This window comes from Paenibacillus sp. Marseille-Q7038 (genome assembly GCF_965111595.1).
Genome location: NZ_CBCOOM010000002.1, coordinates 851,715 through 909,385 on the forward strand (window position 1 = coordinate 851,715; position 57,671 = coordinate 909,385).

The 57,671-nt window shown below is 41.6% G+C and carries 50 protein-coding genes (2 of these 50 cut by a window edge); 43 read left to right on the top strand and 7 right to left on the bottom strand.

Going from position 1 to position 57,671, the window contains the following annotated elements; translation table 11 throughout:
- The 9 genes from ACWPWY_RS21070 to ACWPWY_RS21110 form a co-directional block, all read left to right on the top strand.
- A protein-coding gene (locus ACWPWY_RS21070) for a flagellar protein FlaG (RefSeq protein WP_454193543.1) crosses the window boundary here: on the top strand, positions 1-345 show its 3' portion. 3 nt of this gene lie to the left of the window's left edge; 345 of the gene's 348 nt are visible here — the last part of the coding sequence; its start codon lies beyond the left edge, outside the window; its stop codon occupies positions 343-345.
- Between the two features lie 20 nt (positions 346-365).
- Positions 366-1,847 (top strand): flagellar filament capping protein FliD, encoded by a 1,482-nt coding sequence (fliD, locus tag ACWPWY_RS21075; protein WP_454193544.1) that lies wholly within the window; start codon positions 366-368, stop codon positions 1,845-1,847.
- A 24-nt stretch (positions 1,848-1,871) separates the two neighbouring features.
- Positions 1,872-2,252 carry a flagellar export chaperone FliS gene (fliS, locus tag ACWPWY_RS21080; RefSeq protein ID WP_454193545.1) on the top strand — a complete coding sequence of 127 codons (381 nt, stop codon included), beginning with the start codon at positions 1,872-1,874 and terminating at the stop codon, positions 2,250-2,252.
- A 22-nt stretch (positions 2,253-2,274) separates the two neighbouring features.
- Positions 2,275-2,589, top strand: a complete 315-nt coding sequence (locus ACWPWY_RS21085) for a hypothetical protein (protein WP_454193546.1) — start codon at positions 2,275-2,277, stop codon at positions 2,587-2,589.
- Between the two features lie 308 nt (positions 2,590-2,897).
- Positions 2,898-3,095 (top strand): cold shock domain-containing protein, encoded by a 198-nt coding sequence (locus ACWPWY_RS21090; protein WP_191800476.1) that lies wholly within the window; start codon positions 2,898-2,900, stop codon positions 3,093-3,095.
- Positions 3,096-3,365: 270 nt separating this feature from the next.
- Complete coding sequence (gene hpf, locus ACWPWY_RS21095; protein ID WP_454193547.1) at positions 3,366-3,932, top strand: ribosome hibernation-promoting factor, HPF/YfiA family; 567 nt, start codon at positions 3,366-3,368, stop codon at positions 3,930-3,932.
- Between the two features lie 492 nt (positions 3,933-4,424).
- Entirely contained in the window at positions 4,425-6,929 is a 2,505-nt protein-coding gene (secA, locus tag ACWPWY_RS21100) for a preprotein translocase subunit SecA (RefSeq protein ID WP_454193548.1), read from the top strand.
- A gap of 118 nt (positions 6,930-7,047) precedes the next feature.
- Positions 7,048-8,161, top strand: a protein-coding gene (gene prfB, locus ACWPWY_RS21105; RefSeq protein ID WP_454193549.1) for a peptide chain release factor 2 whose coding sequence is annotated in 2 segments (ribosomal slippage) — positions 7,048-7,119 and positions 7,121-8,161 — 1,113 coding nt in all. Because the reading frame shifts where the segments join, the coding sequence is not laid out codon by codon here.
- 142 nt (positions 8,162-8,303) lie between these two features.
- Positions 8,304-9,194: a YitT family protein gene (locus ACWPWY_RS21110; protein ID WP_454193550.1), complete on the top strand. Its 891-nt coding sequence runs from the start codon at positions 8,304-8,306 to the stop codon at positions 9,192-9,194.
- A 119-nt stretch (positions 9,195-9,313) separates the two neighbouring features.
- Here ACWPWY_RS21110 and cls read toward each other — a convergent pair whose 3' ends face one another.
- Complete coding sequence (cls, locus tag ACWPWY_RS21115; protein ID WP_454193551.1) at positions 9,314-10,762, bottom strand: cardiolipin synthase; 1,449 nt, start codon at positions 10,760-10,762, stop codon at positions 9,314-9,316.
- A gap of 295 nt (positions 10,763-11,057) precedes the next feature.
- Between cls and argC the strand changes: the two genes are divergently transcribed.
- The 7 genes from argC (at position 11,058) to argH (ending at position 19,812) form a co-directional block, all read left to right on the top strand.
- Positions 11,058-12,107 (top strand): N-acetyl-gamma-glutamyl-phosphate reductase, encoded by a 1,050-nt coding sequence (gene argC, locus ACWPWY_RS21120; protein WP_454193552.1) that lies wholly within the window; start codon positions 11,058-11,060, stop codon positions 12,105-12,107.
- Between the two features lie 62 nt (positions 12,108-12,169).
- The gene (gene argJ, locus ACWPWY_RS21125) at positions 12,170-13,405 is read left to right on the top strand and encodes a bifunctional glutamate N-acetyltransferase/amino-acid acetyltransferase ArgJ (RefSeq protein WP_454193553.1); all 1,236 of its coding nucleotides are present in this window, start codon (positions 12,170-12,172) and stop codon (positions 13,403-13,405) included.
- A 111-nt stretch (positions 13,406-13,516) separates the two neighbouring features.
- Positions 13,517-14,287, top strand: a complete 771-nt coding sequence (gene argB, locus ACWPWY_RS21130) for an acetylglutamate kinase (RefSeq protein WP_454193911.1) — start codon at positions 13,517-13,519, stop codon at positions 14,285-14,287.
- A 74-nt stretch (positions 14,288-14,361) separates the two neighbouring features.
- Complete coding sequence (locus tag ACWPWY_RS21135; protein WP_454193912.1) at positions 14,362-15,624, top strand: acetylornithine transaminase; 1,263 nt, start codon at positions 14,362-14,364, stop codon at positions 15,622-15,624.
- Between the two features lies 1 nt (position 15,625).
- Entirely contained in the window at positions 15,626-16,570 is a 945-nt protein-coding gene (argF, locus tag ACWPWY_RS21140) for an ornithine carbamoyltransferase (RefSeq protein WP_454193554.1), read from the top strand.
- A gap of 503 nt (positions 16,571-17,073) precedes the next feature.
- Positions 17,074-18,306 carry an argininosuccinate synthase gene (locus ACWPWY_RS21145; protein WP_454193555.1) on the top strand — a complete coding sequence of 411 codons (1,233 nt, stop codon included), beginning with the start codon at positions 17,074-17,076 and terminating at the stop codon, positions 18,304-18,306.
- Positions 18,307-18,402: 96 nt separating this feature from the next.
- Entirely contained in the window at positions 18,403-19,812 is a 1,410-nt protein-coding gene (argH, locus tag ACWPWY_RS21150; RefSeq protein ID WP_454193556.1) for an argininosuccinate lyase, read from the top strand.
- A 195-nt stretch (positions 19,813-20,007) separates the two neighbouring features.
- Here the strand turns inward: argH and ACWPWY_RS21155 are convergent, their stop codons facing one another.
- Positions 20,008-20,784, bottom strand: a complete 777-nt coding sequence (locus ACWPWY_RS21155) for an alpha/beta hydrolase (protein WP_454193557.1) — start codon at positions 20,782-20,784, stop codon at positions 20,008-20,010.
- Positions 20,785-21,282: 498 nt separating this feature from the next.
- Between ACWPWY_RS21155 and ACWPWY_RS21160 the strand changes: the two genes are divergently transcribed.
- From ACWPWY_RS21160 to ACWPWY_RS21170, 3 genes are read left to right on the top strand one after another with little or no spacing between them, the layout of a single operon-like run.
- A complete protein-coding gene (locus ACWPWY_RS21160; protein WP_454193558.1) occupies positions 21,283-21,927 on the top strand; it encodes a YhbD family protein in 645 nt (214 codons plus the stop codon).
- Positions 21,927-22,703 (top strand): polymer-forming cytoskeletal protein, encoded by a 777-nt coding sequence (locus ACWPWY_RS21165; protein WP_454193559.1) that lies wholly within the window; start codon positions 21,927-21,929, stop codon positions 22,701-22,703. The genes ACWPWY_RS21160 and ACWPWY_RS21165 overlap by 1 nt, the downstream gene beginning before the upstream one ends.
- 24 nt (positions 22,704-22,727) lie before the next feature.
- On the top strand, positions 22,728-23,474 hold the full coding sequence (locus ACWPWY_RS21170) for a hypothetical protein (RefSeq protein ID WP_454193560.1): 747 nt from the start codon (positions 22,728-22,730) through the stop codon (positions 23,472-23,474).
- Between the two features lie 128 nt (positions 23,475-23,602).
- Here ACWPWY_RS21170 and ACWPWY_RS21175 read toward each other — a convergent pair whose 3' ends face one another.
- Entirely contained in the window at positions 23,603-25,057 is a 1,455-nt protein-coding gene (locus ACWPWY_RS21175) for a VanW family protein (protein ID WP_454193561.1), read from the bottom strand.
- Positions 25,058-25,266: 209 nt separating this feature from the next.
- Between ACWPWY_RS21175 and ftsE the strand changes: the two genes are divergently transcribed.
- The 5 genes from ftsE to ACWPWY_RS21200 all read left to right on the top strand — a co-directional run bounded on the left by ftsE (position 25,267) and on the right by ACWPWY_RS21200 (position 31,381).
- Positions 25,267-25,953, top strand: a complete 687-nt coding sequence (gene ftsE / locus ACWPWY_RS21180) for a cell division ATP-binding protein FtsE (RefSeq protein ID WP_454193562.1) — start codon at positions 25,267-25,269, stop codon at positions 25,951-25,953.
- Entirely contained in the window at positions 25,943-26,860 is a 918-nt protein-coding gene (gene ftsX, locus ACWPWY_RS21185) for a permease-like cell division protein FtsX (protein WP_454193563.1), read from the top strand. Before ftsE ends, ftsX begins: the two co-directional genes overlap by 11 nt.
- A 110-nt stretch (positions 26,861-26,970) precedes the next feature.
- A complete protein-coding gene (locus tag ACWPWY_RS21190; RefSeq protein ID WP_454193564.1) occupies positions 26,971-28,317 on the top strand; it encodes a murein hydrolase activator EnvC family protein in 1,347 nt (448 codons plus the stop codon).
- A 105-nt stretch (positions 28,318-28,422) separates the two neighbouring features.
- Complete coding sequence (locus ACWPWY_RS21195; RefSeq protein WP_454193565.1) at positions 28,423-29,883, top strand: S41 family peptidase; 1,461 nt, start codon at positions 28,423-28,425, stop codon at positions 29,881-29,883.
- A gap of 193 nt (positions 29,884-30,076) precedes the next feature.
- Positions 30,077-31,381, top strand: a complete 1,305-nt coding sequence (locus tag ACWPWY_RS21200; protein WP_454193566.1) for a PDZ domain-containing protein — start codon at positions 30,077-30,079, stop codon at positions 31,379-31,381.
- 106 nt (positions 31,382-31,487) lie between these two features.
- Here ACWPWY_RS21200 and ACWPWY_RS21205 read toward each other — a convergent pair whose 3' ends face one another.
- Positions 31,488-32,324, bottom strand: coding sequence for a flagellar motor protein MotB (locus tag ACWPWY_RS21205; protein WP_454193567.1), 837 nt, complete (start codon positions 32,322-32,324; stop codon positions 31,488-31,490).
- Complete coding sequence (locus ACWPWY_RS21210; RefSeq protein WP_454193568.1) at positions 32,308-33,102, bottom strand: flagellar motor protein; 795 nt, start codon at positions 33,100-33,102, stop codon at positions 32,308-32,310. Before ACWPWY_RS21210 ends, ACWPWY_RS21205 begins: the two co-directional genes overlap by 17 nt.
- Before the next feature lie 169 nt (positions 33,103-33,271).
- Here ACWPWY_RS21210 and uvrB point away from each other — a divergent pair, with 169 nt between their 5' ends.
- Positions 33,272-35,266 carry an excinuclease ABC subunit UvrB gene (gene uvrB / locus ACWPWY_RS21215; RefSeq protein WP_454193569.1) on the top strand — a complete coding sequence of 665 codons (1,995 nt, stop codon included), beginning with the start codon at positions 33,272-33,274 and terminating at the stop codon, positions 35,264-35,266.
- Between the two features lie 633 nt (positions 35,267-35,899).
- The gene (gene uvrA / locus ACWPWY_RS21220; RefSeq protein WP_454193570.1) at positions 35,900-38,761 is read left to right on the top strand and encodes an excinuclease ABC subunit UvrA; all 2,862 of its coding nucleotides are present in this window, start codon (positions 35,900-35,902) and stop codon (positions 38,759-38,761) included.
- Between the two features lie 140 nt (positions 38,762-38,901).
- Here the strand turns inward: uvrA and ACWPWY_RS21225 are convergent, their stop codons facing one another.
- Complete coding sequence (locus ACWPWY_RS21225) at positions 38,902-40,260, bottom strand: IS1182 family transposase (protein WP_454190226.1); 1,359 nt, start codon at positions 40,258-40,260, stop codon at positions 38,902-38,904.
- Positions 40,261-40,544: 284 nt separating this feature from the next.
- Between ACWPWY_RS21225 and ACWPWY_RS21230 the strand changes: the two genes are divergently transcribed.
- From ACWPWY_RS21230 to ACWPWY_RS21245, 4 genes are all read left to right on the top strand, one after another.
- Positions 40,545-40,751 carry a hypothetical protein gene (locus ACWPWY_RS21230; protein ID WP_332084324.1) on the top strand — a complete coding sequence of 69 codons (207 nt, stop codon included), beginning with the start codon at positions 40,545-40,547 and terminating at the stop codon, positions 40,749-40,751.
- A 218-nt stretch (positions 40,752-40,969) separates the two neighbouring features.
- A complete protein-coding gene (locus ACWPWY_RS21235) occupies positions 40,970-42,100 on the top strand; it encodes a S1C family serine protease (RefSeq protein WP_454193913.1) in 1,131 nt (376 codons plus the stop codon).
- Positions 42,101-42,123: 23 nt separating this feature from the next.
- The gene (locus ACWPWY_RS21240; RefSeq protein WP_454193571.1) at positions 42,124-44,037 is read left to right on the top strand and encodes a stalk domain-containing protein; all 1,914 of its coding nucleotides are present in this window, start codon (positions 42,124-42,126) and stop codon (positions 44,035-44,037) included.
- A gap of 253 nt (positions 44,038-44,290) precedes the next feature.
- Positions 44,291-46,804 carry a DUF3656 domain-containing U32 family peptidase gene (locus tag ACWPWY_RS21245; RefSeq protein WP_454193572.1) on the top strand — a complete coding sequence of 838 codons (2,514 nt, stop codon included), beginning with the start codon at positions 44,291-44,293 and terminating at the stop codon, positions 46,802-46,804.
- 158 nt (positions 46,805-46,962) lie between these two features.
- Here the strand turns inward: ACWPWY_RS21245 and ACWPWY_RS21250 are convergent, their stop codons facing one another.
- Positions 46,963-49,431 carry an O-antigen ligase family protein gene (locus tag ACWPWY_RS21250; RefSeq protein ID WP_454193573.1) on the bottom strand — a complete coding sequence of 823 codons (2,469 nt, stop codon included), beginning with the start codon at positions 49,429-49,431 and terminating at the stop codon, positions 46,963-46,965.
- A 115-nt stretch (positions 49,432-49,546) separates the two neighbouring features.
- On the opposite strand from ACWPWY_RS21250, the gene ACWPWY_RS21255 reads away from it, so the two are divergent.
- The 13 genes from ACWPWY_RS21255 to rfbB form a co-directional block, all read left to right on the top strand.
- Positions 49,547-50,347 carry an ABC transporter permease gene (locus tag ACWPWY_RS21255; RefSeq protein WP_454193574.1) on the top strand — a complete coding sequence of 267 codons (801 nt, stop codon included), beginning with the start codon at positions 49,547-49,549 and terminating at the stop codon, positions 50,345-50,347.
- A 153-nt stretch (positions 50,348-50,500) separates the two neighbouring features.
- Positions 50,501-51,103 carry an ABC transporter ATP-binding protein gene (locus tag ACWPWY_RS21260; RefSeq protein WP_454193575.1) on the top strand — a complete coding sequence of 201 codons (603 nt, stop codon included), beginning with the start codon at positions 50,501-50,503 and terminating at the stop codon, positions 51,101-51,103.
- A 2-nt stretch (positions 51,104-51,105) separates the two neighbouring features.
- Positions 51,106-51,492 carry a Wzt carbohydrate-binding domain-containing protein gene (locus ACWPWY_RS21265; RefSeq protein ID WP_454193576.1) on the top strand — a complete coding sequence of 129 codons (387 nt, stop codon included), beginning with the start codon at positions 51,106-51,108 and terminating at the stop codon, positions 51,490-51,492.
- Positions 51,493-51,613: 121 nt separating this feature from the next.
- A complete protein-coding gene (locus ACWPWY_RS21270) occupies positions 51,614-51,856 on the top strand; it encodes a hypothetical protein (protein WP_454193577.1) in 243 nt (80 codons plus the stop codon).
- Between the two features lie 47 nt (positions 51,857-51,903).
- A complete protein-coding gene (locus ACWPWY_RS21275) occupies positions 51,904-52,479 on the top strand; it encodes a polysaccharide pyruvyl transferase family protein (protein ID WP_454193578.1) in 576 nt (191 codons plus the stop codon).
- Positions 52,436-52,765 (top strand): hypothetical protein, encoded by a 330-nt coding sequence (locus ACWPWY_RS21280; RefSeq protein ID WP_454193579.1) that lies wholly within the window; start codon positions 52,436-52,438, stop codon positions 52,763-52,765. Before ACWPWY_RS21275 ends, ACWPWY_RS21280 begins: the two co-directional genes overlap by 44 nt.
- 26 nt (positions 52,766-52,791) lie before the next feature.
- Positions 52,792-53,004: a hypothetical protein gene (locus ACWPWY_RS21285; protein ID WP_454193580.1), complete on the top strand. Its 213-nt coding sequence runs from the start codon at positions 52,792-52,794 to the stop codon at positions 53,002-53,004.
- A gap of 139 nt (positions 53,005-53,143) precedes the next feature.
- Entirely contained in the window at positions 53,144-53,860 is a 717-nt protein-coding gene (locus ACWPWY_RS21290) for a glycosyltransferase family 2 protein (RefSeq protein WP_454193581.1), read from the top strand.
- Positions 53,861-54,146: 286 nt separating this feature from the next.
- Complete coding sequence (locus ACWPWY_RS21295; protein WP_454193582.1) at positions 54,147-55,388, top strand: rhamnosyltransferase WsaF family glycosyltransferase; 1,242 nt, start codon at positions 54,147-54,149, stop codon at positions 55,386-55,388.
- Positions 55,376-56,290, top strand: coding sequence for an NAD-dependent epimerase/dehydratase family protein (locus ACWPWY_RS21300; protein WP_454193583.1), 915 nt, complete (start codon positions 55,376-55,378; stop codon positions 56,288-56,290). Before ACWPWY_RS21295 ends, ACWPWY_RS21300 begins: the two co-directional genes overlap by 13 nt.
- A 10-nt stretch (positions 56,291-56,300) precedes the next feature.
- Entirely contained in the window at positions 56,301-57,044 is a 744-nt protein-coding gene (locus tag ACWPWY_RS21305; RefSeq protein WP_454193584.1) for a sugar phosphate nucleotidyltransferase, read from the top strand.
- An 11-nt stretch (positions 57,045-57,055) separates the two neighbouring features.
- Positions 57,056-57,604, top strand: coding sequence for a dTDP-4-dehydrorhamnose 3,5-epimerase (gene rfbC, locus ACWPWY_RS21310; protein ID WP_454193585.1), 549 nt, complete (start codon positions 57,056-57,058; stop codon positions 57,602-57,604).
- 15 nt (positions 57,605-57,619) lie between these two features.
- Positions 57,620-57,671: the 5' end (the start) of a dTDP-glucose 4,6-dehydratase gene (rfbB, locus tag ACWPWY_RS21315; RefSeq protein ID WP_454193586.1), read on the top strand. Its footprint extends 929 nt past the window's final position; only the first 52 of its 981 coding nucleotides appear in the window; the start codon lies at positions 57,620-57,622; its stop codon lies beyond the right edge, outside the window.

The following is a 57,671-nucleotide window of genomic DNA, read 5'->3' on the forward strand; positions in this document are numbered from 1 at the left end:
AATATCCAGTTCTCTTTATCAGGTAATAATGTTCAGACAAGCGTTTCAAATCAAGGGAATCATCAATCTAATTTAAATAAAGAGAGTCAATCAGTACCAGAAGATGGAACGACACATCCTGCTAATCAGTTTCAACAAGAGAAATTAGAGAAAGTGTTCAAGGCAATAGCAGGCCCAGAAACAATTCTAGATATTAATGTCCATGAGAAGACTCACCAGATCATGGTCAAAGTACTAGATAAAGAAACCGGTAAAGTTATACGGGAAGTTCCTCCAGAAAAGTTAGTGGACCTTGTGGCAACGATGATAGAATCGACAGGAATCATAGTAGATAAAAAAATGTGAATCAAAGAGGAGGCATAAACTTGAGAATCAGTGGACTAGCTTCAGGAATCGATACAGATTCATTAGTAAAAGATTTAATGACAGCTGCGAGAACTCCGTTGAATACACTGAATCAGAAGAAGCAACTTGTAGAGTGGCAACGAGAGTCCTATCGTGAAGTGAATAGTAAACTCGTAGATTTTCGTAATAACAAACTAAGTAATTACCGATTAGCCCAAACGATGAATACCCAATCAGCAGTCGTCTCAGGTAATACCAATGCAGTGGCCGCAGTAGCTAAAAACAATGCCAATGGTATTTCGATGTCAGTAGTTGTAGAACAGCTTGCAACTAAAAGTGGTATGGAGGGTCAACTGAAAACATCTCAAGGGGTAGCTGATTCCAAAACTACACTTGGCTCATTACAATCTGGGAATTCATCAAGTACATTTATGATCGAGATTAACGATCAAGAATATGAATTTAAAAGTACAGATACAATTGCTTCAGTAGTAAGTAAAATTAACAACAATAAAGATGCTAAAGCAACCGCTATTTTTGATGAAGTGACAGGTATGTTATCCATTACAGCTAATGAGTATGGAGGCAATGTTAATATTGGAGAAACTTCTACTTTAACGAGCTTGTTTCAAAACAAAAATACAATCAACTCTAAGCCTGCAATTGTGCAGATCAATGGTGTGAGCAAAGAATACAACTCAAACACAGTTGAAGTAAACGGAGTACAGTTGACGTTTAATGAGCTTTCAAAGGACTCAACTGGTTCAATTAATCCAACTGTGATCAAAACAGAAGTAGACAGCACTAAAGTAGTAGACACAGTAAAGGCATTTGTACAGCAATATAATGACTTGCTTAGTTTACTAAATACAAAAACTTCAGAAGAAAAATATCGTACCTATAAACCTTTAACCTCTGAACAAAAGGATGCAATGAGTGAAGACGATATTGAAAAGTGGACGGAAAAGGCCAAAAGTGGAATGCTTAAAAATGATGAGATTCTAAAATCTACAGTCTCGTCGATGAGGAGTGTAATTACCGAATATTTAGGAAGTGCTTCTTCCATTAGTTTAGGAAGCTTGGGAATTATAACGGGAAGCTACAGTGAAGGAGGGAAACTCTATCTGGATGAATCAAAGCTGAAAGAGGCGGTACTTTCAAACCCAGAAGGAGTTTTAGAACTATTTCAAGGTTCAGCTGTTGATTCTACCAACAAAGGCTTATTCGATAAGTTGTATGATAAACTTGGGGATTCAATGGATAAACTTGCGACTAAAGCGGGTACATCTAAATATTCTGCAGATTTAACCGTAGCTTTTAGCACGAACAGCACGATGTATACTACTTTGAAAGATTATGATAAGCGGATTTCAGCTATGACGACAAAACTCAATAATCTGGAAGAACGTTACTATAATCAGTTTACTGCAATGGAAAAGGCGCTAAGTCAATTGAATAATCAGTCTAATAGTTTAGCAAGCCTATTTAATACAGGCAGTTAATGACTAAAAGGAGATAAATAACTAATGACTATTTCACCGTATAATAGTTATCGAAATTCTGCGGTTCAGACAGCTTCCCCAGTGAAATTGTTGATTATGCTTTATGATGGAGCTATTCGTTTTATTAATGCAGGAATTGAAGGTATCGATACTGTTGACTATCAGAAAGCGAATACTAATCTAGGCAAGGCGCAATCTATTATTAGTGAGCTTAGTGCTACACTGGATCGTTCGATGCCAATTTCAAACAATCTGGAAGCGATCTATGAGTATATTACACATCTGCTGACGCAATCGAATATCAATAAAGATGATACTCCTGCAAAGGAAGCACTTGGTTACTTACAAGATTTAAGAGCAACTTGGGAGCAGGCAAGCAGGATGAGTGCAGTTAGTGGAAATTAGTATGGGTGAACTTATAAATTCTTTGGAGCAATTAACCTATAATATGGTTCAGGAACTGGAAGTAAGCGATTATAGAGAACTATCGGCGTTTGTCGAACAGCGTCAATTCCTTGTGGATGCAATTACTGAGCGATCCCACACCAATGCCTTAAGTCATCAGGATATAGAACGTTTGAGAGAAGTAGTAAAAGCCGATCAATTAATCGAGAAGAGAATGACGTCACTTAAGCAAGAGGCAAGTGATTGGCTTAACCAACGGCAAAACTCAAAGGTGCAGCGTGGCGCATATGAGAATAGATTCTATGGGGATAGTATTTTGATGGATTATAAGAAATGAAAATAAAAGTTTTGGAGGGCGACTTCCGAAGCTTTTATTTATCATGTACATGAGGAAAGTTACAGGAATTAAGTACTTTAGAGGGTGGATTACATCTTATTATCATAGTTCTTTAGGTATAGGGTTAACTTTTATCGAAAATCAATCTAATTTAAGAACGATTTTCCCTGTCGAATTATTAACATTCATATGTTATATATTTGCAGGTAATCATTTTCTTTTCCAATTGACAATGGATAAGTTTGGATGTTATAGTCTGAATTGTGAGCTAGGCTCACTTCATTTGATGACGAAGGGAATGTTCGTGCATGCAAGGTAAAGTTAAATGGTTTAACGCAGAAAAAGGTTATGGTTTTATCGAAACTGAGGATGGCGGCGATGTATTCGTACACTTTTCCGCAATTCAATCCGAAGGATTCAAAACTTTGGAAGAAGGTCAATCCGTAGAATTCGAGATCGTTGAAGGCGCGCGTGGACCACAAGCAGCTAACGTAACCAAATTATAATCATCCGGCATTGTCCGACCTACATATACGGTTAGATGGTTAACAATTGTATAGTAGTTAGCGTCAAACCTTGAGACTTCGGTCTCGAGGTTTTTTTATGCTTTCTTATGAAGAATTAACTCTAGTATTAACCCAATGTAATCCTTTTCAAACGGACTTAATAAAATTGTCACATCTCTTTTTGTATAAACAAAGAAACCGCTTTATTTTTTTACTTTGCCATAACATTCATGCTATAATCGAGGTGTAAAGGAAAAGGAGGACTGCCCTATGAATTTGAGTATTCGAGGACAACAAATCGAGGTTACTGATGCTTTGAAAGATTACGTAGATAAGAAGCTGAATAAACTGGAAAAGTATTTCGACGAACCTCTTACCTCTGATGGCAATGTTACACTAAGCGTCAATCGAGGCCTGCACACGGTAGAGGTAACGATACCAATGAAAGGTCTTGTACTTCGCGCAGAAGATGAAAGCAATGATATGTATGGCTCCATCGATGCAGTAGTAGACAAGCTTGAACGTCAGATACGCAAGCACAAAACAAAGATCAATCGTAAATTCCGCCAAGAGGGCAACTTGAAGACTCTCTTTGCTGAAAATGTTCCTGCAAGTACATCTCCTACAACGGATGATGAACTGGATTTGGAAAATGATGATTTTGAAGTGGTACGTACGAAACGTTTCTTACTTAAACCGATGGATGTTGAAGAAGCAATCTTGCAGATGAACATGATCGGCCATAATTTCTTCGTATTCTCCAACATTGAGAATAATGAAGTGAACGTCGTTTATAAACGTAAAGACGGCAAATATGGTTTAATTGAGAAAGAATAGGACCCTTCCATTGTGACGAAGGATATCTGATATTTTCTTTATGAATCACTGAAGTGTTGAATGAGAATATTATTATATGATGATAGTGAAGGGCCTCCATTCTGCGGAAAGGAGGTCCTTTTTGATTACCAATAATTGCATACAGATCTAGCGAAACTTATTAGGTAGGACCTGCGTCTAATATATACACGGGGTGAGAGTCCGACTTTTGCCATAAAACCCATCAGTTCGATGGTAAATCAAGTAAAATAAAGGGTTCTCCGTGTTGCGACAGTCTTTACAAACTGTTACAATTTAGGCAAAACCATTTTTCAATTGAAGCCCGAGTTTGGGTTTAATTCATAATGGATATGTTTCTATATATATATGAAATTAAAAACGTCAGCTTGTGCATGTAAGAACTGGTAATGTATTTCACATTGGAGTTTTCTAACACTACCCTTAGTATGCCGAGCTTGATTATATTATCTGTTTGCACGAAAGGGGTTAACCATGCTAGGACTAGTGAAGAAGATCTTCGGCGACACCAATGAGCGTGATGTCAAACGTCTGATGAAGACGGTCGATGTAATTAACAAGATGGAGCCGGAATTTACCGCGCTTTCCGACGCTCAGCTGCAAGGTAAAACGGAGGAATTCCGTTCTCGTATTGAAAAGGGAGCTACGCTCGACGATCTATTGCCTGAAGCTTTTGCAACGGTGCGTGAAGCATCTAAACGTGTCCTGAACAAACGTCACTATGATGTACAGCTGATCGGTGGTATTGCCCTTCATGAAGGCCGTATTGCAGAGATGAAGACCGGTGAAGGTAAGACCCTTGTAGGTACCCTTCCTGTTTATCTGAATGCATTATTAGGTAAAGGGGTCCATGTAGTTACTGTCAACGATTATCTTGCTCAGCGGGATAGCCAGGAGATGGGACAGATCTATGAATTCCTCGGCATGAGCGTTGGGATTAACATGAACGGTATGGATCATGCGGCAAAACAGGCAGCTTATGCTTGCGATATTACGTACGGTACGAACAATGAATTCGGATTTGATTATCTCCGCGATAACATGGTCCTCTATAAAGAGCAAATGGTACAGCGCCCGCTTTACTACTGTATTATTGATGAAGTGGACTCGATCTTGGTCGATGAGGCTCGTACACCGTTAATCATTTCAGGACAAGCTCAAAAATCTACAGAACTTTATTTTGCAGCAGATCGTTTTGTGAAACGACTGGTCGCAGAAGAAGATTACACGGTAGATATTAAAGTGAAATCCGTTGCTCTTACCGAAGCAGGGGTTGCTAAAGCGGAACGTGCTTTTGGTATTGAGAACTTGTATGACCAAGCAAATGTGACACTGAATCACCATGTCGTACAGGCCCTCAAAGCGAATGTGATCATGCGCCGTGACGTGGATTATGTAGTAACAGATGATGAAGTTGTCATCGTTGATGAATTTACCGGACGCCTTATGGCCGGACGTCGTTATAGTGATGGTCTTCACCAAGCGATTGAAGCAAAAGAGGCAATTGAGGTTCAGAACGAGAGCATGACACTTGCTACGATTACATTCCAGAACTATTTCCGGATGTATAAGAAGTTAGCAGGTATGACAGGTACGGCGAAGACAGAGGAAGAAGAGTTCAAGAAAATTTATGGGCTTGAAGTACTCCAAGTACCAACCAACCGTCCAAATCAGCGTGATGATATGGCGGATATTGTGTATAAGAGTGTGGAAGGTAAGTTCAAAGCAGTTGTGAATGAGATCGTAGAACGTCATGCGAAGAACCAACCTGTACTCGTAGGTACGATTTCAATTGAGAACTCTGAACTCCTCTCCGAAATGCTCAAACGCAAAGGCGTGAAGCATCAGGTACTGAATGCGAAGTATCATGCAGAAGAAGCACAGATCATCTCCGGTGCTGGCCAAGCAGGTGCAGTTACGATTGCAACCAATATGGCTGGACGGGGTACAGATATTATTTTGGGTGATGGCGTAGCTGATTTAGGCGGCCTTCATATTATTGGTACCGAACGTCACGAATCCCGCCGGATCGATAACCAGCTGCGCGGTCGTGCAGGACGTCAAGGTGACCCAGGCTCCACACAGTTCTATCTCTCTCTTGGAGATGAGCTGATGAAGCGTTTTGGTGCAGATAATGTACTGAACATGATGGAGCGCCTTGGTTTTGAAGAAGATCAACCGATTGAAAGTAAAATGATTACGCGTGCTGTAGAATCTGCTCAAAAACGAGTAGAGGGCAATAACTTTGATATGCGTAAAGTCGTACTCCAATACGATGATGTCATGAATCAGCAGCGTGAAGTTATTTATAAACAGCGCCGTGAAGTCCTGGAGTCCGATAACATCAAAACCATTGTTATGGAAATGATTCGCGGAACTATTCAGCGTAATGTGGAAGCACACTGTGTAGATGACATTCCTGAGAACTGGGAACTGCAAGAAGTGGCAGACTATATCAACAGTAAAATGCTTGAAGAAGGCGCCATTACACGTGATGATCTGTGGGGCAAAGAAGTCGGAGAGATTGTCGAATTCATTTTCGCTAAAGTTCAGAAGAAATATGACGAGCGAGAAGAACGAATCGGGGAAGATATGGTTCGTGAATTCGAGAAAGTTATCGTGCTTCGTTCTGTGGACAGCAAATGGATGGATCACATCGACGCGATGGATCAACTTCGTCAAGGGATTCACCTTAGAGCATATGGCGGTACCGATCCGCTTCGCGAATATCAGTTTGAAGGTTTTGCGATGTTCCATGAGATGATCTCCGCCATTCAGGAAGAAGTTGCGACCTATGTGATGAGAGCTCAAATCGAGAGCAACCAAGAACGTCAAGCTGTTGTGGACGAGAACCAAATATCCACAAGCGGTGAACCTGCAGAGAAACGTCCTGTAAAAGTGGATGACCAGATCGGACGTAACGATCCTTGTCCTTGCGGCAGCGGTAAGAAGTACAAACAATGCCATGGACAAAATTAATCATCCAGCCATACAATAATATAAACATCTAACAACTATACAGCTCCTTGGAGCTTGCCAAGAAAAGATGGCAGGCTCTGATGGGGCTTTATCTACAGTAAAGAGAGGAATTTGCAGTATGATTGATCCGTCCATAAAACAAGATTTACGTGAGATTAGCAAGAAACTAACGAACCTTAGGGGGTCTCTTTGACTTAGACCTGAAGAATGAAATGATCGCCAACTTTGAAGAGAAAATGTCAGCTCCTGATTTTTGGGATGATAGTGATAAAGCACAGGCTCTTATTGCCGAGATGAACGCGGTAAAAGGTTCTGTTGACGATTATTTGAAGTTACAACGAGAATATGATGATGCTACGATGATGATCGAACTTGCCGATGAAGAGGGCGATGAAGATATCGCTGCTGAAGTGGGAGAGACCATCAAATTGCTTGTGAAGAAGCTCGATGAATTCGAATTGCAGTTACTTCTGGATCAGCCTTATGACAAAATGAATGCGATTCTTGAACTTCACCCAGGGGCAGGCGGAACGGAATCCCAGGATTGGGGCGAGATGCTGCTTCGTATGTATACACGCTGGGCCGAGAAACATGGCTTTAAAGTCGAAGTGCTCGACTATCTAGCAGGAGATGAGGCGGGCATTAAAAGTGTAACCCTCTCCATCAAAGGATATAATGCCTACGGTTATCTAAAAGCAGAAAAAGGAGTTCACCGACTTGTTCGGATCTCACCTTTTGATTCTTCGGGTCGTAGACACACTTCTTTTGTATCTTGCGATGTGGTACCGGAAATTACGGATGATGTAGAAGTCGATATTCGAACGGAAGATTTGAAGATTGATACGTACCGGGCAAGTGGTGCCGGTGGTCAGCATATCAATACGACGGACTCTGCTGTTCGTATTACCCATCTACCGTCAGGTGTAGTAGTAACATGTCAGAATGAACGTTCCCAGATCAAGAACCGTGAACGTGCGATGACAATGCTTCGTTCCAAACTGTATGAACGTAAATTAGAAGAACAAAGAAAGCATCTGGATGAAATCCGAGGGGAACAGTCGGAAATTGCATGGGGTAGCCAGATTCGCTCCTACGTGTTCCATCCCTATAGTATGGTAAAGGATCACCGTACAAGTGTGGAGTCAGGAAACGTAGGTGGTGTAATGGATGGCGACCTAGATCCGTTTATTGATGGGTATCTCCGCAAGCAAATTAAGGTGGAGTCTGAATAATTTATAGGGAATTCCTACATGGTAAAGGGGAAGTATAACCATGTAGGAATTTTTTTGCTGGTTGAATTCATTTATAATATCTTTTGTTACTTCAACGAAGAGTATATATAGCGATATTATTTTAAGGGGAGATTAGAACGTAATGCAGCAAGCACAACAACCCAAAAACAAAAGATGGAACTCCATTATTCCAATCGATGGACCAAAAAGGATTGCACTCGATACATTTCTGATTATATTTGGTTCGTTCGTCATGGCGATTGCCTTTAATTTATTTCTTGTTCCTAATCAGATCGCCTCAGGCGGTGTATCAGGAATATCCATTCTCGTGCAGGAAGCGTGGGGCGTTGAACCTGCGTATACCCAGTGGGCGCTCAATATCCCTCTGTTTATTGCCGGCTATCTCATTCTAGGTAGACAATATGGAATTCGTTCGCTGCTCGGAAGTTTTATGCTTCCCTTCTTTGTTTATCTGACCGATACATGGGCAGTTCCGACAAGCAATCCGCTTTTGGCGTCCATTTTCGGCGGGATTGGAGTAGGTCTAGGGATTGGGATTGTATATCGGGGCCGCGGTTCAACGGGTGGTCTTACGATTCTCGCACAGATCATTCAGAAATTCAGCGGTTTACGTCTTTCTTTATGTGTCATGCTGCTTGATGGTACCGTCATTATTCTTGCGGGATGGGTACTATCACTGGAGAACTCTTTGTTCGCTTTAATCAGTTTATATGTAACCGGAAAAGTAATTGATTCGGTTGAAATGGGCTTTGGTACTTCCAAAGTTGCTTATATTATCTCTGAGCATACGGAATCGATCTCAAAGGTTATTCTGGATGATCTCGATCGCGGTCTAACGAAACTCTCTGCGCAAGGCGGTTACACAGATGATGATCGGACGGTGCTGATGGTCGTGGTTGCACAAAATGAAATTACCCGTTTAAAAGCACTCGTGCGGTCGGTTGACCCGAATGCCTTTGTGACAATTACGAATGCACACGAAGTATTAGGTGAAGGATTTACTAGAGCCTAAACTGCGGAGTAAATTGTAGAACAGCAGTAGAAAACAACTAGTTATTCAGAATAAATAAAAAATGGACAGACCTTCATCGGTCTGTCCATTTTTGTATTTGTACCTCTTTAAGTATCAGCTTACAAGATAGGTGAAAGCAATCGAGAGATGGATTCCTTGAAGCGAATCCAGAGGGAACGCTGCTTGTAATGTTCCTCTGTCAGCTCGGCTGAGAGCTGTAAGTCTTTTTCGAAAGCATCGGTCAGCTGCTGTGCAATATCGGAATCATAGATGAAGGCATTGATTTCAAAGTTCAGACGGGAGCTGCGCACATCAAAATTAGCAGACCCGATTGTTGCAATTTTATTATCAACGACAATCATTTTGGTATGGAGGAATCCATTGTCATAAACAAAGATTTTTGCGCCCACTTTAATCAGTTCGCCAACATAAGAAGTGGTTGCCCAGTATACAAACATATGGTCCGGTTTATTTGGAATCATAATTCGCACATCAATTCCCGACAAACAAGCGATACGGACTGCATCAAGCATACTAGCATCTGGGATAAAATAGGGGGTCTGAATCAAGATCGACTTTTTGGCCGCCGATATCATTTTTATGTACCCGTTCTTGATATGTTCGATTTCAGCATCAGGCCCGCTGGTAACGATCTGCATCCCTACATGGCCTGTTTTCTTTGGTTCAGGGAAATGTGCAGGTACAAATGTGATGTCATGATACCGAGAAGCTTCGTTCCAGTCCATAACAAAACGAGCTTGAAGGGTTGCCACCGCAGTTCCTTGAATTCGCAGATGCGTGTCACGCCAGTAACCAAATTTTTTGTCGAGACCGAGATACTCATCCCCTACATTAAATCCACCCGTATATCCAATCTGTCCATCAATAATGACGAGTTTTCGGTGATTGCGGTAGTTCAGCCTAAGATTAATGGGACTTAGTTTGGATGGGAAAAACACTTCTACTTTTCCTCCAGCCGCAGTCAGTTCCTTAAAGAAACGTTTTCTGAGCGTTCTAGAACCGAGTGCATCATAAAGAACGCGTACATAAATGCCTTCCTTAGCCTTCTTGATCAGTGCATCCCGAATTTGTTTCCCTAGACCATCAGAACGATAAATGTAGTACTGAATGTGAATATGGTCTTTCGCGTTATCAATATCTTTCAGTAGTTTATCAAACTTCTGATGACCATCTACAAAGATATCAACCTTGTTATCTTCGGTGAATAGAGCTCCATTTTGTATAAGATGCATATAGATGAAGTCTTTGTACTCTAAAGTGTCGGGTTTGCGAAACGGGAAATCTTTTTCCTGCAAATGATGAATTTGATCAATGACCATCTGGTCGATATTAAGTTTAGCGCGTTCCTTCCATTGAAAGAGGCGATAGCGAGTGAGGTTCTGACCAAGTAGCAGGTATAAAACAAATCCGAGGATCGGAATGAAGGTGAGCACAAGCAGCCAAGCCCACGTCGAGGTAGCGTCCTTTCGTTCCAGGAAAACAACAGCTGCCGCAAGCAGCATATTGATCACCAGGATGATAATAGAGCTGATGTGATTAATATCCAAAGCGATAGCTCCTTTAAATATGATATAGAGATTTAATTACCCTATTATGCATCATAACACTACGTTGGAAACATCGGAAATAGATATTTCATTTTTTGCAGAATCCCCTGGTAGTAAATAAAAATGAAAGGATTTCATTTGCGAGGAATAATGTATAAAGTGTTGTATTTATATAAACATCAATGTATAATAATGCACATCGATGAATAAAAAAAGTATATTTTAGCGTTATCATCCTATAAAATGGATTACATACATAGTAAAGTAGACTACTCATGAGATGGAGGCAACCCAAATGACTCAGAAATGCAAAGTCGCAATCGTCGGTTCCACGGGATATGGCGGTGTAGAACTCATTCGATTTTTATATCTTCATCCCCATGTTGAGATTACTTCGGTAATTTCGTCTTCGACAAGCGGTGTGTCTATCGCTGAAGGGTTTCCTCATCTGACAGGGATTGTAGATCAGAAACTGGATGGAATTGATATCGTGAAGATGGCAGAGGAAGTAGATCTCGTATTTACTGCAACTCCGTCAGGGGTAAGTACGAAGCTGGTTCCTCAACTGATTGATGCAGGTTTAAAAGTGATTGATCTTTCGGGTGATTTTAGACTGACAGATAGCGCGGAATACGAAGCGTGGTATAAACATAGTCCGGCAGAAGATATCTATTTGGATCAGGCGGTATATGGTCTAAGCGAAATCTACGGGGAGAATGCAGCGGGTGCTTCCTTTATATCCAATCCAGGATGCTATCCAACAGCGACGCTTCTTGGACTGATTCCGGCAATCAAGGCAGGGCTGATCGATCACAGCAGTATTATCATTGATGCGAAGTCGGGAGTATCCGGTGCCGGAAGGGGAACGAGTCTATCTTCCCATTACGCAGAGATGAATGAGAATTTTAAAGCCTACAAAGTGAATAAGCATCAGCATATTCCTGAGATTGAACAGGTCCTGAGCGAACAAGCAGGAGAGCCGGTTACCGTTACGTTTACAACGCATCTGGTTCCGATGACAAGAGGAATTATGAGTACAATGTACGCTTCACTAAAAGGCGAATATAATGATCAAGATTTTATAGATGTGTATAAGCAGTATTATGAAAACCGATCTTTTGTGCGAATTCGTGAAAAAGGGATTTGGCCAGCCACAAAGGAAGTATTCGCATCAAATTATTGTGATATAGGGTTTGCGGTAGATAAGCGAACGGGCCGGGTTACGATTATATCCGTGATTGACAACATCGTAAAAGGGGCCGCAGGGCAAGCGATACAAAATTTAAATTTGATGATGGGCTGGGATGAACAGACGGGACTGAATTTTTTACCAGTATATCCGTAATCCGAACTAGATAGTCTTACTGCAGTCGATTTTATTTACCTGGATGGAAGTGGGGAGAGGTTATGGCACAGGTTGCATATCAAGCGTTTCAAGTTATACCGGAAGGATCGATCGTATCACCGCAAGGTTTCGCGGCAGGGGGACTGCATTGTGGACTTAAAAAGACAGAGCGTAATGATCTCGGTGTCATTACTTGTGAAGTTCTAGCAGATGCAGCGGCAGTGTATACGACGAATGTATTTCAAGCTGCGCCGCTTCAAGTCACGAGAGAGAGTATGCAGAACGGTAAGCTGCAGGCGATTGTCGTAAACAGCGGAAATGCCAATGCTGTTACAGGGCAGCAAGGGGAAAAAGACGCTTATGCCATGCGGCTCGCTACGGCAAAAGAACTGGGTATCGCAGTAGAGAATGTAGCCGTGGCATCGACAGGCGTGATCGGTGAGCTGCTTAATATGGAAAAGGTGCACGCAGGAATCAAAGGATTACCGGCAAGAGTAGGTTCAGGTAAACAAGAAGCGAGTGATTTTTCCCAAGCGATACTGACAACGGATTTAGTGAAGAAGGAAATCTGTGTCCGTACTTTTATAGATGGAAAAGAAGTGATGATCGCGGGAGCTGCTAAAGGTTCCGGGATGATTCATCCGAATATGGCCACCATGCTTGCCTTTGTGACATGCGATGCACAGGTGGATCAGGCAGCACTTCAAGGTCTGCTCGGCAAATCAACCGATGCTACATTTAACATGATTACCGTAGATGGTGACACAAGTACGAATGACATGCTTATTGCGATGGCAAGCGGGCTTGCAGGCAATGAGACGTTGCATCCGGGGCATAAAGATTGGGAGAACTTCGCAGCAGCATTCAATTATGTATGTGAAGTGCTTGCTAAGGCGATTGCAAGAGACGGAGAAGGAGCTACCAAACTCGTTGAGGTGAATATTGCGGGTGCTATATCGGATGACTCAGCAAGAGCGATCGCGAAGACAGTCATTGGTTCGAGTCTTGTGAAATCAGCTATGTTTGGAGCGGATGCGAATTGGGGACGGATCATTGCGGCCGTTGGTCGTGCAGGAGAGCCTGTTCACCCCGAACAGGTGGATGTTAAGCTCGGATCTATTTTAGTGTTATCGGAATCACGTCCCGTTTCTTTTGATGAAGAAGAAGCTTTGCGTTATCTCCAAGGAGATTCGGTTCAGATTCATGTGGATCTGCATGGAGGAGGCGGAGTAGCAACCGCATGGGGCTGTGATCTGACTTACGATTATGTTCGAATTAATGCGGCCTACCGGACGTAAGAGAGGGCTGTCCGCTACTTTTTGTACGAGGAAGGGGATAGAGGCTTGACGATCACACAAGACAATTTGAAAAAGAACAACGAGGCACAAAAAGATATTAGCACCTTTGTTATGAAATGCGGAGGAAGTACACTTGCTGCGCTTCCAGATGCTTTTTTTGAAGACTTGCAGAAGCTCCAAGTAGAAGGGATGCAGCCTGTCATTGTTCATGGCGGCGGACCAGCAATATCGGAGAATCTGGCGAAGCTGGGGATTGAGACCGAATTTGTGAACGGACTTCGTAAAACAACCGAACCTGTTCTTGATGTCGTAGAGATGGTACTTGCTGGGAGTATTAACAAGCAGATCGTACGGCGCATCCAGTCTTCTGGCGGTAAAGCGCTGGGCTTTTCAGGTGTGGATGGTGGACTCATTCAGGCGAAACCCGTAAGTAACCATGCAGAAGTAGGTCATGTAGGAGATGTAACCCGAATAGAAGCTTCTATTATTCAAGGGGTGCTGGATATGGGATACATGCCGATCATTGCCCCGATTGGAATAGATGGGGCTGGACAGCGCTACAACATCAACGCAGACACAGCGGCAGGAGCAGTTGCTTCTCACCTCGGGGCGAGCAGGTTGATTGTGGTTACCGATGTGCCCGGGATTATGAAGAATGTGAACGGTGTGAAAAAAGTATTGGGTACCGTAGCGGTCCAAGAGATACAGGATATGATGCAGACCGGCGAAATTTATGGAGGCATGATTCCAAAAGTAAAAGCAGCCATTGAATGTATCCAGGGAAAAGTGAAGGAAGTTATTATCGTCGATGGAAGCGAGCCAAGCGTGCTCAGCAGAGTACTTCAAGGTGAAGTGATCGGCACTCGAATTGTACGGATGTAATTCATAGAACTTCTATATAAGTAAGTAGACGCAGTATACGCGTATTCATGGATAGGAGAGTGAAATAATTGACGATTACCAATTCATCTCAGCAGCCTGTAAAGGAATCATCTACGGAACAGCAGACGGTAGCGACAGCATCTACAGAAAGTTCCCTTTTTCCAACCTATGCTCGTTATCCTATAAGCCTTGTAAAAGGAAAAGGAAGTTATTTGTGGGATGACCAAGGAAATCAATATCTTGATTTCATGAGCGGACTCGCCGTTACGAATCTGGGTCATGCACCAGATGGGGTTATTGCCAAAGTAAAAGAACAGCTGGATGAATTGTGGCATGTATCTAATCTGTTTCATATCCCTGCTCAAGAGAAAGCGGCTGCGCTGCTTACGGCGAACACTTGTGCAGATGCTGTATTTTTCTGCAATAGCGGTGCTGAGGCGAACGAAGCAGCGATTAAGCTGGCGAGAAGATATCAGCAGAAAGTGCTAGGTAACGATCGTTATGAAATTATCACTTTCAAGCAGTCTTTCCACGGACGCACACTGGCTACGCTGACGGCAACGGGTCAAGATAAGGTAAAAGAAGGATTTCTTCCTCTTCCTGAGGGATTTGTTCACGTACCTCTACATGATATTCCGGCGCTAAAAGAAGCGATTGGACCGCATACGGCAGCCATTATGCTTGAGATGATTCAGGCAGAGGGAGGAATCCACATCGTAGAATCTGCCTTCTTGGCAGAAGTCAAAGCACTATGTGAGGAACATGGACTCCTGCTTATAATGGACGAAGTTCAGACAGGAATGGGCCGCACAGGAAAATTGTTTGGACATGAACATTACGGTATTGATCCAGATATTTTCACCGTAGCGAAAGGGATTGCGAGCGGCTTCCCTGTAGGAGCGATGCTTGGTAAAGGGTATCTGCGTGAAGCCTTCACAGCGGGCAGTCATGCGACGACCTTTGGAGGAACTCCGCTTGCCATGTCTGCAGTGATTGCCACCGTCGAGACCATTCTGGAAGATAACCTTCCTGCTCGCGCAGCGGAGATGGGCGATTATCTAATCGAGTCCCTACGGACGAAACTGATCGATCAAGATTTTGTTACTGAAATTCGGGGACAAGGATTAATCGTCGGCATTGAGTGCAAAGAAGCCGTAGGTGACATCGTTCTTGCGGGACAGAAAAAAGGATTCTTATTTGTTACAGCAGGACCAAACGTGATCCGTTTCCTGCCGAATTTATATGTGACTAAAGAAGAGATTGATACTGCGGTATCGCTGATTGCAATATTAATTGAAGAGCATGTCGCTGTGAAAGCACCCTTAGGAGGAGAATAAGATGGCGATTACAAAACTGAATTTACATGGCCGGGATTTTATCGAATTTACAGATTACACAAAGGAAGAGATCGAGTATCTTCTGGATCTGGCCATTGATATCAAGAAGAAGCAGAAGAATGGTGAGGTTTATCAGCCGCTAAAAGGCAAAACGATTGGTCTTATCTTTGAAAAGTCTTCCACACGTACCCGTGTATCCTTTGAAGTGGGGATGTTCCAGCTCGGAGGGCATGCGCTGTTCCTTAGCAAAAATGATATTCAGTTTGGTCGCGGCGAAACAATCAGCGATACGGCCCAGGTGCTATCCCGCTACCTCGATGGAATTATGATTCGTACTTTTGCACACAGCAATGTAACAGAGCTTGCGAAGTATGCGGATGTTCCTGTCATTAATGGACTAAGTGATGATGCACATCCTTGTCAGGTACTAGCTGATTTTCAAACGGTACTAGAGCATAAAGGCAAACTGAAAGGTCTAAAAATGGCCTATGTCGGTGACGGCAATAACATGGCGCATTCATTAATGCTCGGAGCAGCGAAGCTGGGTGTCCACGTATCCGTTGCAAGTCCCAGAGGATATGAACCGTCTGCAGCCATTGTCGATCAAGCAAAGAGTATTGCCAAAGAAACAGGTGCTGAAGTTGTAGTAACAAACAGTGCGCAAGAAGCTGTGCAAGATGCAGATATTATTTATACCGATGTGTGGGCAAGTATGGGATTTGAAGAGGAGCAAAAAGAGCGCGAAGCGGCTTTTGCTGACTATCAGGTAAATGAAGAGCTTGTAAAAGGAGCAAAACCAGATTACCTCTTCTTGCATTGCCTGCCAGCGCACCGGGGCGAAGAAGTGAGTGAGGGAGTTATTGACGGTCCGAACTCCGCCATTTTTGATCAAGCAGAGAATCGCCTGCATGCACAAAAAGCATTAATGGCCGCACTGATGGGATAAAACGCTTCGAGTAAGCAGTATTCCAACAACGAATACATTAACTTACTTTTTTCTTATAAAATGACAAAATAAATCGAGTTTGATGTTAGAATATGGAATAGACATGGCGGAGTGCTGATAGAGAGGTCGATCAGGAACTGGAGTCCTTGTAATGAGTGATATGTTCTAAGCTCTCATTTGCTCTTTAGCTTTTTGCTCTTTAAGATTTTTAGCTTTTTTAGCTTTTTTGCTCTTTAGTCTTTTTGTGTTCCAGGGTTTTAGCACAGTGAGCGAGTGATAACAAAGCAGCCTGGGCATAGGGGTTTGGTTTTTAATGTCGGAGGTTTGTGCACTACTGCTCAGGGTGAAGTTATTGGATGATGAACGACTTTTGGCTTTGCGAAGCAAAACAACCGGAGAGAATCAGTCAATAACGATCCCGTTCATAACGATCCCACCAATAAGGCTCTCACCGCACTACATTGAAGAGCCCCTGAGCCACCGTAAAACGAGGAGGAACCAACATGGCAAAAGAGAAAATTGTATTAGCCTATTCCGGCGGACTCGATACATCCGTCATTCTGAAATGGCTGAAAGAAACATATGACGCAGAGATTATTGCTTTTACCGCAGATATCGGACAAAAAGACGAACTCGATGGCCTGGAAGAAAAAGCGCTGGCTACAGGGGCATCCAAAGTATTCATTGACGATCTTCGCGAAGAGTTCGCAAAAGACTTTATTTACCCAATGTTCCAGGCAGGGGCAATGTACGAAGGACAATACCTGCTAGGTACCAGTATTGCTCGTCCACTGATTGCAAAACGGATGGTGGATATCGCGATTGCTGAAGGAGCGACCGCAATTGCTCACGGAGCAACGGGAAAAGGTAACGACCAAGTTCGTTTTGAGCTGAACGCGGCTGCACTTACACCAGATATTGATGTTATTGCTCCGTGGCGACTGGAAGAGTTCCGGAATCAGTTCCCTGGACGTGCAGAGATGATTGCCTATGCCGAAAAACATGGTATTCCTGTAACTGCATCAGCAGCAAAACCATACTCTACAGATCGTAACTTACTACATATCAGTTATGAAAGTGGTGTCCTTGAAGATCCTTGGTTTGATGCAACGACTCCTGAGAACAAAGAAATGTACTTGCTGAGTAATGATCCTGAGGATGCACCGAACGAAGCAGAATATCTTGAACTTGAATTCTATAAAGGTGACTGTATTGCTTTGAATGGTGAGAAACTTAGCCCGCTGGAAGTGATGGAGAAATTAAATGAACTGGGCGGCAAACATGGAATTGGCCGTGTGGATATGGTGGAGAACCGTTTTGTCGGAATGAAGAGCCGCGGCGTGTATGAAACACCAGGAGGAACTATTTTATTTACGGCACATCGCAAAATGGAGTCCATCACGATGGATCGTGAAGTGATGAACCTGCGAGATAGCCTGATTACTCGTTACAGTACGCTGGTATATAACGGATTCTGGTTTGCTCCAGAACGGCTTGCTCTTCAAGCACTCGTTACAGAGAGTCAGAAGAACGTAACTGGAACGGTTCGTGTGAAGTTATACAAAGGAAACGTGATTGGCGCGGGAGTGAAAAGCCCGGTCAGCTTATATAATCCGGACATTGCTACGATGGAAGCAGATCCAACACAAGCGTACGATCAAGGAGATGCTACAGGCTTTATCCGTTTGAATGCACTGAGACTAAAAGTGGGTTCTGGAGTAGCTCAGAATCAATAACAGCAGCTGTGTATGGTAAGGAGACGAAAGGCCGTTCCTTGATAAGTAATAGGGGCGGTCTTTGTCCATGAGATGTGAAAGGGAGGCAGCGACGACATGAGTAAACTATGGGGCGGGCGTTTCACGAAACAAACGAATCATCTGGTAGAGGAATATACAGCATCGATTCATTTTGACAAAGCACTAGCAGAAGAGGACATTCAGGGCAGTCTGGCTCATGTGAGTATGCTAGGGAAGTGCGGCATTTTACCTCAGGAAGATGTGGAGACGATTAAAGAAGGACTGCAGACGGTACTTGGCAAAATTCGTGCAGGCGAGATTGAATTTTCCGTATCGGATGAAGATATCCACATGAATATTGAGAAGAACTTAATTGATCAGATTGGCCCAGTAGGCGGCAAATTACATACGGGTCGTAGTCGGAACGATCAGGTAGCAACAGACATGCACTTGTACTTGCGTGCACGGGTTATTGAAATTGTCGGTATGCTCCATACGCTGCAAGAAGCACTCATTGGGCAAGCGAGAGATAACGTAGATACCATTGTTCCAGGATATACCCATTTACAAAGAGCGCAGCCAATCCTATTTGCTCATCATCTAATGGCCTATGTGTCGATGTTCCAGCGGGATGCAGAGAGACTGATGGACAGTTACAAACGAATCAATGTCCTTCCACTGGGTGCAGGAGCGCTTGCAGGTACAACATTTCCCATTGATCGTCATTTTGTAGCAGAACAGCTGCAATTTGATCGTGTATATGAGAATAGTCTGGATGCAGTAAGTGACCGTGATTTTATCGTTGAATTCCTCGCGGATGCCTCCCTAATCATGATGCACTTGTCACGTCTGAGTGAAGAACTCGTGCTGTGGAGCAGTACAGAGTTTGGATTCGTGGAGCTTGATGATGCCTTCTGTACGGGAAGCAGTATCATGCCGCAGAAGAAAAACCCGGATGTACCGGAACTGGTTCGCGGTAAAACTGGTCGTGTCTATGGGAATCTCATAGGTCTGCTTACTGTCCTTAAATCCTTGCCGCTTGCTTATAACAAAGATATGCAGGAGGACAAGGAAGGCATGTTTGATACGGTAGCGACACTCGAGGGAGCTTTGCAGTTGTTTGCTCCCATGATTGCTACCATGAAGGTGAACAAAGATCGTATGCGTGAAGCGGTGAACAAAGATTTCTCTAATGCTACAGATATCGCAGATTTCCTGGTGAACAAAGGGCTCCCTTTCCGTCAGGCACACGAAGTCATTGGCAAAACAGTACTATATTGTATCCAGAACGGCAAATACTTGCTGGATCTGTCCCTAGATGAATTCACACAATTCTCAGAGCTGTTTGATGAGGAGATTTATGCCGTACTTCAGCCGGAGGCGGTAGTGAATGCAAGGAATGTTTACGGGGGAACTGCCTCAGAACAAGTATGCGATGCGATCAAACGGAGTGAAGCGATCATGCGGCTCACGAATCAGTGGCTTGTTGAGCATGCAGAAGCGTAAGCCATCTTAGCTAACCTTTTTGAAAAATTGATCTAACTCACTAGACATGTTTTCACAAGAATGAGTCGTTGGAAAATACCAAAGATAAAGAGCAGCCCGTGGCTGCTCTTTTTTTATACATGACTATGGATAGCTAAGTAATAGCTAAAAGATGCTTAAAGATAGTCCGTTAGGCTATTTAACGTTGAGGGAAAATTAGAGAAGAAGCCATTTCAGCACATCTTGAATGCGGGCATCCCAATAACCCCATTCGTGTTCACCGGGTCCTTCTATATAAGTGAAGTCCAGTCGTGTTTGTTCAGCGGCTGAGCGGAAACGAAGATTATCCTCATACAAAAAGTCTTCTGTTCCGCAACATTGGAACAGCTTTGGTTTAGGGCCATCCTTTTGTTCACATTGTTTTAATAACCACATCAAATCATTCTCGGTATCTGTCACATGGTCACCAAAAATACGTCTAAATTCGGTATTCGCTTGCGCAGATTCATTCGTCCGATCCAGATGACTTGCCATATCGAGTGCTCCAGATAGGCTTGCTGCAGCGGCATAGGATTCAGGCTTGCTTAAAGCGATCTTCATTGCGCCATATCCGCCCATGGACAAGCCGGCAACAAAGTTATCCTCTCGTGCTGCAGATAAAGGGAAGAAGGAACGGGCTAGCGTGGGAACTTCTTCTGATATGTACTTAAAATAAGCGCTTCCTTCTGTCATATCCGTATAGAAGCTGCGATGTGCGTTAGGCATAACGACTGCAATTCCATAAGCCGATGAGTAGCGTTCAATGGCCGTACGGCGAAGCCAAATCGAATCGTCGTCAGATAGACCATGAAGAAGATAAAGTGTTTGGTGAAGTCCTTTGCTTTGTTTGGTATCAACACCAATCTGTGTAGCGGTTTGCTGAGGTAAAATAACGTGCATCGTCGTATTCAAACCGAGTACTTCTGAATAGAAATGACATTGCATAAGTGCCATGATCCCAAATCCCTCCCTATATAAGATAAAGCATTCATTGATACTCATCTAGTATATCGAAAAAAAGTGGATAATCTACAAAAAATAAAGCACAGAAGAAACTTCATCCACAGGGATGAAGGGAGGAATGCCGAAGCAAAAATGAAAGTCATTCACAATGTTATACCCAATTTGTGCATAACATTGTGTTATTCACAGATCCATCGCAAAATGATATTAGTAATTTCGTATTTATGCACAAATCTATACACATTACCCACAGTCAATCCTATTTTTCTATGAATTCAATATCAATTTGTGAATAGAAAACAAAAAAACAAGGGGTTTTCAAAAGTTATCAACAGGTTGATAACTAAAGAATAAATATATTTTTCTACATAAATTTCTTTAAATAAAGAGAAAACGAGCGTCCCATCAACAAAAACGGGGAAATGAACGAAACGCACATTTACAGCGTAACAATGTTATGTTACATTGTGTTCAGGGGGTTAGAATTACATGACTGAAGACTTAATATCTAAGAAAGAACTTTTGGAACTGACTGGAATATCATACGGTCAACTCTATCGTTGGAAGCGAAAAAACCTAATACCAGAGGATTGGTTTATACGTAAATCTTCTTTTACAGGACAGGAGACTTTTTTTCCTAGGGAAAGCATCTTAACACGAATTGACCGAATAAAAAACATGAAAGATGAACTTTCTTTAGATGAATTGGCCGATGTGTTCTCCCCTTCGGTGAGTAACAAGGTGCTTACCCGTGTGGAAATGGAACAAAAACATCTGGTAACACCGATTTCAATACATCTTTTTATGGAAAGTGGAAGTGTAAAGGAGAAACAAACTTTTTCTTTTGAAGAAATACTGTGTATCTATGTTTTGGATCAAGCTCTGGCCAGCGGGCATATGAACCGGGAAGAAGGAATCTTGCTTGTGCAGACGTTCCAAGCATATTACAGCAAGTTTCGAGATAAGGGCTGTGACATCATTTTGACCCGGAAAATGGGGATTCCTATATTTACGATTCTAACTACGGGAAGCGAAGTGTATTTTGACACAGGGGTTAAGGAAGTCCTGCGTTTATCTCTAGGCACTTATTTGGAGCAGTTGAAAGTCAAATTGAGTGAGTCGGAGGGGTTCTAATGAGGAACGAGCAGTCTAGACCAGATGTAAACATTTCAGGTGTTGGCAAAGCATCGGGTGGTACGTACCGTCATGTTCGGGTGGATGGGGTTGGTAAATTTTCTGGTGATATCGATTGTGTGAGTTATGAAGTAAATGGTACATCAGGATTACAAGGAAATCTTCGCTGCGAGCGGTATGTTGTGAATGGTTCAGCCAATATTCAAGGAAGCGTAGTTGCGGACGAATATCAAGTTAATGGGAGCAGCAAGGTTGAAGGCGGTGTGAAAACAAAACAGACCCGGATTGATGGAGTATCATCCATTAAAGAACATCTGGAGACCGATAAATTGATTGTGAATGGGAAAGCGACGATTAATGGGAAACTGATAGGAAGCTTTGTAGAGGTAGCAGGTGGGATTACAGTAGGGAAAGACGTGGAATGTGAGACTATTGAGGTACAGGGCGGTTTCAAAATCAAAGGTATGCTAAACGCAGGAACCGTGGATATTATGCTCCATCACCGTTGTGAGGTAGAAGAGATTGGCGGAGAGCAAATTCAGGTGCGCCGTAAATCGAAGATCAGATTATTAGATCAATTCGTGCCTGCAATGACGCCGAGGCTGAAGACCCATATTATAGAAGGCGATGATATTTACCTAGAACATACTCATGCCGATACCGTCAGAGGAAGCCGGATTACTATTGGTCCTGGTTGTGAGATTGGTGTGGTGGAATATAGTGTATCTTACGAGCAAGATCCTGAATCACAAGTAGGACGGCAGGTCCAGGTGTAGGTAGAAAGTGAGGAGGAATCATCGATGATAACAGGATACAGGAGCGAACGCATGGATAAGGATATGAAGATAACAGGCACGGGAAGTTCTGGTGGAGGTATATTTCGGAACGTGAAGATTGTAGGAGAAGCGGTAATTCATAGCGATGTGGAGAGCGAGCTTTTTAAATGTACGGGTACAGTGGCGGTGAATGGGCACCTCCGAAGTAATCAGATGAAGCTTACGGGGACTCTTCATGTCCAGGGCGATGTATCTGGAGACTCTATGAAAACAAGCGGGCAGATGGAAGTGGACGGGGAACTGAAAGTCCGGCAGGTGAAGATAAACGGAGATACGGTAGTTAAACGTTCCATTCATAGTGAGCAGTTTAAAGCATTTGGCTCGCTTCGTCTTCATGGCGATTGCAGTGCTGAACAAATAAGGATTAAAGGAGCAATTCAGACAGAGAGGATGCTGAATGCTGAATATATTGATATTGGACTGTATGGGTTTTCTAAAGTGGCCGAGATCGGCGGTCACAAGATTGAGATTAAACGAACGCTGATTTCTTCTCTCATTAGTATGTTTAACGCTACGCGCCAAAGTGATCTGGTAGCGGACACGATCGAAGGTGATGTGCTGCATCTAGAGCATACAGAAGCTAAAGTAGTAAGAGGACGAAAGGTTTATATTGGTCCTGGGTGCCGAATTGGGCTTGTCGAATATAGTGAATCCTGCAAGAAGCATTCAGACGCAGTGACGGAGGTTTGTAACCAGATCGGTTCGTTATAGATAATTGAGCAGGTGTAATACACCATGAATAGATTCAGAAAATAAAGAAACCCGGACGTAGGCACCATACTAGCCCGGGTTATTATTGTGCGTGCATTTATTTATGCGGCGTTCTTTTTTATGAAAAATTAACCAGCGTCTTCCGTACGAACTCCATCTTCCACGGGAGGGGTGTCCGAAGAGGGCGGCGATGGAGGAGGTTCTTCCTCCCGAGCAGCACGGTTTACAGCAAGGACTCGGTCCTGCGGCCTATAGGTGTCTTTAGATATCAATTTACGAGAGACTTCTTCTCCGTTCACCTTCTTGATTTGATAAGAAGCAACGACATACCCGGTTGAACCGGCCTGACGCACCATCTCGCTTCCTGGGGAAAGAGAATGATCTGATACATAGGTGAGAGGAGCCGGAAGTGTCTCGAGAAGTTCGGTATCGAGTTCATAACTTACATTCTCCGGAAAAGTTCCGAAGAAGGAGACGTTAAGTTCACGTTCTTTTACTTCTGCTTTGATGAGAAGGTATTTATCGGTTGTGTTTTTAAATCGAAAATTAATGTACCCTGATGCGAATGTTGCATCAAGCCCCTTAGGAAGATAGCTGACGGGAAGCGAATGATTTCTTCGCTCGACAATCTCTAGTCCTGTTCGCAGGGCTGCATTATATAGTGTGCTGGATACCTGGCAGATGCCTCCCCCGACACCGGGGACTAATTGGCCTTTTACAATGACCGGTGCTTCTTGAAACCCACTCTCCTTTTCTGCTTTTTCCACGATATGGCCATAATCAAAAATATCTCCTGGTTTTAGAATAAGCCCGTTTAATGCGCTGGCTGCAGCGCTCACATTATGTGCTCTTCCTTCTCCACTTGATCCAAGAGATGTCACCACTTCAATGATTTTTCGGCTAATCCCTTCTTCTTTTAGAGAAGTAATGGTAACGGAGGGCTTCAACTCTTGCAGCGGAAGGTCGATAACTATACTAGGCGTTTGTGCATCTTTCTTATCCAGTAATGAAAAATGGTCAGGGATGACTTGAGATAGTATCGCATTCATTTGATCCCACTTGATCCGCTGTACATTTCGTTCCGGTGTATAAACGACTTCATCGTTTGGTGTGATTTTCCGAACTGCATTTACGGGGTTTCCGAACTGCTTTTCTTCCCAAGATGGAGTGAGTTTTTGTTTGAGATGGTCACGTTCTATGGTGACCTCTAGCTTCCATTCCTCAGCGAAATGCCAGCGCTCAATCACTCTTTGAACGAGTCCGCCTTCTGAAAGAGTGCGTAAAGCTTGTTTGAATTGATCTGCTTTGTACGTCACTCCTGCATCAGCCAGTGTTAGGTCCGTTTCGGTAATATTAGTGTTCTCAGACTTTACTACCAGGGGAAGGTTTTCAAGTGCAGTCAATTTCTGTTCTAATTCCTGCAAAACCGTATCCTTGTTCTGCCCTCCTACAGACCACCCGGATAAATGAACTCCTGGGGGGATTTTGGACTGGTGAGCGTACATGTATAGCCAGCCGAAAATAAAAGCAAAAAGGAGAGAAAGAAACACCAAAACAATGAACGAAATGTGAACTTTTTTCATAGGGGACTCCTCTCAGACTTCTGTTTTACCGGTGTTAGGAACACTCTTCCACTATATGCGGAAGCAGTGGAAATCTTTCGGCTACTCAAAAGGTAACAAATTTGTTACAATGAGAGACATCTTGATGAAAATCAAGAGATTTTAAAGGAAATCATTGGAAAGTGTCGAAATGAGCAAAAGAAGCTACTAATGCAACGGGAAGTGATGATGTGATTGAGTTACAAGACGTGTGGAAGACCTATCCGAATGGTGCGCATGCACTTCAAGGCGTTTCGGTGAAGATCGACCGCAATGAATTTGTTTATATCGTCGGCCCCTCTGGAGCGGGCAAATCGACTTTTATGAAATTGATTTACAGAGAAGAAGTTCCAACTAAAGGTCAAATATCAGTGAACGGATTTAATATTGGGAAGTTGAAGCATCGTAAGATTCCTTATGTCAGACGTAATATCGGGGTTGTCTTTCAAGATTTCAGATTATTGCCGAAGATGACGGCATATGAGAATATTGCTTTTGCTATGGAGGTTATAGAAGCCCCTAAGAAGCTTATCAAGAAACGTGTAATGGAAGTTCTCGATCTGGTTGGTCTTAAGGAAAAGGCAGACCGCGAGCCAGCACAACTGTCCGGCGGCGAGCAACAGCGGATCGCGATTGCCAGAGCCATCGTGAATAATCCATCCGTCATTATTGCGGATGAGCCTACCGGAAACCTGGATCCCGAGACCTCCTGGGGAATTATGCAGCTACTTGATGAGATTAATTTCCGGGGAACTACCATTGTTATGGCTACGCATAACCGTGATATCGTGAACAAGATGCGGAAACGGGTTATTGCGATCGAAAAAGGTCATATCGTTAGAGACGAGTTGAGAGGGGAATACGGCTATGAATTTTAACACCTTCTTGCGCCATCTGCGGGAAGGATTCAAGAGCTTATTCCGCAACGGCTGGATGTCTATTGCATCCATAACGTCTATTGTTGTATCTCTATTGATTTTAGGAGTGTTTGTTCTCTTGGTCGTGAATGTAAATTCGATAGCGGATGATGCGGACAGCCAGGTAGAGATCAGTACGTATCTGCAGCTCAATGTAGATGAGGAACTTCGTACATCCTTACAAGAAGAAATTGCAGCGATGCCAGAGGTAAGCTCGATCGCCTTTGTTCCTAAAGATCAAGGTTTAGCTGAATTTAAAGAAAAGCTTGGTGAAGATCAACAGGAACTTCTGGAAGGTTTTGATGTAGATAACAACCCGCTTCCAGACACCATTCGAGTGGAATTAATCGATCCTAGTACCGTTAATTTTGTGGCGGAGAAGATTGAAGCTCTGAATGATAAATATGCTGAGAAGCCTATTATGAAAGTTAATTTTGGTGAAGAGACGGTAGAGACGTTGTTCAAGATTACACGTCTGATCCGGACAATAGGTTTTGTATTTGTTGCCGGACTAGCACTGATGTCTATGTTCCTCATTTCCAACACGATTCGCGTGACGATCCTGGCAAGACGCCGGGAGATTGGGATTATGAAGCTGGTCGGTGCCACGAATGCTTTCATTCGTTGGCCATTTTTTGTGGAAGGTGCGCTTATCGGCCTCATCGGTTCACTTATTACGATCGGAATTTTGTTTGCTGGCTACAACCAGCTGCTCATTACCGTACAGCAAGATATTATTATTCAAATGCTGAACCTAGTACCTTTATCCAGTCTATGGACTTGGCTCGGGGGCTCACTTCTCATCATGGGAGTACTCGTTGGCGTTCTGGGCAGCACATTGTCTATTCGTAAGTCACTGAAAGTCTAATTGACAACTAAATTTATGACGGCTGTCCCGGTTTAGGGGCAGCTGCTCATCACAACAAGAAAATAATGCGATGATATATATATTTTAAAATGAAGGATGGGGAAGACAACTTGAAAAAGACGGCTACTGCACTTGCAATGAGTTTACTCACCGCTGCAATCCTATCACCTAGTTATGGTTATGCTGCTTCTAGCTTGAATGAAATTGATAATCAAATTAAACAGCTTGAGGAACAATCACAGTCTGCCAAGACAAAACGAGAAGAGGCAGCTAAGAAAAAAGAAGAAGCAGAACATAACAAGCAAAAAACGGAAGATTATTTGAATAAAATAATCGAACAGATTAATATTGTAAGTAATGAACTCATTAACATTTCATATAAGATTGAGTTAACAGAGGAAAATTTACGACTTACCAAAAAAGAGCTGAAAGAAGCAGAAGAACGGATTGCAGCCCGTGAGGAATTGCTAGAATCGCGAGTGCGTTTGATGTATACCGATGGTTCGGTGTCCTACCTTGATGTATTACTCTCATCTACTAGTTTTGCAGATTTCCTTCAACGTGCAGATTCACTCAAGATGATTGTAGATCAAGATCAGAATCTACTAGAAGAACATAAGAAAGACAAAGAATTGGTTGTTCAGAAGAAGCAAGAGCTTGAAGAACAATACGAAGAACATAAGCAGTTATACGCAGATAAAAAAGATCGTAAAGCAGAACTTGATGCGAAGGAAGAAGAGAAGCAGCAACTTATCGCCCAGTATGATGGAGAGATTGAAACTCAGGTAGAGCTGAGTGAAGAACAAGATCATATGTTGGTTGAGATTGCCAGCAAACGTTCGGCTTTGCTACAAGAGAAAAATGAACTGAAAGCAGAACAGGCTGCGGCAGCAGCGAGAGCCAAAGCAGCAGCAGAAGAAGCAGCGAGAAAAAAAGCACAAAAGAAAGTTTCTTCTAGCTCCAGTTCTAGCTCCAGTTCTAGCTCGAGCTCGAGTTCGAGTTCGAGTTCGAGTTCCAGTTCAAACAGTTCGAGCAGTAGCTCTAGCAGCACTTCCAGCGGTAGTGGAGTTTTCGGCATGCCAATTTCAGGAGCCTATATCTCATCAGGTTATGGTCCTCGGGTTCACCCGATTACCGGTGTAGTAGGTAAAATGCATGCTGGAATCGACTTTGCAGCGCCAGAAGGCACGACGATTATGGCTGCAGAGAGTGGCGTAGTTCTTGTTGCTGAATGGACAAGCGGTTATGGTAATACGGTCATTGTTGATCATGGAGACGGTCTGTGGACATTATATGGACATATTCGTAATGGTGGAATCAAGGTAAAAGAAGGCGACAGTGTAACACGCGGTCAAAAAATAGCAGAAGTCGGATCAACAGGTAATTCAACGGGAAATCACTTGCACTTTGAAGTACGGGTGAACGGTAGTCATACAAATCCACTGAATTATTTGTAAAATTCGGCATACTTAGGGCATATTCCGTACAAGCTTATCATATACTCTTGCTGGTAGATCAGGGTGAATTGTAAGTCAGACGGAATAGAAAGGGCGGTGACGCTCATGATGAAGAAGCGTTCTGCTTTCATGCTGGTTATCATTGGCCTACTAGGCGGGTGTTTGCTGACACTAGCACTTGTAAACTTTCAATCTCTGAATAGTCAGGGCGGAGAAGGTTTACTTGCGAGTGTAACCGGAAGCAGTCAGAAGAATGATCTTTCGAAAATCGAAACAACGCTCGATTTAATTGAAGAAAACTACTATCAGGATATTGATCGTACCGAACTGATTGATGGTGCGATTAACGGAATGATGGAGGCGCTCGGTGATCCTTATTCCAGTTACATGGGACAGGAGACAGCAGCACAGTTTGAAGAATCGATTGAAGGATCCTTTACAGGAATTGGTGCTGAGGTTTCCTCTCAGGATGGAAATGTCATCGTAGTCTCACCGATTAAAGGGTCGCCGGCAGAAAAAGCAGGTATACGGTCCAAGGACGTCATTTTATCGGTGAATGGAGAATCTCTTCAGGGACTTGACCTGAATGAGGCCGTCAACAAAATTCGTGGTCCAAAGGGCAGCGAAGCTAAGGTCTCTGTTCAGCGGGCAGGCTCCACTGATCCACTCGAATTTACGATTGTAAGAGATGACATCGACCTGGAAACGGTATACGCAGAAATGCAGGAAGATGGGGTTGGTATTATTACGATTACCCAATTTTCGCTGAATACCGCAGAACGTTTTGAGGAAGAGCTAACCAAGCTCGAAGCCCAAAATATGAAAGGCCTTATCATTGACGTTAGGAACAACCCCGGTGGTGTATTATCTGTCGTCATTGATATTGCAGAACAATTTGTTCCTTCAGGCGAGCTTATCGTTCAGGTAGAAGATAAGAACGGCAAACGGGAGAAGAATGAGTCTAAGGGTTCTGCGAAACCTTACCCTGTAAGTCTACTTATGAATAAGGGTAGTGCGAGTGCTTCCGAGATTTTGGCGGGTGCTTTGCAGCAATCCGCAGGAGCAACGCTCCTTGGAGAGAACTCTTTTGGTAAAGGAACGGTTCAGACAAGTTTTGAACGCCAGCTTGGTGATGGTAGCTTAGTGAAGATCACGATAGCAAAATGGCTAACTCCGAATGGAGATTGGATTCACGAGAAAGGGATTGAGCCTGATCTTGCTGTCAGTCAGCCTGAATACTTCTCGGTAGCTCCGATTACCAAGGACAACTTACCACTTAAACTTGATTCGAACAGCACGGATGTGAAGAATGCACAAACGATGCTGGAGGGACTTGGATTTAAAACAGATCGTAAAGATGGATATTTCGATGCGAAGACACAAGCTGCGGTTAAGGCATTCCAGAATTCCAAAGGACTTACAGCCAGCGGCATCATAGATGAGAAGACGGCAGGAGCACTAGAAGCAGCGCTCATTGAGAAAATCAGTGATCCACAGTATGATACTCAGCTTAAAAAAGCCGTATCTGAAATGAAGAAGGAAATAACTTCAGCTGCGTCGAATTAATACAAGAAAAACAAGGGTGAACATTTGACGTTCAGAAAAGTTTTTCTTAACTGAAATCAGGAATGCAGATAGTTGAATAACTGTCTGATTTCAAGAAGAAGGCTGTTCAGCCTTCTTTTTTTATTGGATTTATTATTAAAGAATTTTATAATACCTTTAGTTAGAATTGCATAAAGAAGGAGCGTGAACCTATTTGAATGAAGTCATCTCATGGCTTTGGCTGATACTGGATGCAGTGATCGACCTGCTAAGCCAGCCATTTTATTATATTGCCATTGTAATTATCGCTCTGTGGTTTCGCAGGCAAGGAATGTTGGAACGGAAATTAATGCATGTGCGTCTTAACGCTTGGCCGCTATTGACGACTCGGACAGTAATTACCGGCGTAATGCTCGGACTTATCGTATCCATTCTATATGTATTCCTGGGAATTCAGCTTTCGATTCAAGGTGTAGTGCTGATCTGGGTAACTTCTTTTGTCCTCATGTTATTCCGTGTACGTTATTTGAATGCGGTGTATGCGATAAGTATTCTTGGGCTGATCCAGTGGATCTTAGGGTTCTTTGAGCAGTGGCAGCCGAGTGGCTTTATGGGGAGTATCATTCATGAGATTGAGCAACTCAGTATACCTTCCCTTCTTGTCCTGTGTGCGGTGCTTCATCTGCTGCATGCGATAGTCATTCGTTTACAGCGTGGACAAGCGGCATCTCCCGTTTACTTTGAGGGGAAACGAGGGAAATTGGTCGGTGGTTATCAGCTGCAGTACTTAACTCCAATTCCACTAATGATGCTTGTTCCTGCTAGTCTAGGTGCTGGAGCCAACCTTCCTTGGAATCCTGTATTCTTACAAGGATCAGGAGAGTATTTATTATTTGGTCTTCCGCTGCTTATCGGTTTTGGCGAGATAACGAAAAGTATGCTTCCAGAGGAGAAGGTTTCTCTAACCTCAAAGCGGATGCTTTTATATGGCGCTGCACTGCTTATTCTGGGACTGTTGTCGATGTGGTGGAGTCCAGCTACGATTGTTGCGGTACTATTCGCGTTTCTTGGACATGAAGCACTCAGTTGGATTAGTTCTTACGAAGAGGAGAATCGAAGCCCAATTTATGTTCATCCAAAGCAAGGCTTACAGATTCTAGCGGTTCTTCCGGGAAGCCCGGCAGACGAACTTGGATTTATGCCTGGTGAAGTCATCTATAAAGTGAATGGGCAGATGGTTCATTCAGAGGCAGATTTACATCGTTGTCTTCGGATGAATGCAGCTTTTTGCAAGCTAGAAATACGTAATCTTAACGGGGAAAGTAAATTCCTGCAGCGTGCTCTCTACGAGGGCGATCATCATCAGCTTGGCGCATTACTAGCTCCTGATCCAGATACGGGTTCAGCAATCAAGGAGCGTCCAGCGTCAATCTATCAGATATTTGGTATGAAGCTTCGTATAGAGTATAAGGTAGATCCGAACGAAGGATTTGCAGATGCTTTTCGGCAAGACAGTTAATCGCCATCATCATAAGATGATTTAATAAGTAAAAGACCTCCAAATCTACTTCATGCAGATTGGAGGTCTCTTTGTTTAAAATAACAGGTAACTCACGCAGACTGTCTTATTCTTGAAGCTGCCGTAGTACGGTAATTTCAACCCGGCGATTCTTTTGTCTGCCTTCTTTCGTGCTATTGTCCTCGGCAGGACGAGTATCGGCATAGCCTGCATACTGGAAATGATCCGACTCTAGACCTTCCTCATCCATAAAATAACGTAATACGGACAGGGCTCTTGCACCGGATAATTCCCAGTTATCTTTATAGGTGGAGCTATTAACAATAGGCATGTTATCCGTATGTCCTTCAATGGAAATATTCATGCCTAAATCTCTGAACAAGCTGGCTAACTGGTGTAGTACTGGAGAAGATCCATCCATCAGTCTAGCATTCCCGCTACGGAATAAAAAACGTTCACTCAGCGTAATCGATATGCCTTGTGGCTTGTCCTCTACAAAAATCAGTTCTGTCAGATCGTGATCTTCTATGTACCACTCAATCTGGCTGAGTAATTGTTGGAGTTCTTTTTCCTGAGCTCGGAAAGCTGCTTCATGAGCAGATTCTGTTTTCTCAGATTCAGGGGTTTCGTTTTTATTATCATCGGACTGCGATGCATCGCCGCCTGGATTCTGTTGTTCGGGAGAAGGTTTATCCCCTGTAATACCTTGATTGCCTTCCAACATATGATTTGAATTTTGGAATGTGGTTTGCAGCGAGCTGGTAATATCTTCGTATTTATTGGCATCGAGCCTGCTCATTGCATATAACATGATGAAGAAAATGAGTAAAAGAGTAATAAGATCAGCATAGGTAATCATCCAGCGGTCATGGGAAGCGCCAGAGTTACTTGCTCGCGCCTTTCTTGTTCGTGTGAGGCGTCTACGACTATTCCGCTGTCTCATGAGTTTTTTCCTTTCTGTTCATTTCCGGGATCTTATGTTTTAGAGCATAAGTTTCGAGTTTCTTACGAACAAGTAAGGCATTCTCCCCATTCTGAACAGATAGTACGCCTTCTAAGAGCATTTCTAAAGTAGAGGTCTCTTCTTCGCTTTTTGCTCTGATTTTTGAAGCAATGGGTAGAAAGATCAGATTGGCACTTGCGACGCCATATAAAGTAGCAATAAAAGCCACCGCAATGGATGGACCTAGCTCAGTAGGATCTGTCAGACTTCCAAGAACTTGAACCAATCCCATTACGGTTCCGATGATTCCCATCGTTGGAGCATAGGCGCCAGCAGATTCAAAAATTTTGGCATAATGATCATGCTTCTGTTCGATGGCATCAATTTCGAGCTCCATGATTTGCTCGACCACCGGTTGGTCCGTTCCGTCAACGACCATTTGGATTCCATTTTTCAAAAAGTCATTTGAGTGTTCCATTACTTTATGCTCAAGGGCGAGAACCCCTTCTCTTCGGGCAAGCATCGACATTTCTACAATGTCATCGATCCATTCGCTTGCTTCATTACTAGACTTGCGAAATGCCATACGCAAAGCTGCCGGTATCGTCCGAATACGATACATCGGGTAACTAATCAGAATAGCTGCTATTGTTCCGCCAAATACAATAAGTGCTGCTGTAAACTGAAATAATCCTGTAATCTGTCCACCTTCCCATAAAAATCCTCCGATAATGGCGACTGCTCCGGCAATTAGACCGATTAGGGTCGCGATATCCATGAATGTTTTCGCCTCCTTGACGTTACTTACATTTGCATCCATGATCTGAACCGAGTATAATAAACGGGAACAAATATTCCTATTCAAGAATATTTCCGATACAAATTTTCTCGGCAAATATCGACATAAATGTAAGATCTATTTTAGACGATGAGGGTGAGGTTGGGCAATGAGTGATATAGTCATGAGTAATAAGACGTTTCAACTCGAGTCGGAATTTCAGCCCCAGGGTGATCAGCCTGCAGCAATTAAAGAGCTGGTCGAAGGTGTGCGTGCAGGCAAGAGGCACCAGACTTTGCTTGGTGCTACGGGTACGGGTAAGACGTTTACGATTGCTCAGACCATAGCAAAACTGAACAGACCGACGCTTGTTATTGCACATAACAAGACGCTTGCAGCACAGCTGGCAAGTGAGTTTAAAGAGTTTTTCCCGAGTAACTCGGTGGATTACTTTGTAAGTTACTACGATTATTATCAACCAGAAGCATATATTCCTTCTTCCGATACTTATATCGAGAAGGATTCAAGTATAAATGAAGAAATTGATAAACTAAGACACTCGGCTACGAGCTCCTTGTTTGAACGACGGGATGTCATCATCGTAGCAAGTGTATCGTGTATATATGGTCTCGGTTCCCCGATGGAGTATTCGAATTTACTATTATCTCTTCGGGTAGGAATGGAGAAGCCGCGTAATGAGATTTTGGCTCGGCTTGTAGATATTCAGTACCAACGGAACGATCTGAATTTTGTTCGTGGTACTTTTCGTGTCCGCGGGGATGTAGTTGAGATTTTCCCTGCCTCCAAAGATCAGCATGCCATTCGTGTTGAATTGTTTGGAGATGAGATTGAACGGATTACAGAGATCGATGTGCTTACCGGTGAACTCATTGGTGAACGAGAGCATATCGCCATCTTCCCAGCATCTCACTTTGTTACGCATGAGGATACGATGAAGGTTGCGCTTGTCAATATTGAACGTGAGCTGGAAGAACGTCTTGCTGTGCTCAAAGAGCAAGGCAAACTTCTCGAAGCACAACGTCTTGAACAACGTACACGTTATGATATAGAGATGATGAAAGAGGTAGGTTTCTGTTCTGGGATTGAGAACTATTCAGGACCTTTAACTTTCCGGGAAAGAGGAGCGACACCTTATACGCTGCTCGATTATTTTCCAGATGATATGTTAATCGTTGTCGATGAGTCTCATGTAACACTTCCGCAGATTCGTGCTATGTATAATGGTGACCAAGCCAGAAAAACAGTCTTGGTAGAGCATGGGTTCCGGTTACCTTCTGCACTCGATAACAGGCCGCTCAAGTTTGAAGAATTCGAAGAGAAGGCAAAACAGATTATTTATGTATCTGCAACGCCAGGCCCTTATGAACTGGAGCATACCGAAGGTGAAATGGTTCAACAGATTATTCGTCCAACAGGACTCCTTGATCCGATTATTGAAGTTAGACCAACCAAAGGACAGATTGACGATCTCATTAATGAGATTCGTGACCGGGTTGAGAAGGATGAAAGGGTGCTTGTTACCACACTGACGAAGAAGATGTCAGAGGATCTCACCGATTACTTCAAAGAAGTAGGAATTAAGGTTAGATATATGCACTCCGATATCAAGACACTGGAACGGATGGCTATTCTCAGGGATTTGAGGCTAGGTACATTCCATGTACTGATTGGGATCAACTTGCTGAGAGAGGGTCTTGATTTACCTGAGGTTTCTCTTGTGGCCATCCTTGATGCAGACAAAGAAGGTTTCCTACGTTCGGAGCGTTCACTAATCCAGACGATCGGCCGAGCCGCACGTAACAGTGAGGGCCGGGTTATTATGTACGGTGACCGTATTACCGATTCGATGGATAAAGCGATCAAAGAAACAGAACGCCGGCGGGTTACACAGATTGCATATAATGAGAAGCATGGAGTCACACCTCAGACGATACGTAAAAAAATACGTGAAGTGATTGAAGCGACGAAAGTTGCTGAATCTAAGAATGATTACCTGGTTAGCGGCGCAGAGAAAATGTCGAAGCGCGAGCGTCAGTCTCTCATTCAGCGTTTAGAGGCAGAAATGAAAGATGCAGCTAAGAATCTGCAGTTTGAGCGAGCGGCAGAACTCCGTGATGCGTTACTCGAATTAAAGGCAGAATAATAATGTAGAGAACGGCCTTCTGGTCGTTCTCTTCTTCAAGAGTACATATAGAGTTTGATCTTTATGTACTCTTCTTTGTTTTCTAATAAGGAAATATATCGTTGAAAATAAAGCTCACAGGCTATACTTGTAGATATACTGTTTAAATAATATAGATGAGGTTCCAAGCTGAAGGACCAAGCCCGGAGGGCAATGGTCCGTTCGCTGGAGAAGCGAAGCTTCCAGCTAGAGTCCCTTCAAGGACCGAGCCCAGAGGGCAATGGTCCGCCGCTGGAGAAGCGAAGCCTCCAGCTTAAGTCCCTTCAAGGACCGAGCCCGGAGGGCAATGGTCCGCCGCTGGAGAAGCGAAGCTTCCAGCTAGAGTCCCTTCAAGGACCGAGCCCAGAGGGCAATGGTCCGTTCGCTGAAGGAGCGAAGCCTCCAGCAATCAGCGCCTGCAAGCATCCCTGACATATAACACTCCGATGGGAGTGTTATATGTCAGGAGGATGCGCCCCCATTTTACCAAAGTAGCACTATAACAACGCCAACCTGTCCCATACTGCCAGTTTGGGAGTCCAGAGGAAAGTCCTCTGGGGTCCTCCCTGTCAGGGAGGATTTAGGTGGGTGAAGTTTCCCTAAGGAGATGAGCATGTGGCAAGCGAGAATATTGTAATTAAAGGCGCTAGAGCGCATAACCTGAAAAATATAGATGTCACCATTCCACGTGACAAGTTTATAGTACTGACCGGACTTAGCGGTTCCGGTAAATCTTCCCTTGCTTTTGATACCATCTATGCGGAAGGACAGCGCCGATATGTTGAGTCGTTGTCTGCTTATGCTCGTCAATTTCTTGGGCAGATGGAAAAACCGGATTTAGACTCGATTGAAGGTTTATCCCCTGCGATCTCTATCGATCAGAAAACAACGAGTAGAAACCCTCGTTCTACGGTAGGTACGGTAACGGAAATTTACGACTATTTACGTCTCCTTTTTGCAAGGATTGGTCATCCGCATTGTCCAGATCACGGGGTTGAGATTACCTCTCAAACGGTGGAGCAAATGGTTGACCGGATTATGAATTATCCGGAGAAAACCAGACTTCAAATTTTGGCACCTGTTATTTCGGGCCGTAAAGGGGAACACAAGAATATTTTAGCGGACATCTCAAAACAAGGTTTTGTTCGTGTAAGAATTGATGGGGAGATGAGAGATCTCTCGGAAATGATTGAACTAGAGAAAAACAAAAAGCATACCATTGAAGTGGTTGTGGACCGAATTGTAGTAAAAGAAGATGTACAAGCCCGGCTTGCAGATTCGATAGAAACGGCTCTGAAAATTTCTGGCGGCCAATTGTTGGTCGATATTATTGGACAGGAGGAGCTTCGTTTTAGTTCGAATTTTGCCTGCCCGATTTGTGGTTTCAGTATGGAAGAGTTATCTCCGCGGATGTTCTCGTTTAACAGTCCGTTTGGTGCTTGCCCTGACTGTGATGGACTCGGTGTCAAAATGATTGTTGACCCAGAAATGCTCGTACCTGATCCAAGTAAAACCATTGAAAAAGGAGCGTTTGATGCCTGGGCAGGAGGAACATCCAATTATTATCCTCAGTTCTTACGCTCTGTATGTGAGCATTATAAGATCCCAATGGATATTCCAGTCAGTGATCTAACCGCTGATCAAATGAACAAGTTGCTGCATGGAACGAATGGAGAGAAGATTCGCTTCCGTTATGAGAATGACTTTGGTCAACGAAAAGAGGCTTATGTCGCTTTTGAAGGCATTATTCCAAACCTTGAACGTCGTTATCGGGATACAGCCTCCGAAGGGGTTCGGGAGTTTATAGAAGGATACATGAGTGCAAAGCCTTGCGGAACATGTAAAGGTCATCGGCTCAAGAAAGAAATTTTGGCAGTCACAATTAATGATCACAACATGGCTTACGTTACGGAACTCTCGATTGGAGAGGCAGTGAACTTTTTCAATTCATTAACGTTGTCTGAGAAAGAACAATCCATTGCTAAGTTGATTCTAAAAGAAATAAACAGCCGTCTTGGCTTCCTTGTCAATGTAGGCCTTGATTACCTGACGATGAGCCGTGCTGCAGGAACTTTATCTGGCGGAGAAGCGCAGCGGATTCGTCTTGCAACTCAGATCGGTTCAAGTCTCATGGGCGTACTATACATTCTTGATGAGCCGAGCATCGGTTTGCACCAAAGAGATAACGACCGACTCATTTCTACACTCGCTCATATGCGTGATCTTGGTAATACGCTCATCGTTGTAGAACATGATGAAGACACCATGATGGCAGCCGATCATATTATTGATATTGGTCCAGGTGCCGGGATTCATGGTGGACAAGTGATGTCACAAGGAACTCCGCAAGAAATTATGGAGGATCCTAACTCCCTGACAGGCAATTACTTGAGTGGACGCAAGTTCATTCCCGTTCCAGCAGAGAGACGCAAAGGCGATGATCGCTTCTTAGAGATTCGCGGTGCGAAGGAGAATAACCTGAAGAACATTAATGTGAAAATACCACTTGGTGTGTTTACGGCGGTTACAGGTGTATCTGGTTCGGGTAAGTCTACGCTTGTTAATGAAATTCTGTATAAGACACTAGCGCGCGATCTGAACCGGGCCAAGGTACGTCCAGGTCAACACAAAGAAATTCGTGGACTAGAACATATAGATAAAGTCATTGATATTGATCAGTCACCAATTGGACGCACACCGCGTTCGAACCCTGCAACGTATACCGGTGTATTTGATGATATCCGTGATCTGTTCTCTCAGACCAATGAAGCAAAACTTCGCGGATATAAAAAGGGCCGGTTTAGCTTTAACATTAAAGGGGGTCGCTGTGAGGCTTGCCGCGGGGACGGGATCATTAAGATTGAAATGCACTTCTTGCCAGATGTTTACGTCCCATGTGAAGTATGTAAAGGGAAACGATATAATCGTGAGACGCTTGAAGTGAAATATAAATCGAAGAACATCTCTGAAGTGCTTGAAATGACAGTGGAAGATGCAACAGAGTTTTTCCAAAACATTCCGAAAATTCATCGGAAGATGCAGACCCTCATGGATGTGGGTCTTGGTTATGTTAAGTTGGGTCAGCCAGCAACCACCTTGTCTGGAGGAGAGGCACAGCGCGTGAAGCTCGCTTCCGAACTTTATCGCCGTAGTACAGGAAAAACAATGTACATTTTGGATGAACCTACAACAGGGCTTCATGTCGATGACATTGATCGCTTGCTGAAAGTACTGCAACGTCTTGTGGATTCTGGAGAGTCGGTTCTCGTGATTGAGCATAATTTAGATGTTATTAAGACGGTTGACCATATTATTGATCTGGGCCCTGAGGGAGGAAGCGGTGGTGGAACACTGCTTGGTACAGGAACTCCGGAAGAGATCGTGAATATCAAAGAATCGTATACAGGAAAATACCTTAAACCCGTACTTGAACGAGATACAGAGCGAAGTAAAATGCTTGAACTTCATCACACGTAAATAACAGCAATGAGCAGGAAAGACATTCGTCTTTTCTGCTTCAGATTGTAGACAAAAGGCATTCGGAATGTATACATTCGGAATGCCTTTTGTCATTTCTACTTCTTTTCAAGAATAAATCAGACGGGTTTCTACCTGATTTACGCCGGGATTGGTCTGTTCCACGACCATCTCGCGATCTTCTTCAGATTCATGGCAGCAAACGTAAGCATCGCCTGCATGGACAATTTTTTCAGCCCTCGTAGGGTTGTCCATCGCATGCCATGCTTTTCTTTTGCATCTGCAAATACCCGTTCCACCGTTTCTTTTCGTTTCGCATAGATTTGTTTTACATGCTGGTGCTGTCTTAGATGCTCTACTTCTTCTAAGTGGTTTTGCCATACATGTCGCGTCACTACTTTTTGGTGGTTTTTGCTCTCTGTACACATGGACAAATAACGACACGATTTACAAATTTCTTTTGGAGATTTGTATTCTCGGTACCCTTCTTTATTGGTAGTCGAGTAAGGTAATACCACGTTAGCAGGACATAAATAGACGTCAAAATATTCATCATACATGTAGTCATTTTTTTGAAAACCTTCTTTTTGAGAACGTGGACGCGTATAAGGCAGCGCAGGAGTAACCCCTTGCTCTAATAAATACTTGCTAATCCAAGGTGTTTTGTAGGCCGCATCGGCTGCCACTGCTACAGGTTTTCCAATCTTTTCTTTTACCAATTCTACGAGGGGCACAAGCAAGTGACTGTCATGTTCATTTCCGGGAGTGACGATGTTACCGAGTACAAATCCGTTTCGGTCTACTGCTGCGTGAAACGAATAAGCAAATTGTTTGGTCCGTTCATCTTTGACATAGTAGCCGCTGTCAGGGTCCGTTGTGCTTTGTTTGATTTCCTTTTCTTCTTCTTTTTTGAAAGAGTCCGGCGGAAATGGCTTTTTATCGTGGTCGTCCCGGTCTTGGTTAATTTCCTCTTCCAGTTTGCGTTGGTACGCTCTTGTTTCTTTGCGTACAACCTTCTTTTCGAATTTTCGTTTGTTCGCGCTCGCTTTTACGTGTGTAGAATCGATGAAAACATGCTCCGCACTGAGTAAATGTTTCTCTGCTGCAGTCCGCAAAATACGGTAGAAAATCTGTTCGAATAGATCTGTATCTTTAAAACGACGTTCGTAGTTCTTTCCGAAAGTAGAGAAATGCGGAACTTTATCATAAAATCCATAGCCCAAAAACCAACGATACGCCATATTGGTCTGTACTTCTTCGATCGTTTTTCGCATGGAACGAATACCAAAGGTATATTGAATAAGAGGTAGTTTAATTAAGATGACCGGATCGATGCTAGGTCGTCCAATTTCCGAATAATGATCCTGAACCAAATCGTAGATGAAAGAAAAGTCGATCGCTGATTCGATTTTGCGAACCAAATGATCTTCTGGCACGAGTTGATCCAGGGCAACCATTTCAAGTTGGTCACGCTGAGTGGATGATTGTTTCGTTAGCATGATTGTCACCTCAAATAAAGTAGTTACTACTATTGTAAAATAAAAAAGACTGCAGGCAAACTATTTTAAGCTAGTTTGTCTACAGTCTGGAGCAGGAAAGACATTCGTCTTTTCTGCTTTTTTATGCAATTAGAAGACAGGGACTGAGTAGAGAAAATAGGAAATTGGATTATTTTGAATTTTTTGGATGAAAAGGCTTGCGTAACCTGGATTATGAAGATAACATATAAGAAGGTGTAAACGCTTGTACGGTGTACGATAATCGAACTAGAGGAGGTGCATTTATGCTGTTGGCAGAAGCTGCAGGTGCAACTACGAAATTTAATGGTTTTGATATTTTTGTCATCTTGTTTACTATCATTATATTTATCGGCTTGGTTCGTTTGGTAAAAGCACCTAAGAAAAACTTGTTCGCCATTGGATTTACGATCGTCAGTCTGCTTGTCTTTTTGATTACAGATTATGCCATGATTAAACATTGGCTTAGTTAACTAAATTAAGCCTTATTATTTCAAGAACACTTCCCGTTGAATTATAAGGAAGGTGTTTTTTATTCTCGAATTTAAAGTGGAATCCAGTAATCTAGTAGTTTCATAGAATGATAGATTTCTTTTTTACCATACATAGAGAACCTAGAGTAGAGAAATAAGTGAAGAAGTAGAGAGAGGAACAGGTGATAGATTTGAAACCCGTATACAGATCAGCTGGCATGGCTGCAGCAGCATGCCTATTGGCATCCACCTTTGTATTTACATCAGAAATAAACGCAGCGAGTGTATCATTTGGTGCGAAGCAAGAAGATGGACAGATTTATATTAATTCAAAAGAGGTCCTCGCCAAAATAGGCGGTACTGGCAAATACGATAGCAAGACGGGAAAATACATATATACAGCGAAAGATCAGGTCCCAGATGTCATTGATAACGTATCCCCTTCCGTTGTAGGAATTATAGGTCGTGCTGAAGACGGCGAAGAGACAGGGGGATCTGACCGTTATAACCTAGCTCATGGGACAGGCGTAATTATTAAATCGAGCGGATGGATTGTAACGAATGCTCACGTGATCGATGGGCTGACAGAAGCGGTAGTCGTTACGTCAGACGGGAAGTCTTATAAGATTGTCAAAAGCTACAGTGATCCTGTAAGCGACATTGCTCTGATTAAAATCAATGCTAAATCGTTAAAAGCAGCCAAATTCATAAGTTCTTCAGAGCAGACTCGTGTAGGAGAAACGGTTATTGCCATTGGAACTCCGGTATCTTTTTCGCTACGAAATTCGGCAACGGTTGGAGTCGTAAGCGGGTTAAACCGAGCAGTAAATGGTTCGTACCGGCTGATTCAAAGTGACACGGCGATTAATCCAGGAAACAGTGGCGGACCGCTCGTGAATCTAAAAGGTGAAGTGGTAGGCATCAATTCTATGAAATTTGCTGCTTTGGGGGTAGAGAATACAGGTTTCTCTATACCAACGGAAACCGTTAATTATGTAATTAAACATTATTTTAAATATGGAGAGGTTCGGCGTGCCAGCTTAGGAGTAGAACTCGAAGAAAGTTGGTCAGCTATTGTGGGCCTCCCAACAGAAGATCCGCTGACGATTACAAGTGTTCTCACCAAAGAAGCGAAGAAAGCAGGAATTAAAGAGGGGGATGAACTTTACAGTATTGCTGGTAAACGTGTTACTTCGGTTGTCGATATTAATGAACTGCTCAAAGGCTATCTGCCTGGGCAAAAAGTGAAACTGTTCATGCAATCGGGCGGAGACATTGTATCAAGGCAAGTCGTTCTAACTCAAGGTGAAACGGAAGTATATACCGAAGAAGAGGAATCTGATTTTTAACCGAAGAATGGAGAGAAGATAGATTGAATAATTTAAGATCGGCACAGATCGTGACTACCTTTTTACTTACAGGGATGCTTGCTTTTGGCGGAGCAATTCCGATGCTGGCTGAAGCTAATCATACGGATGAGCTTAGAGTAAAAGTAGGTAGCACCGTTGCGGCTATAAATGGAGAGAAGCAGAGTATTAACAAACCTTATATTCAAAAGGGAACGATGATGGTGCCCCTGGGCGTTTTTAAAAAGTCGTTCAACAGTCAAATTAAACTGAGCGGTGATGATGTCGTTAAGATTATGGATGGTCCCCATACTGTAGCATTAACCATTGGGAGTTCTACAGCTTGGATCGATGGTAAGAAGGTAGAGATGAGTGCTGCACCGGAAATGAAACAAGGGGTACTAATGGTGCCGCTGCGTCCTGTTGCACAAGGCCTTGGAGCGAGTATCCAGAAGAATTCAAACGGTGAACTTATTGTTCGCCTCAAAGGTAATGATAATGAAGGCGCCGATCAGGAGCAATCGGGCGATGGGATTGACGCTGATGTAGGTAAAACGAAAATAGGCAACAGTTATTATGGATGGTCTATGAATTACCCAACTGGACTTGTTGTCGGCAGTTCTTATGGGGAAAGTGAAGATTATATCAACTTTATGGATGCCGAAGGTGCCTATTATCTTGAAATTCTTGTGAATGCAGAAGAAGTGAAACTTGATGCAGACGATATGCTGCAGCAGCTGGTTCAGGAAGCCAAAAGCATGGGCGAGACGGTAATGGACCGTGAAGCTTACCCGAACGCTCTTACTCCTTATGCCCGCATCGTTACAAAGGATACAGAAGGTGTATTCTGGGAAGTCAGACAATACTATAATAATGGGCGTCTATATGAGCTCTATTTTTCTGATAACGAAGCAAGCAACTATAAAGATCTCCAAAAATATGCACCTTTGCTTAACTCATTTAAAACATCATTTAACACGTCAGATCGTTCAGTAAAAGATTTATCGACGGTAGAAGACGGGATGACAACAGCTTATAACCAGGATTATGGTATTGAGTTAACAGTGCCTGCTGAGTGGAGTAAAGATAATCAAAGCATGGAGTATGAGAGCAAAAAAGGAACCCATCTTTCTTTGCAAGTCACTTCTGCACCGCAAGGGGCTTCGGTCAAAGATTGGAGCGATCAGCTGGCGAAGTGGATGAAAGATGTGTTTATTACTGATGCATACCGTGAGATTGATTCCTATACAGCGAAAGTGGCAGGGAAAGATGCGAAAATTAACAAGTTTGAGTACAACTTCGGAGATGGCTGGACGACAGAATATAACGTGCTGATTCAGGAAAACGGGTATCGATATTATTTAGAATACGCAGTTCCGAAAAAAGCAGAAGAAGAGATGGAACGGTTTGATTCAATTTTGAAGTCACTTGAGATTGATTTTGAAACCGTCACTGAGAATTTTGGACGATTGGGTGAAGATCCTTATTTAATTGATAAATCTAAGTCGGTAACACGCTCTTCCAAAAAATACGGATACTCACTGGATATTCCACGTTTCTGGATACCACTTCAAGATCAGTACGAGAAATCTAAAATATCTTATCAATTCACGGGCGGATATTTTTCTATTCAGACAAATGAAGAGATCTCAGTGGAATTGGCTGTAAGTCAGATGAAGGAATCCTATGCAGAGGCAGGAAAAAGTAGGAAGGATTTTCGCTTAGTGGGAACGGAAAGCATTAGCTTTGCAGGACAACCCGCCACTTCCTTTACCTATCATGAGATAGAGAATGGAGTTCCGCATCAAGGGAAACAAATTCTGTTTGAACATAAAGGAGTCACGTATACCATTACAAGCGTTATTAATGATGCCAATCGTACAGAGGTGCAAAAGAGTGCGCTGGATCATGCGCTGGAATCATTCTCTTTTAACGAATAAAGATCTGTGAGTTCGTAAGCGTGAGCAGTAGGCGGAGAAATCTGCTTACTGCTTTTTTATGCGCACCATGTAAGACTTTAAAAGTTATTTTATTTAACGGTTTTTTCAGGAAGTGGTAGAGGAAAGAGAGTGGATTTGATACACTATTATAGTTGTTTCATAGATTGGCTACACTAATCGTATGAAGTAAGGACGAATACAAGGTTTCGGTTTTATATTGCAACCCGTGAGACAAGCGGGTTTAGGAGGATATATGGATATTAAAGCATTAAGAAGAGAAGATGTGGAGCTGCTTGCTCCTGCCGGTGATTGGGATTGTATGCGTTCGGCTGTTGCGAATGGCGCGGATGCTATATTTTTTGGTGTCGAGAAATTTAATGCCCGGGCAAGAGCGAATAACTTCCGTATGGATGAGCTGCCTGAAATTATGGCGTATTTGCACAGCTACGGCGTAAAAGGATTTTTGACATTTAATATATTGGTATTTGAGAATGAACTTCGTGATGCGAAGGAACTAGTGGACGCTTGTGTAGATGCAGGGGTAGATGCGGTTATCGTTCAGGATCTTGGCCTTGTAAAATTGATTCGCGAGATTTCTCCGGATTTCCCGATTCACGGGTCAACACAGATGACAATTACTTCGCCAGAAGCGGTAGAATTCACGAAACCTTTTGATATAGAACGTGTCGTACTTGGACGGGAAAACAACTTAAAGCAAATTCAGAAAATTGGGGAACAAGCGCGTTTGCCGATGGAAGTATTCGTACATGGTGCGCTCTGTGTCTCCTACTCAGGTCAATGTTTGACTTCTGAAATGTGGGGCGGACGTTCCGCAAACCGTGGAGAATGTGCGCAGGCTTGCCGTCTTCCTTATGATCTGATGGTGGATGGAGAGCAAAAACCGATGGGGGACGTAGCTTATCTGCTATCTCCTAAAGACCTTGCTGCAATTGATATTATGCCTGAGCTGATTGAAGCAGGGGTGACTTCGTTTAAAATCGAAGGACGTCTCAAAACGCCTGAGTATGTGGCGAACGTAGTCAGCAAATACCGTAAAGCCATTGATGGATATTTTGATGGAATTCAAAATCCAGTAAGCAAGGAAGAAATTCGTGAACTTCAGCAAAGTTTCTCCCGTGGATTTACACATGGTTTCTTGGAAGGAACGAACAATAAACAGTTGGTGGACGGTACCTTCCCGAAAAGCCGTGGTGTATATCTCGGACGAGTAGAGAAGATTTTGCGTGACGGGGTTGTATGTAAGATTGAAGCTCCGCTGAAACGCGGAGATGGAATTGTATTTGATGCAGGAGATCCAACACAGCGTGAAGAGGGCGGTCGTGTATATGACATCCGTAGACAAGGTGTTAAGCTCGAAGGCGAAGCTGGCGAAGGATGGATTATTGATATCGTACCTGGCCGCAATGATGTAGATTTGCGTCGTTTGCATGAAGGTGATCGGATCTGGAAAACCAACGATCCAGCACTCGACAAGCGTCTGCGTCAAAGCTATGAGACGGAAAAACCTTACCGGGTCTTCCCTGTTCATGTCAGTGTTGTTGGTCGCCCAGGTGGTCTACTTGAAACGACTTGGACCGATGTACAAAAAGGAACGACAGTTCATGTGAATTCCGAACTGGAACTAGAGATTGCTAAGAAACGTCCGTTGAACCCAGAGCTGCTCGAAGAGCAATTCGGACGTCTTGGTGGTACCGTGTACCAACTGGAGAAACTGGATGTTCAGCTTCACGGGGACGTTATCGTTCCAATGCGTGAGCTGAACAGTATTCGCCGCCGTGCGGTGGATATGCTCGTTGGCGAACGTCCAAAACCTCCTGTCTACGTGAAACGGGAAGTGGAAGTATATAGCGATGCGGCTACGCCTGCTGCACCTGTAAAACGTGGCGAGGCTGAACTTACCGCACTCTGCCGCAGTCTTCCACAAGTGGAAGCAGCGATTGAAGCAGGAGTTGGTATGATTTATGCCGATTTCGAGTTCATCAAGCAATTTCCTGCAGCAGTTGAAATGGTTCGTGCAGCAGGCAAAAAAATCGCACTCGCTACACCGCGTATTCATATGCCAGGCGAGAACGGGTATCATAACAATATCCTGCGTCTGAAGCCTGATGCGGTGCTAGTTCGTAACACAGGTGCGTTATACTTCTACCTCCGTCATCGGATGGAAAATCCAGATGCAGAGCATCCGGAACTGATTGGTGATTTCTCTTTGAACATTGCCAACCACAAAGCAGTTGAGCTATTCGTAGATTCAGGATGCGCTTATGTTACACCATCTTATGACCTGAACATTCAGCAAATGGTCGATCTGCTTGGACGTTCGCAGACAGATAAATTGGAAGTCGTTATTCATCAGCATTTGCCAATGTTCCACACGGAACATTGCGTATATTGCACATTCCTTAGTGAAGGAACAGACTATACAAACTGTGGTCGGCCTTGTGAAGATCACAGCGTGTCATTACAAGACCGTATTGGTATGTCCCATCCGGTACGTGTTGATGAAGGCTGCCGTAACACAGTTTATAATGCAATTGAACAGTCGGGTGCTGAATACCTGACTAACTTCATGGACCTGGGCGTATCCCGCTACCGTGTTGAGTTCCTGGAAGAAACTCCAGAGCAAGTACGCGAAGTAATCGATCTGTACAACCGTGCCCTGCGCGGAGAGATCAGTGGTACACAAGTATGGAAGACTCTTAAAGCAACGAATCAGCTGGGTGTAACACGCGGTCAGTTGGTGAAATAAACAAATAAATTATTACTAATAAACAGAGGAGAGCTATCCTTATGTAAGTAAGGAGAAGTCTCCATCTGCTACAGGAAATCTAAAAAAGGACGATCTATAGTCATTTACTGACTATAGATCGTCCTTTTTTGATGATATAAGGATCAAAGTATCTTTCCTTAGAAAGTTACATTAGCTAACTGATCCACTTGTTGTTTTGCTTCTGGCTGAACAGTAAGGAGTTGATTCATCGTCTCTTCATCTGTTTGGCCAGATTTTTTTAAGGAGGCGAGGTACCATCTAGCGATTTCTTGATTTGTAAGATCATTCATATCTTCCTTAAGACCTTGCTTCAGTGTAACCGCAGCTTGTTCAGGCTGATTCTGTATAAATTCAATTTTACCAGCACTTAGGGCAATGGAAGGTGTGATCTCAAATGCTCGACCCTGCAACTGTCCTTCAGGCAATGTTTTTAAGTGTTCAATTCCTTGTTGTACATGTTCATATGCAGTTAGTCCTGCCTTGAAATACTGTTCTTTTTTCTCATTGTCTTGATTCCCGAGTGCCTGATAGCCCAAATCGTGAGCTTGACTAATCAGGGTTTCATACCAGGTGATGTCCCAGTTAAAGTTTTTAGCCCGCTCGTTTTGAATGGCAAAAGCCTTCTCATTCTCTCCTTTAGCCTGGTAGAGGGAGATCTGTTGCTTCAGTATATTTTTGTTATAAGGTTCTGCAGCAAGACCTCGTTCTAACCAAGCCATGCCTTCGTTATAAAATTGTTCGTCTTGAGTTTGAGTATAGACTTGCTGGTAAATTTCAGCCATAAGTTGTAACGAATCAGAATGTGTTGTACGTATAGATAAATCTTTATCCAAAGCTGCTTTAATTTCTTCAAAAGATTGGCTGCTCTGTGCAACTTGTTTTGCTTCTAATGCAGCATAGCTAGACTGCAAGTAACGTACCGAGGTAAACATCACGATGATAGATAAGACTCCTACAACACCAAGGTACACATACCGCGAGCCAGTACCCGCAAAATGAAATTTCTTTACTTGCTTGTTATCCATAACCGCAGCCATTCCGCCTAAACCTAGGAATACGAGAATACCCATGAAAACATAACTCATATTAAAATCCAGCATGCTGTGCGTAAGAATGGAGAAGGTAATAATGAAATAAAGAAAATGTGATTCTCTATTCTCTTCCGAGGACCAGATATATCCTTTGACATACTTATAAATAATAAAAATCATAAAACTCATAAAAATGAGGAAACCAACAATACCGACTTCTACAAGATATTGCATAAAAAAGTTATGAGCTTGACGGCTCGTATACGGGTTGTTCTGATACGTTTCATATAACGAAGCCCAAGCTCCCCCGCCCGCACCAATGATCGGATAATCACCGAGTAGTTTCATTGCGTCTTTATAAAAAGTAAAGCGTTCAAGCACACTATGCTGGTTAAAGTTAATGTTCTCAAGTCTAATTTGAATACTTTGCGGCAAAACACTTTTTAGTCCAGTTCCTAGAAGTAAACCTCCAACAACTCCTGCAATTACAGAAGAACCTACCGGAATCCATAAATTTGAATATTTTCGATTTGTCCATTGTTGCACACCATTTATCAGGCGAGGTGCCAGATACTTTTGGATGACCCATGCAAGGACCGCTGTAATAATAGATGCAACTAAAAGGCGCATCCAACCGTCTAAAGCAACGGAGGTAGAATATTCTTCGTGTAGCTTCAGACCCGCTGTCGTAATTGGATTAAGTACGGCAACCGTAGCTCCTCCAGCTATAAGGCAATATATAATCCACAAAATTTGTTTTGCTGGTTTTAAGAAGAGCAAAAGTACTACAAAAACAACTGGCAACAAGACAAGGCCTGTTCTCGATAAAGTAAGTAGTAACGAGATAATAATAGGCACAAGCATGAAGCCGTGAGTTAACTGGCCAATCCATTTCTTTGATTTCACCAAACTAAAGATGGATGCAAATAGCAGAGCCATCAGAAAAGCTGCATATGTATTCGCGTATTGAAATACCGATGTAAGCCGCGGTCCGTTGGAATCGACCATAACGGCATCTACATATATTCCATTCTGGACAGCACCCGTAAACCATCCGACTAAATTTGCAGCTAAATGCGATGCACCCAGCCAGTTCATTAGACCAAATCCGACAATAACATACGAAATCCCCAAAATTGCCAAATGTATGATATGATTAATTTGTTTCTTTTGGAGAATAACCACTGCAATGGCAAAAATCACCGTATAGATGCACTGGATTAGTATCATATTCATTGCTAGATATTCGGATGCTGCTGAGATAAGAGAAAGTACATAAGTCAGAGGTAGTAGTAAAACAGCTACAAGAAGCCAATCTCTCTGCGTTTCTAGCTTAATCACTTTGTAATAGTTCGCGATCCATAGGAACATGAGCAGGGTGGAGATAAGGACAGCCCAATAGAGTGGCGTTTCAAAATTCAACATCTGACCGTTAAACAAAGCAATCTGGAACGGTGCCCAGATCAGGAACAAGACAAGGCCTCCAACAAGGAGCCATTCAAGCATAGATCTTTGATTCTTCGGCTTACTACTGTTAGATGATTTGGTAGCATTACCGTATACAGGATTTGACAAGGTAGAATTCTCCTTTTCTAGTAGATACGACATTATTTTAGCATAAATTAAGTAATAGGAGATAGTTATAGAAAATAGCACTATGTTGAAGAGTCTTAGGAGGATATGAATGTTAATGGAAAATATCGATAAATTTATAAAGAGTTTCAGGAATAATCGTAGATTAGTAGTTAAATTAGCTTTAAAAGATTTGAGAGATAAATATCTGGGTTCTTACCTCGGTGTAATATGGGCTTTTATTCAGCCAGCAGTTACTATACTCATATTCTGGTTTTTATTTCAAATTGGATTTCGAGCTGTACCTATCGAAGAATACCCATACATCCTTTGGTTAATGTCTGGAATGTTGCCGTGGTTCTTTTTTTCTGAAGCACTTATGAATGCAACTAATTCTATAACAAGTAATGTTTACTTGATTAAGAATGTTCAGTTTAAAGTAAGCTTACTTCCTTTAGTGAAGATAATATCTCCATTAATAATTCATGTAACTTTAATGGTCATTCTCATGGTAATGTTCTCTATGTATGGATATCAACCAAACATTTATAATCTTCAAATTATATATTATATGTTTGCGATGATTATTTTTTTATTGAGTTTATCTTGGATAACATCAGCATTAGTGATCTTTCTGAAAGATGTAGGGCAAATAATATCAATGATTCTTCAGTTTGGATTTTGGATCACACCTATATTCTGGTCTTTAGATATGATACCAGATAAGTATGCATTCATAATGAAATTGAATCCTATGTTTTATCTTGTAGAAGGGTACAGACATAGTTTGATTTTTAGAAGTTGGTTTTGGCAATACCCGAGTATGACAAGTTATTTTTGGTTTGTAACTCTATGTTTGTTTATTTTTGGAGCATTAATATTCAAAAGATTAAAACCTCATTTTGCTGATGTTTTATAAGGAGACTGAAAATGGGTGACATGATAATAATTACTGATATTTCTAAAGTATAGATTATATAAAAAGAACACAGATAGATTAAAGGAAGCTGTTAGTATTATCAGAAAAAAATATCACGAAGACTTTTATGCTCTTAAAGGTATTGACTTTACTGTGAAAAAAGGGGAGACATTAGGGATCTTAGGGAAGAATGGGTCTGGGAAATCCACTCTTTTAAAGATCATAACTGGGGTTCTAACCCCTTCTTCTGGCGAAGTTGTAATACGTGGAAAAGTGGTCGCATTACTTGAATTAGGTGCAGGTTTTAATCCTGAATATACAGGAATAGAAAATATAAAATTAAATGGTTTATTAATGGGGCGTACCTCTGAAGAAATGGAAGAAAGGATGCAGGACATACTTGAATTTGCGGATATTGGTGATTTCATTTTCCAACCAGTGAAGAATTATTCAAGTGGAATGTTTGCTAGGCTGGCTTTCGCAGTAGCTATTAACGTTGAGCCAGAGATATTAATTATTGATGAGGCGCTTTCTGTAGGGGATGTATTTTTCCAACAGAAATGTTTTGAAAGAATAAAAAAGATGAAATCTGAAGGGGTCACTATATTGTTTGTTAGTCATGATGTGACTAGTATTAGCACCTTGTGTGACCGCCGTTTTTGCTTAACGAAGGGGAGATTTTCTCAGAAGGAGAGCCTCGAATTATTATTAATGATTATGTTAGGTTGTACAGTGAGGGAAATGAAAACTTTATAAAGGTGAAAAAAGATAATAACGAAGATATTACCAGTAACAGTGATAATCCTGAAGAATATAGATACGGTGATTTGTCAGCAGAAATAATTGAAGTGCTTTGCATTGATGAAATGAATAAAGAAAGTAATTGGATAGTTTATACATTAGATGATTTTAAAATAAGAATAAAAATTTTATTCTATGAGGATTGTAAAAATCCAGTATTAGGGTTTTATATTAAGAACAAAAAGGGTTTAGAAATGTATAGTGGTAATACGCACTATATGAATAAAAACATAGGTTCTGCTTCAAAAGGGCAGATAGTAGAGGTACATTTACGCAAAAAATGGTTCTTGCTCCAGATGAATATGTATTATCTTTTGGTTTGTCAGATTATCATGAGGGAGTAAGTCGCCCTTTAGATCGAAGATATGATTTATATAAACTAATTGTTAAATCTGAGAGAACAATAATTGGAATGTTTGATTTGAACTCTGAAATAGAAATAGTAAAAGTAAAAGGTGAAAAGTGATGAAAAAAATAGCCCAAGTAGGAACTTTTAATATTGATAATTTAGGTGATTTATTATTTCCGATTGTTTTAAATGAGATATTGAACGAAGTGAGTGATCTAAATAATGAGGAAATCTCTCTTACTTGTTTCAGTCCTAATCATTCTAAAGAGGCCATTTTTTACGAAGACCAACTGAGCGTAACTGACCTCGCGAAATTCAGTGGAAAGGAATATGACTCTGTTTTTATAGGGGGGACTTAATACGTTCGGATGATTGGTCAATAAATAAAATTTATGGGGCAACTGATTTGAGCTTTACTACTAGTGCTTCTCCAATGGAAACAAACACAAGTAATTTATATACATTGGGTGTTGGAGTACCTTTCACTTTTGATGAATCATTCGGGAAATTCATTAAGAATTCCTTTAAAAGATTTAATATGATTTCAGTAAGAGATATGAGGTCGGCTAATATTTTAAATGAAAATGGAATTGATAACGTTATTGTTCCAGATATTATTCTCAGTATCTCTAGATATTTCTCAAAGGAGAGGTTGACTCATAGCTTTCGTAAGATTAGAGATACACTTTCTATACAGGAAAACTCTTATATGATTTTTCAAGCAAATGAAAATGTTATTAGAGATGAAGAGTTAGTTAGTCTATCAGAGTTTTTAAATGGACTTTCTACAAATCTTAAAATACCAATCGTTATGTTATCTATTGGTGAATGTTTAGGAGATAATGAACTTTATACCAAGTTAAAACCCTTAGTGAAGGATCTCATATTTATTAACAGAGATAGTATAGTAGGAATGACTATAATCGAAAGTTGCGGTCTTGGCAAATTCCGCCGGATTTATTGGATCAAGTCTTCATGGTAACATTATTTCATACAGCTATAATATTCCTCATATCACTTTTTCAGGAGGATATTCCAATAAATTGAGAGGTTTTTTTGATCTCATTGAATCACGGCAACACTGCTTTAATAACCTTGAAAGTCTTTATGATAGAAAAAATGAAATTGTTAATTATTTCAATAATCATTCTAGTCAAGAGAAGGATAATAAACTGAAAGAGCTTATTAATCAAATTACTAAATTTGTGAATAAATCGATATTTGACACTGACTTAAATAAAGAAAAAAAGATTTTTCTCAGGAAGTAGATATTATTTATAAGAGTATTCATTCAGTGAAAACAAAGAAAGAAATTGAAATATCTCATCTTTGGGAGAGAGTCAATACTAATGAATACCGAGTTAAATCTCTAACTGACGAAAATGGTGAACTTTGGAAGAGGGTTAATTTAGCTGAGGAAAATTTGCTAACCAAAAGGATAGAATTGCTGAACTATGGAAGAGGGTTAATTCAGCTGAATCTAATCTCAAAAAATCCAATGATTTAATACAGCTTTTATACGAAAATGAAAGAAAAATGGTTGGTGAATTAGACCGGCTTGTATCAATAGAGAAACAATATAATGAAGTAATGGGCAACTTCACTTCATATGTTTCAAATAAAATAAAGCATAGAGGGAATAAATCATGATAGATAAACCTTATATCTCAGTAATTATCCCTATAAAAAATGGAGGAGAAATATTTAAAAAGGTATTGCTTAAAGTACTAGATCAAGAAACAGAAAGACCCTTTGAAGTTGTGTTAGTTGATTCCGGTTCAACAGATGATACTTTAAGTTTTATAAATAAGATTCAAAAAGAGCACAAAAATATAGTGTTGAAAATGATACACCCAAATGAATTTGGTCATGGCAAAACTAGGAATCTTGGAGCTTCAATAAGCCATGGTGATATATTTGTATTTATAACTCAAGATGCATTACCTTATGATGAGCACTGGCTTAGGAATTTAACAGATTGTTTTAAGCTAGATGAAAAGGTTGTAGGTGTTTTTGGAAAGCATATTCCATACGATGATTGTGATATTTTTGAGAAACATAATATTAACACTCATTTTAATAATTTTGGTGATCAATTAACTATATATGAAATGATTGATAAAGAACGATACAAAGTTGAAGAAGGATACCGTCATTTGTTATGTTTCTATTCCGATAATTCATCGGCAATGAGAAGAAGTATATGGAAATCAGATCCTTATCCTGATGTTGATTTTGCAGAAGACCAATTATGGGCAAAAGGAATTATTGAAAAGGGGTTAAAAAAAGCCTATGCCCCAGATGCAGTTGTGTATCATTCACACAATTATACTTTTTGGCGAAGAATTCAATCGGTATTATGATGAATACAAGGGATTGTATAAAATATATGGTTTCATTCCTGTGAAAAACGTACTACTGATCCCACTCCATATTTTTAAACACTTCGTTAACGATGTAAAGTATCTTCAAACTTGTGGGGGTTTGACAAGGAAAGAAAAAATCTATTGGACAAGGTACTCTTTTAAGAAAAATACAGTCAGATATATTGCTAGTTATTTAGGAGTGAGAGGGCACAAATACACCTTTATTAATAATATTTTTTCTAGGGAGTATAAAATTATTAATAGAACATGATGAGGGATGAGTATGTATAAATTGTTTTTTTACAATCTTAAAAAATCGATAAGAGTTCTGCAATCACAAGGCCCTGTTAAAGGAACAAAATTTATTATAAACAAAGTTAAATACAAAAATAATAATTTTACTATGAAAAAAGATGTGTTCAATTTATATAACTATCTCTTATTAGAAAATAATGAGCCAATTCTAAATTATGCAGCTAGAAATGGAATTAGATTAGCTTGGTTTATACCTGATTTTGGAATAGGATCTGGTGGACATTTAAATATATTTAGGATGATAAAGCTTCTTGAGGAATTAGGAATGGAATCAATTATATATATTTGTGGACCCTCACAGTGGGGCTCGAATGAAGACGTTAGTTCTATCATTCGAGAGCATTTCTTTCAAATTAAAGCAGATGCAATAGTGTTAAATAACCCAAATTCATTAATTGAGAGAGAGTGTGACCTTGCTATAGCTACATCATGGCAAACAGCATATTACGTAAGATCATTTAATAGATGTGTAGATAAAGCATATTTTGTGCAAGATTTCGAACCATATTTCTACGCTAAAGGTAGTAATTATTCCTTCGCAGAACAAACTTATAAGTTCGGTTTCAAGGGTATTACTGCAGGAGATTGGCTTAAAGAAAAATTATCTGTTGAGTATGGAATGTTTTGCAATAGCTTTAGCTTTTCTTATGAGAAAGGTTTATATCAACAGAAAGTTAGACGCGATCAAAATGTTAAGAGGGTGTTTTTTTATTCACGTCCACCAACAGATAGAAGAGGGTTCGAACTTGGATTAGTAGTACTGAATGAATTTTGTAAATTGCATCCAGAAATTGAGGTTGTCATGGCAGGTTGGGATGTATCAGACTATGATATACCATTTAAGCATTTTAACGCAGGAGTGGTAAAAGTAGAAGAATTGGCTGATTTATATAGCCAATGCGATGTAGCTTTGATTTTGTCGTTTACTAATCTTTCTTTACTTCCACTTGAATTGTTAGCATCAGGATGCCCAGTTGTGATGAATAAGGGATCGCATAATGATTGGTTAGATCCGGATCATCGTTTGTTTTTCTATGTAGATGATGATATATCGATGATGGTATCGACATTAGATTTGATCATAAATAAAGAAGCTAAGTTGGACCAAAAATATAGCGCTGTATTTTTGGAGAGCTCTTCTTGGGGAAATGAAGCTATAAAGGTTGGAAATTATATAGAAGAAATACTGGAGGGAAAATGGGGAAAATAATAGTTTTGGGAAGTGGCTATTTAGGTGTGAATATAGCTAACTATTTTTACGAACAAGGATATGATGTAAATGTTGTAGGCCGTCATTGTTTTTATACTGAACTATTAAAAGATAGTATTAGCTTTATTGAAGCTAATATTATCCTTCCTCAAACTTTAGTTGATATTATTAGTAAAGGAGATATTGTCTTTTATGCAATAGGAACCTTAAATGCCACCAATGTCTTCCAAGATATAAAAAAGGATATAACTAACACATTTCTTCCTTTCGTCGAATTGTTAGATCTCTGCTTGAATAAAGAAATTGCCAAATTTGTTTTTTTATCTTCTGCAGGAACAGTTTATGGAGATTCAACGTCTCTATCCAGCGAGTTTGATGCATTGAATCCTACTAACATATATGGTGCACAGAAAGTCTTTTTTGAGAATTTAATTAGAGTTAAAGCTATAGAAAACGAAGGTTTTAATTTTCTAATACTACGTATATCTAATCCATACGGAGGATTGCAAAATCCTTTGAAAAATCAAGGAATTATTCCAGTTTTAATAAACAAAGCACTTAATGATAATGAATTTTTATTTTGGGGAGAACCAACAGCAATAAGAGATTTTATTTATATCAGTGATTTTTTACGAGCTACTTTTTTAGCTGCAACACAAATTAATAATGAAATTCTAAATGTTGCTAGTGGAGTAGGCACAACACTAAGGGAAGTGATGAATGTTGTTGAAATCAGTACTGGAAAAAAATTAAAGGTTACTTATAAAAGATCAATAAGCAAAGTTATTATGGAGAATCAATTTAATATTTCAAAATTAAAAGAGAGAACAGGGTTTACCCCTTCAATAACTATAAAAGATGGTGTGGAAATGATTGTTAAGATTACCACCACTAGAACTTAAGGAGGCCATTATGAAAGGTATTATCCTAGCAGGGGGGACTGGCTCCCGTTTATACCCCTTAACGAAAGTAACCAATAAACATCTTTTACCTGTCGGTAAATATCCTATGATTTTTCACTCAGTATACAAACTAAAACAAGCAGACATCATTGATATCCTCATCGTTACTGGTAAAGATCACATGGGCGATGTGGTCAATCTCCTTGGAAGCGGAAAAGAAATGGGAGTTAATTTTACATATAAAGTTCAGGATGAGGCTGGAGGAATTGCCCAAGCGCTTGATCTAGCTGAAAACTTTGTTGGGAAAGATCAAATGGTAGTTATCTTAGGGGATAACGTATTTGAAGATGATATTTCACCATTCGTGTCTAATTTTAGAGAACAAAAAGAAGGGGCAAAGCTCCTCATCCAAGAGGTTCAAGATCCACACAGATTTGGTGTAGCAGAGCTGCATGGACAGCAGATAGTATCAATCGAAGAAAAGCCAAAGAATCCGAAAAGCAATTATGCAGTAACCGGCATATATATGTTTGATCATCGTGTTTTTAATATTGTTAAAACTTTAAAGCCCTCAACAAGAGGCGAACTTGAGATTACAGATGTTAATAACGCTTATATCGATCTAGGCGAGTTATCTTTTGATGTACTTTATGGCTGGTGGACCGATGCAGGGACTCATTCTTCCTTGTCCAGAGCAAATGAATTGGCTAAGGATATCGTTTTTAGTGAGGAATTCGGAAAATTGAAGTTATAGGAGGTGAAATAATGAAAGTTACAGAACTTAAACTAGATGGAGCCACTATAATAAAACCGGTTGTCCATGGAGACAATCGGGGATTTTTCATGGAAAGCTATAATGAACAAGCTTTTAAGCATAACGGTATTCATCACATTTTTATCCAAGACAATCACTCTTTATCAGCAGAGACAGGAGTACTGCGTGGATTACACTACCAACTCAACCCCAAAGCACAGACGAAACTTGTACGCGTTCTTAGTGGAGCTATATATGATGTCATCGTAGACATTCGTAAAAACTCGCCTACATTTGGGCAGTGGGTTGGGGTTATTTTAAGCGAAGATAACAAGCACCAATTGCTTGTACCCAAAGGCTTCGCACATGGTTTCTGTACGTTAGTCCCGAACACTCAGGTACTCTATAAGGTGGACGAATACTATTCGCCTGAGAATGATCGAGGTATAATATGGAGTGATCCATCTTTGGGTATTGACTGGCCAACAACAAACCCGATTTTATCAGATAAAGACAAGCGTCATCCTCTACTTAAGGATGCGGAAATTAATATTGAGTAGGGGGTTTATCCAAAAATGAAAGTTTTAGTTACTGGCGGAGCCGGTTTTATTGGTAGCAATTTTGTTA

Coding starts and splice junctions, on each gene's coding strand:
- fliS (WP_454193545.1), top strand. CDS start 1,872: ATGACTATTTCACCGTATAATAGTTATCGAAATTCTGCGGTTCAGACA.
- ACWPWY_RS21090 (WP_191800476.1), top strand. CDS start 2,898: ATGCAAGGTAAAGTTAAATGGTTTAACGCAGAAAAAGGTTATGGTTTT.
- hpf (WP_454193547.1), top strand. CDS start 3,366: ATGAATTTGAGTATTCGAGGACAACAAATCGAGGTTACTGATGCTTTG.
- secA (WP_454193548.1), top strand. CDS start 4,425: ATGCTAGGACTAGTGAAGAAGATCTTCGGCGACACCAATGAGCGTGAT.
- ACWPWY_RS21110 (WP_454193550.1), top strand. CDS start 8,304: ATGCAGCAAGCACAACAACCCAAAAACAAAAGATGGAACTCCATTATT.
- argC (WP_454193552.1), top strand. CDS start 11,058: ATGACTCAGAAATGCAAAGTCGCAATCGTCGGTTCCACGGGATATGGC.
- argJ (WP_454193553.1), top strand. CDS start 12,170: ATGGCACAGGTTGCATATCAAGCGTTTCAAGTTATACCGGAAGGATCG.
- argB (WP_454193911.1), top strand. CDS start 13,517: ATGAAATGCGGAGGAAGTACACTTGCTGCGCTTCCAGATGCTTTTTTT.
- argF (WP_454193554.1), top strand. CDS start 15,626: ATGGCGATTACAAAACTGAATTTACATGGCCGGGATTTTATCGAATTT.
- ACWPWY_RS21145 (WP_454193555.1), top strand. CDS start 17,074: ATGGCAAAAGAGAAAATTGTATTAGCCTATTCCGGCGGACTCGATACA.
- argH (WP_454193556.1), top strand. CDS start 18,403: ATGAGTAAACTATGGGGCGGGCGTTTCACGAAACAAACGAATCATCTG.
- ACWPWY_RS21155 (WP_454193557.1), bottom strand. CDS start 20,784: ATGGCACTTATGCAATGTCATTTCTATTCAGAAGTACTCGGTTTGAAT.
- ACWPWY_RS21160 (WP_454193558.1), top strand. CDS start 21,283: ATGACTGAAGACTTAATATCTAAGAAAGAACTTTTGGAACTGACTGGA.
- ACWPWY_RS21165 (WP_454193559.1), top strand. CDS start 21,927: ATGAGGAACGAGCAGTCTAGACCAGATGTAAACATTTCAGGTGTTGGC.
- ACWPWY_RS21170 (WP_454193560.1), top strand. CDS start 22,728: ATGATAACAGGATACAGGAGCGAACGCATGGATAAGGATATGAAGATA.
- ACWPWY_RS21175 (WP_454193561.1), bottom strand. CDS start 25,057: ATGAAAAAAGTTCACATTTCGTTCATTGTTTTGGTGTTTCTTTCTCTC.
- ftsX (WP_454193563.1), top strand. CDS start 25,943: ATGAATTTTAACACCTTCTTGCGCCATCTGCGGGAAGGATTCAAGAGC.
- ACWPWY_RS21195 (WP_454193565.1), top strand. CDS start 28,423: ATGATGAAGAAGCGTTCTGCTTTCATGCTGGTTATCATTGGCCTACTA.
- ACWPWY_RS21205 (WP_454193567.1), bottom strand. CDS start 32,324: ATGAGACAGCGGAATAGTCGTAGACGCCTCACACGAACAAGAAAGGCG.
- ACWPWY_RS21210 (WP_454193568.1), bottom strand. CDS start 33,102: ATGGATATCGCGACCCTAATCGGTCTAATTGCCGGAGCAGTCGCCATT.
- uvrB (WP_454193569.1), top strand. CDS start 33,272: ATGAGTGATATAGTCATGAGTAATAAGACGTTTCAACTCGAGTCGGAA.
- ACWPWY_RS21225 (WP_454190226.1), bottom strand. CDS start 40,260: ATGCTAACGAAACAATCATCCACTCAGCGTGACCAACTTGAAATGGTT.
- ACWPWY_RS21230 (WP_332084324.1), top strand. CDS start 40,545: ATGCTGTTGGCAGAAGCTGCAGGTGCAACTACGAAATTTAATGGTTTT.
- ACWPWY_RS21235 (WP_454193913.1), top strand. CDS start 40,970: ATGGCTGCAGCAGCATGCCTATTGGCATCCACCTTTGTATTTACATCA.
- ACWPWY_RS21245 (WP_454193572.1), top strand. CDS start 44,291: ATGGATATTAAAGCATTAAGAAGAGAAGATGTGGAGCTGCTTGCTCCT.
- ACWPWY_RS21255 (WP_454193574.1), top strand. CDS start 49,547: ATGGAAAATATCGATAAATTTATAAAGAGTTTCAGGAATAATCGTAGA.
- ACWPWY_RS21270 (WP_454193577.1), top strand. CDS start 51,614: ATGAAAAAAATAGCCCAAGTAGGAACTTTTAATATTGATAATTTAGGT.
- ACWPWY_RS21290 (WP_454193581.1), top strand. CDS start 53,144: ATGATAGATAAACCTTATATCTCAGTAATTATCCCTATAAAAAATGGA.
- ACWPWY_RS21295 (WP_454193582.1), top strand. CDS start 54,147: ATGTATAAATTGTTTTTTTACAATCTTAAAAAATCGATAAGAGTTCTG.
- ACWPWY_RS21300 (WP_454193583.1), top strand. CDS start 55,376: ATGGGGAAAATAATAGTTTTGGGAAGTGGCTATTTAGGTGTGAATATA.
- ACWPWY_RS21305 (WP_454193584.1), top strand. CDS start 56,301: ATGAAAGGTATTATCCTAGCAGGGGGGACTGGCTCCCGTTTATACCCC.
- rfbC (WP_454193585.1), top strand. CDS start 57,056: ATGAAAGTTACAGAACTTAAACTAGATGGAGCCACTATAATAAAACCG.